The following is a 57,671-nucleotide window of genomic DNA, read 5'->3' as shown; positions in this document are numbered from 1 at the left end:
TTGATTTCCTCCTTGTATCCAGGTAAAATTGATATTTTGTGATAAGCACATTGTACTTATCAAAAGAAAAAATATTTTTTTCATAGTTTAAAGTGTTTTTTTTTATTTTCAATTATAAAATAATTTTCATCATATTTTTCACAAATAAAAGATATTTGTTGTCCGGAATATTATTCTATTAATTTTCAGCGAATTTATACAAATTTCTATAAACAGCAAGCAGCTTAGTTTTTATTAAAACAAAACCCTGCAAGTTTTCTTGCAGGGCTAAATATATTATCCGGTTCCGAAATTACATCGTCTCCATTTTGAAGCTCATGCTTTCAATTACTTTTAAGATAGCTTCTACTGTATCCATTGAAGTTAAACAAGGAACACCGTTTTCCACACTCATTCTTCTGATCTGGAAACCGTCTCTTTCAGCCTGCTTTCCTTTCGTCATGGTATTTACTACATATTGTACTTTTCCTTTCTGGATCAGGTCGATAAGATTTACATCTTCCTCTCCTATTTTGTACCCGATTTTGCAAGGAATTCCTTTACCTTCAAAGTATTTGGCAGTTCCTTCAGTTGCCCAGACTCTGAATCCTACTTCGTGGAATCTTTGTGCAAGCGCTGCTGCCTCGTCTTTGTGCTTATCTGCTACTGTGAAAAGAATGGAACCGTGCATAGGAACTTTTCTTCCTGCTGCGATGAGTCCTTTGTAAAGGGCTTTTTCAAGTGTAGTGTCTTTCCCCATTACTTCTCCTGTAGACTTCATTTCCGGGCCTAAGGAAATATCTACTTTTGTCAGTTTTGAGAAAGAGAATACGGGAACTTTTACATAAACCCCTTCTTTGCTTGGAACCAGACCGTTTTGGTAGCCTAAATCTTTCAGTTTCTGTCCTAATATTGCTTTTGTAGCCAGATTAGCCATCGGAACTTCTGTAATTTTAGACAGGAAAGGAACAGTTCTTGAAGAACGTGGGTTTACCTCGATTACATATACATTCCCTTCGAAAAGAACGTACTGGATATTCATTAAACCGATCACATTTAATCCTTTAGCCAGTCTCTGTGTATAGTCTACCAATGTATCGATCTCTTTTTGGGAAACATTCTGTGTAGGATATACTGCTATAGAATCTCCCGAGTGAACCCCGGCTCTTTCAATATGTTCCATGATTCCCGGAATCACTACTGTTTCACCATCACAAATTGCGTCGATCTCAATTTCTTTTCCCACCATGTATTTATCAACCAAAACAGGGTGTTTAGGGCTTGCTTCTACTGCATTTTCCATATAGTAGGCAAGTTCTGCTTCACCATACACAATTTCCATTGCACGTCCTCCCAATACGTAGCTCGGACGTACCAGCACCGGATATCCGATTTCATTGGCAATTTTTATAGCTTCTTCTTTTGAAGTGGAAGTTTTTCCTAATGGCTGAGGAATTCCCATTTCCTGAAGTGCTTTTTCAAATTTATCCCTGTTTTCAGCTCTGTCAAGATCTTCCAGCGAAGTTCCAAGAATCTGCACCCCGTGTGCTGCAAGTTTATCTGCAAGGTTAATGGCTGTCTGTCCTCCAAACTGAACTACAACTCCTTTTGGCTTTTCAAGCTCAATAATGTTCATTACATCTTCTTCCGTCAATGGCTCGAAGTATAATTTATCTGAGATCGAGAAGTCTGTAGAAACCGTTTCAGGGTTATTGTTGATAATGATAGCTTCGTAACCCATTTCTTTGATTGCCCAAACCGAGTGAACCGTCGCGTAATCGAATTCTACTCCCTGTCCGATTCTGATAGGTCCTGAACCAAGAACAATGATCTTTTCTTTATTGGAAACAACACTTTCATTTTCTTCTTCATAAGTTCCGTAGAAATATGGTGTTTCGCTTTCAAACTCTGCTGCACAGGTATCTACCATTTTGTAAACAGGCATTACTCCGTTTTCTTTTCTGAAATCGAAAACTTCACGCTGCTTAACTTCCCAAAGGTGGGCGATATTCATATCTGCGAAGCCCAGTTTCTTAGCCTGGATTAAAGTTTCTTTATCAAATTTATTGGCAGCAATTATTTTTTCAAAATCAACCAGTTTTTTCAGTTTCCAGATAAAGAATTTATCAATTTTGCTCCATTCTACGATCTGTTCCCAGTCATATCCTCTTCTTAAAGCATCTCCAATGATGAACAGTCTTTCATCATCGCAAACTCTGATTCTTCTTTCGATTTCCTCAGCAGTTAATGCCTCTGCTTGTTTTGTTTTTAACCCCAAATGTCTGATTCCCGTTTCAAGAGAACGGATGGCTTTCTGTAAGGATTCTTCGAAATTTCTTCCGATAGCCATTACTTCTCCTGTTGCCTTCATCTGTGTAGATAACCTTCTATCAGCTGTTTCGAATTTATCGAACGGGAATCTTGGGAATTTTGTTACCACATAATCAAGGGCTGGTTCAAAACATGCATATGTTTTTCCTGTCACCGGATTCATGATCTCATCAAGAGTCAAGCCTACTGCAATTTTTGCTGCAATTTTTGCAATCGGATATCCTGTTGCTTTACTTGCCAGTGCTGATGAACGGGAAACTCTAGGATTCACTTCAATGATATAGTAATTGAAAGAATGTGGGTCTAATGCAAGCTGTACGTTACACCCTCCTTCAATTCCTAAGGCTCTGATGATTTTTAGTGAGGCATTTCTCAACAACTGATACTCTCGGTCAGAAAGTGTCTGAGAAGGTGCCACTACAATAGAATCACCTGTGTGAACTCCTACCGGATCTATATTTTCCATGTTACAAACCACAATCGCGTTGTCATTTGCATCACGCATTACTTCATATTCAATTTCTTTGAAACCTGCAATTGATTTTTCGATAAGACACTGTGTTACAGGACTATACTTTAACCCTAACTCAGCAATCTCTTTCAATTCAGCTTCTGTAGAGGCGATACCTCCGCCAGTTCCTCCCATTGTAAAGGCAGGACGGACAATTACAGGATATCCGATCTCGTCAGCAAAACGAAGAGCTCCTTCTACTGTATTCACGATATCTGATTCCGGAACAGGCTCATTCAATTCTCTCATCAGTTCACGGAAAAGATCTCTGTCTTCCGCTCTGTTGATCGCAGAAAGTGTAGTTCCCAAAACTTCCACTTTACATTCTTCAAGAATTCCTGATTTTTCAAGTTCTACAGCCATATTCAGACCTGTCTGTCCTCCAAGTGTCGGTAAAAGCGCATCCGGGCGTTCTTTCCTGATGATGTGGCTTACAAACTGAAGTGAAATCGGTTCAATATATACTTTATCCGCGATTTCTACATCCGTCATAATGGTCGCAGGGTTTGAATTAATCAAAATCACCTTGTAACCTTCTTCTCTCAAAGACAGGCAAGCCTGTGTTCCTGCATAATCAAATTCAGCTGCCTGACCGATGATGATGGGTCCTGAACCGATTACTAAAATTGTTTTTATATCTGTACGTTTTGCCATTTTTCTTTTTTTAGATACCAGATGCCAGATTTGAATATCAGACTTCCAGTGTTGTTTTTTACTTTTTTGAATTAGACTTGAATGTTATACTTACTTTTTGAAGTTTTCCATTAAATCAATGAATTCATCAAATAAATAGTTTGCATCTTCTGGGCCTGGGCTAGCTTCCGGGTGATACTGAACTGAGAAGCAAGGGTGAATTTTATGTTTCAAGCCTTCGTTTGTTCTGTCATTCAGTGCGATGTGGGTTTCAATTAAATCTGTTCCTTTCAAGCTTTCCTGATCTACTGCATAGCCATGGTTTTGGGAAGTGATAGCCACTTTGTTTTTCTCCAAATCCAGCACCGGGTGATTTCCTCCTCTGTGTCCGAATTTTAGTTTAAACGTTTTTGCTCCGCAAGCCAAACCAATCAGCTGATGACCTAAACAGATTCCGAAAATCGGAACTTTTCCTAAGATTCCACGGATCATTTCAAGAGCATGCTGATTGTCTTCAGGGTCACCGGGGCCGTTTGAAAGCATTACTCCATCAGGATCCATTAATAAAATTTCTTCTGCAGTTACATCCTGGGATACAACTGTAATATCGCAGTTTCTTTGAGACAGCTCTCTGATAATTCCTAATTTGGAACCGAAGTCTACGAGGACCACTTTAAATCCTCTTCCCGGATTCGCGTAAGGCGTTTTTGTGGAAACTGTTTCTACCTGGTTGGTAGGGAAATTTGTGGATTTTAATTCTGCTACGACTTCATTTTCATCTGCATCTGCATTTACAATCTTTCCTTTTACCACTCCGTAATTACGTAGAACTCTTGTCAGTCTTCTGGTATCAATTCCTGAAATTCCTGAAAGGTTTTTCTTTTTAAATAATTCATCTAAAGTCATCTGAGTACGGAAATTGGAAGGAAGATCGCAAAGCTCTTTTACAATAAGTCCCTTAATAGCCGGCTCAATACTTTCATAATCATCACGGTTAATACCATAATTTCCGATAAGCGGATAGGTCATGCAAACGATCTGACCGCAGTATGACGGATCGGAGATCAACTCCTGATACCCTGTCATTCCGGTATTGAAAACTACTTCTCCGGCAGTTTCCAATTCTGCTCCGAAACCTTCTCCATGAAACACTTCACCGGACTCCAGTATTAATTTTTTCTTCATTTTCTTTATTTAGATTTTCTTTTACTTTCTATTCTGTTTTTAACCACCCCGTCAAAAATTCTTTGAATTTTTGCCACCCCTCCAGAGGAGGGGAATTTTTTGTCTGTTCAAGATCCGGAACTCGAATCTTGAATCTTATTTTTCCCTTATTTAAAGGTGTATCCTCTTTTTTCCAGTGTTTCTTTCAGGATGGCCATTCTTGCAAAAACACCGTTCTGCATTTGTTTGAATACTCTTGAACGTTCACATTCCACCAAATCTGTATCAATTTCTACTCCTCTATTGATAGGTGCAGGATGCATGATGATGGCTTCTTTTTTCATTGCTTTTTCTCTTTCTTTTGTTAAACCATACTTTCTGTGGTATTCGGAAGCGGAGTAACTCATTTTTGCATCGTGTCTTTCGTGCTGGATTCTTAGCAGCATCAATACATCCACTTCGGATATTAACTGATCAACCGGTAAGTAAGTTCCGTTGATTAGAGCTCCTTCATCAAACCAGTCTTCGGGTCCTGAGAAATATACTTTAGCACCTAATCTTCTCAATGCTTCTGCATTTGAATTGGCTACGCGACTGTGCTTTACATCTCCTACAATTCCTATCTTTAAGCCTTCAAATTTTCCAAATTCCTGATAAATTGTCATCAGGTCCAGCATAGATTGGGAAGGGTGGTTTCCTGTTCCGTCTCCTCCGTTGATCACCGGAATCCTGATATTATTTAATTCTTCAAAGTATCTGTCCTTCTTATCTCTGATAACTACCAGATTCACTCCTACACTTTCAATAGTTTTTACTGTATCATAAAGACTTTCGCCTTTGTTTACAGAGCTGTGGGAAGCATCAAAAGGAACGACCTGCAGACCAAGCTTTCTTTCTGCGATATCAAAACTTGTCTTTGTTCTTGTACTGTCTTCAAAGAAAAGATTTGAGCAGAAAACTTCTCCTTCAATTTTTGCAGTTTTTCCGTTGGCAAAAGCCAGTGCTTCGGTCAGCATACTGTTGATTCTCTCGGTGCTTAGTTCTGTAATCGTAAACATAATTTCTTAATTTTTGAACATAAAAAAAGCGAAGACAACATCTTCGCTTAATAATAATAATAATAATAAATATCGTAAAGGGCGCTTTCGCCCGGTAAATCTAATGGTATAAATACTCTTTTATTCATTAGGTGCAAAGATACAGAAATTTTACGAATCTACAAAACCAAAGTTTCAAATAAATTAAAACCCGCTAATCCTTCCTTATTTTCATTTTTAATTGATATTTTTGTTAAAACTTAAACCTATTCTATGGATTTAAAGGACAAAATGATTCTCAGCATTATTCAGGAAGACTCTACTTTATCGGTGAAAGAAATTTCAGAAAAGATTGGTCTTACCTTTACTCCTACTTATGAACGTATCAAACAGCTGGAGAAGCATGGCATTATTGAGAAATATGTTGGTCTTTTAAACCGTGAAAAACTGGGTCTTAATATTGTGGTTTACTGTAATGTCCGTCTAAAGGAACAATCCCAGAAAGTACTGGAAACCTTTGAGAAAAACATTATGAAATATGATGAAGTACAGGAGATCATCAGTCTTTCAGGTGAATATGATTATATGCTGAAGATTATTGCCAAGGATATTAATTCTTATAATGACTTTGCAGTCAATGTGATCTCAAACATTCCTAATATCGGGCAGTACCACAGTTCAATCGTGCTTCATGAGGTGAAAAAATCTACCAAATTTAAGATTGATCTGGAGTAATTCTGTTTAAATCAAAATTCAGTCTTTAAAGATGCTTCGACTTCGCTCAGCATGACATTTCTAATACTCAACGTCATTTTGCAGCTGCCATACGGAGTGAAGCCGAAGCATCTGATAAAATTTTTAATCAATCCAGTGATTAAAAATTATCAACCCAATAGTTTGTTTTTCAGCTTATTAAACTGATATTCTATTTTATCGAGACAAAGATTCCCAATGCTTCCCTGATGGGTATGGTTTAAGTCCCCTATCTCAAATTCAAATTCATTGTTTTCAATTTCCTGCCCTACTTTTACGTAAGCATCACGGAATGAGCTTCCTTTTTTCACTTCTTCATTGATTTTTTCTACGCTGAACAGGTATTTATATTTTTCATCTTCCAGAATTCCGTCTTTTACCTGGATATTCGGAAGCGTATAATTTAAAATCTCCAGACATTCTTTCAATGAGTCAATCGCAGGAAAAAGGATTTCTTTTGTAAGCTGTACATCTCTGTGGTAGCCTGACGGAAGATTATTTATTAACAAAATCAATTCATTCGGCAAAGACTGGATTCTGTTGCATCGTGCACGAACCAGTTCAAAAATATCCGGATTCTTTTTGTGAGGCATAATGCTGCTTCCTGTGGTAAATTCCTTTGGAAAACTTATAAAATTGAAATTCTGACTTAAATATAAGCAAACATCATATGCAAATTTCCCTAATGTTCCTGCCAAAGTAGCCATAGCCATGGAGAGCATTTTTTCAGATTTTCCACGGGTCATCTGTGCATACACAGAATTGTAGTTCATCGACTGAAACCCTAGGTTGTAAGTTGTGCTTTCACGATCAATCGGGAAAGAAGAACCGTATCCTGCCGCAGATCCAAGCGGATTTTTATTGATAATATTCTTCACCGAAAACAGCATTTCAACATCATCCAACAATGCTTCGGCATAAGCTCCAAACCATAGTCCAAATGAAGACGGCATCGCAATCTGAAGATGAGTATAACCTGGAAGCAGGATATTTTTATGCTGATCGGCAAGTTTGATCAGGATCTGGAAAAATTCATCAGTCAAAGCTGTTATTTCACGGATTTCATCCAGCAGGTAGAGTTTGATATCTAATAAAACCTGGTCGTTACGGGATCTTGCCGTATGGATTTTCTTTCCTGTATCTCCCAGTTTTTCAATTAAAATAGCTTCAATCTGGGAATGAATATCTTCTGCTTCTTTATCAATCTCAAAGCTCCCGTTTTCGATATCATTTAAAATATCTGTCAAAACAGAAAGCATCTGTTTGGATTCTTCACCGGAGATAATTCCAGTTTCTGCCAACATCTGGCAATGTGCCATGGAGCCTTTAACATCGTATTTTGCTAAACGTTCATCAAAGTCAAGATCTTTCCCAACTGTAAATTTGTTGACTAATATATTGGTGGCAAGGTCATCCTTCTGCCATATTTTTTTCATAATGATTTTCTTTAAATATTGATTCGTTTCAACCTGCCCAGCAGAGCATCCTTATTATTAACTATAAAAAAACATCTCCACATTTAAAGTCTTTGTCTTTAATCTTCTTTTTTGCATAAATCTTTATTAAAAACTGAACTTTATTGCCCGCTGGGCTGGGTCAAAACATTTTTCGAGATAAGTCTGCAATGATCAAGCATCATAAACTTCTCTCATTCATTTTACTTTTTATAATACTTTTTCTAATATATTGATGTAGACCTCAATTCCCTCTTCTATTTCCTTTACATAGATATATTCATCTGCAGTGTGGGAGCGCCTGCTGTCACCGGGACCGATCTTTACTGATGTGCAGGGAATAATGGCCTGATCAGATGATGTTGGCGAACCGTAGGTTGTCCTTCCGATTTCTAAGCCTGCCTGTACAAAAGGATGATCCATTTCTATTTTCGAGGAATTCAATCTTAAAGACCTTGCTGTCAATGTAGACTTCATCAGTGACTGTATGATTTCAAATGCCTCTTTATTGGAATATTCATCCGTAACCCTTACATCCAAAGTGAAGGTACATGCTTCCGGAACTACATTATGCTGAACTCCGGCATGAATTCCTGACAGGGTTATTTTAACTTCACCCAAATAATCTGAAACTTTTGGAAATTTAAAAGCCAGAATATTGTGAAGGTCTTCCATACATTTTACAATGGAATTATCGTCATTCGGATGTGCAGCATGAGAAGGAGTCCCTTTCATTTCGCCATCTATCACCAGAAGTCCTTTTTCTGCGATTGCCAGATTCATCTGCGTGGGCTCACCTACAATGGCGAATTCTATATTCGGAAGCTGTGGAAATAAGGCTTCAATTCCGTCAAGTCCTGAGATCTCCTCTTCAGCGGTCAGGGCAATAATGAGATTATATTTTAGATCTTCTTTTTCATAAAAATGTAAAAAAACCTGAGCCATAGAGACCAAAGATGCTCCCGCATCATTACTTCCCAATCCATACAGTTTCCCATCCTGTTCAACCGGAAGAAAGGGATCAAGTGTATAAGCTTTATTGGGCTTTACCGTATCGTGATGTGTATTCAGCAAAATGGATGGCTTAAATACATCAAAATTTTTATTAACCGCCCAGATGTTATTTTTAAAACGTTTTGTAGGAATATGATGTTTTTTGAAAAAATTCTCAATTTCTACGGAAGTATTGTATTCATCTTTGCTGAATGAAGGAATTGCAATGAGCTTTTTAAGCAATTCAACTGCATGATTCAGCAGCTCTTCTTTACTATAAACAGATTTCAGTTCCTTCATGATGGTTTTCTATATGGTTTTTCAATTGGGTTTCTTTGATTAAGAATACCTTTTTTACATTATTCTTTACAGCTCCGATAGCGTTTTCAAGCTTGGGCAAAATTCCCTTATGCAGTTTTCCGGCTTCTTTCAGATTGGAAAATTCTTCTTCAGATACGCTTTTTATCACTGATCCCGCATCTTCTACATTTTCCAAAACTCCTTCCTTATCAAAACAAAACAGAAGTTCTACATCATAAATATCCGACAAAGACTGCGCAATTACAGAAGCAACAGTATCTGCGTTGGTATTTAAAAGATTTCCTTTTTTGTCGTGTGTAATGGCTGAAAAAACAGGAATCAGATCAAGATCTATCAGTTGTGAAAGCAATTTTTCGTTAATACTCTGCTTATCAATATCACCTACAAATCCAAAATCTATTTCAGGATGAATTCTTTTTTTAGCATGAATCATATTCCCGTCAGCACCGGAAAATCCGATAGCGTTGCAGTTTTTCGCCTGCAGTTTAGCTACTATATTTTTGTTGATACTTCCCGCATACACCATGGATACAATATCCAGAGTATCTTTATCAGTAATCCTTCTTCCGTTTACCAGCTTCTGCTCTATTCCCAGCTTATCTGCCAATGTCGTGGCCAGCTTTCCGCCTCCATGTACAAGGATCTTTTTTTCTTTGATTTCAGAAAACTGTTCCAGGAACTGATTCAATAATTCCTCATCATCAATTAAAGCCCCTCCTATTTTAACAACAAAAAGCTTTTCCATATTCCTTATTTTGAATTAATTCCGTCCAGAATTTCACTGAATACAGCCTGAGCAGAGAAAATACGGTTCTTTGCCTGCTGGTAAATAATCGAGTTTCCACCATCCATTACCTCATCACTCAATTCTACATTACGACGGACAGGAAGGCAATGCATTACTTTTGCAGCATTGGTATTTTCCAGTTTCTGGGCTGTCAGCATCCAGTTTTCTTTCACTTCGGGCATCGCCGTATAATCATCAAAGGAAGACCAGTTTTTTACATAAATAAAATCTGCATCTTTCAACGCCTCTTCCTGATCATGGATCACCTGAATATCTTTTGTGAATTTTTTATCCAGATTGTAACCTTCAGGGTTGGTGATCACAAAATCAACATCCATTTCCTGCATCCATTCTGCAAAGGAATTTCCGACAGCCTGGGCAATTGGTTTGATATGTGGTGCCCAAGTAAGAACCACTTTCGGTTTACGCTCTTCTTTCCAGTTTTCTGTAATGGTAATACAGTCTGCCAAACTTTGTAGCGGATGTCGTGTTGCTGATTCCAGAGATACTACCGGCACTTTAGCATGCTGCTCAAACTGACTCAGAATACTTTCGTTTACATCATCTTCTTTGGATTTCATGCCCGCAAAACAACGTACTGCAATGATGTCACAGTATTGGTTCAATACTTCAATGGCATCTTTAATGTGCTCAACGGTATCGCCATTCATTACTGCTCCGTCTGCAAATTCCAGATTCCAGGCTTCCTGAGCTGCATTTAATGTCAGAACATTCAATCCTAAATTCTGTGCTGCGATCTGGCTGCTTAAACGTGTTCTTAAACTTGAATTTAAAAATACCAGACCTATTGTTTTTCCCTTTCCCTTTTCTGTTTCGGAATGAGGGTTTTCTTTAATTTGTAAAGCTTTTTTTATGATTTCCTGTAAGTTTTCTACATCGCTTACAGAGGTGAATTTTTTCATTGTTAAATTTTTTAATGACCAATTAATTGTGGTTAATTCAAATTAAATATTTTCCAAAACCGACTTCAAAGCACTGATGAAAAGATCTGTTTCTTCTTTTCTGATGTTAAGAGCCGGAAGAATCCTTAAAACACTTTTATCATTGGAATTTCCTGTAAAAATTTGATGATTGTACAGCAAATTTTTCCTTGCTACCGAACAGTCCTGATCCAGTTCAATCCCGATCATCAATCCTTTCCTTCGGATGGATTTGATATGTGGAAAATCTTTAATTTCATTTTCAATATAATCGCCCATTTTCTGAGCATTGGCTGTAAGGTTTTCTTCTTTCATCACATCCAGAACAGCAATTGCCGCAGCACAGGCTAAGTGATTTCCACCGAAAGTAGTTCCCAGTAATCCATTGCTGGCCTCAAATTTTGGATGAATTAAAACACCGCCAATTGGAAATCCATTCCCCATCCCTTTCGCAGTTGTAATCATATCCGGTTCGATTCCGAATTCCTGATGGGCAAAGAAATGTCCGCTTCTTCCATAGCCTGACTGCACTTCATCCAGAATCAGAGCTGCATCATATTTTTCACACAGCTCTTTAATTTTAGATAGAAATTCTCCCGTAGGAATCATAATTCCACCTACCCCTTGGATTCCTTCTATGATAACGGATGAAATTTCATTCCCTTGCTTTTCAAAGATTTCTTCAAGTTTCTTGATGTCGTTCCATCCAGATTTAATAAATCTTTCAGAGAAATTTACAGGAGCAACAATTTTTGGATTGTCTGTTACAGAAACGGCTGCAGAAGTTCTCCCATGAAATGATCCCGAGAAATACAGCACTTTGCTTTTTCCGTTGTGGAAAGATGCCAGCTTCAATGCATTTTCATTCGCTTCAGCTCCTGAATTACACAGGAAAAGGTTATAATCTTCATAGCCTGAAATTTTTCCTAATTTTTCAGCAAGTTCAGTCTGCAATTCATTCTGTACAGAATTGGAATAGAAAGAAATTTTCTCTAATTGATCTTTTAATTTATTTTGATAATACGGATGATTATGTCCGATGGAAATCACTGCGTGACCGCCGTAGAAATCAAGATATTTTTCTCCTTTATCGTCCCAAAGGAAAGACCCCTGAGCTTTTACAGGATTTATATTGAATAATGGATATACGTTGAATAAATTCATTTTTTTGTTTTTTTATTTTTCTTTTGTCTTGAAACAAAAGTTTAAGAACTGGTTTCTGAGCTTAAAATTTGATTAATTGCCCATTCATTTTTAAAATGCCACCGGCTTTAAGTTCAGTCCCAGGTTTTCTTCCCAGCCCATCGCTATGTTCATATTCTGTACTGCCTGTCCGGAGGCGCCTTTCAACAAATTGTCAATCGCTGAGTGAATAACGGCTGCATTTCCACTCTTTTCTATATGAATCACACAGCGATTTGTGTTGACAACCTGTTTTAAATCAATTGCATTTTCGCTTACCTTTACAAAAGGCTCATTTTCATAAAAATCCTGATACAACTGACAGATATTTGAAAAAATTAAATCCGTTTTTATCGTTGAGCTTGTAAAAATCCCTCTTGCAAAACCTCCCCTCCATGGAACAAAATTCAGGCTGATATCGTGATGGTTTAATGAAACCAACTGTTGTAAAATTTCATCCACATGCTGATGGGTCAGCGTTTTATATGCCGAAATATTATCGTTCCTCCAGGTAAAATGGGTCGTTGCCTGTAAAGACTGTCCTGCCCCTGTTGAACCTGTAATTCCTGTTGTATAAACTTCGTTCAGCAATCCTTTTTCCGCCAATGGAAGCAGAGCCAGTTGAATAGCTGTTGCAAAACATCCGGGATTGGCAATGCTTTTTGCTCCTGCCAGATTTTTTTTATTGATTTCCGGAAGTCCGTAGATAAAATTTCTGTTTCCAAAACTTCCATCCAGACGGAAATCGTTTCCGAGATCAATCACTAAAGTGTCTTCTTTAACCGGGTTTTGAGTAAGCCAATTCTGACTTTCTTTATGAGGAAGGCACAGGAAAAGAACATCTACATCTTCAGTTTTATCTGTTAAAACCTGTTCGCAAACCGCCGTTAAATCCGGGTACAAATCTGAAATTTTTGTCCCCGAATTGGAACGGCTATATAAAAAACTCAATGTTACATTGGGATGAAAGGCCAGTACACGGACCAATTCACTTCCCGTGTAGCCGTTGGCGCCTACAATTCCTACTTTTTTCATTTTTAATTTTTTGACTGACAGAATCTCATTCCATCCTTGGTTAAATTGTTCCGTCGGAACTCTTTATTTTGAATTGATCTGGTGGTATATATTTAAAGAATTACTTACAATCTTTGTATATCCTTTCACATCTTCTCCTGTCCATGCCCTGTTTGCTTCACCGTAACTTCCGAATTTATCAGACATCAGATCGTGGCTGGATTCAATACCGTTTAAAACAAACCTGTAGGGATAAAGGGTCACAAATACTTTTCCACTGACTGTTTTCTGGGAATCCGTTAAAAAGGATTCTATGTTCCTCATCACCGGATCTAAGAAAAGTGCTTCGTGAAGCCAGTTTCCATACCAGTCGGACAGCTGGGATTTCATCATCTGCTGATATTTTGAAAGGGTATGCTTTTCCAATAAGTGGTGAGCTTTAATAATCACTGACGCTGCTGCCGCTTCAAAACCGACTCTTCCTTTAATTCCCACAATAGTATCTCCAACATGAATATCACGGCCGATTCCATAGGCAGAAGCCAGTTCTTCAATTTTTTGAATAGCATAAACCGAGTGTTCGAAATTTTCTCCGTTTACCGTCACAACTTCACCGTTTTTAAATTCAATTTCCAGTTCTGAAGGCTGAGTTTCTTTAATCTGTGACGGAAAAGCCTCTTCAGGAAGATAATTTCTTGAGGTCAGTGTTTCTTTTCCTCCTACAGAAGTTCCCCAAAGTCCTTTATTGACAGAATACTGGGCTTTCTGGAATTCCATTTCGTAACCATGACTTTTCAAGAACTCTATTTCTTCTTCACGGGACAGGCTCATATCGCGGATGGGTGTGATGATCTCCTTTTCAGGACACATTACCTGGAAAATCAAATCGAAACGCACCTGGTCATTACCTGCTCCTGTACTTCCGTGGGCAATAGCATCAGCACCGGTTTCAATGGCATATTTTGCAATTTCCTGTGCCTGTACTGTACGTTCGGCACTTACAGACAGTGGATATGTGTTATTTTTCAGCACATTTCCGAAGATCAAATACTTTACACAAGAATTATAATAATCTTCCTGAGCATCAACGCACCTGTATTCTTTCACTCCAAGATTGAAGGCTTTTTTCTCCAGTTCTTTTTCTTCTTCTTTAGAAAAACCTCCGGTATTTACAGTAACTGCATACACTTCATATCCAAGTGTTTCACTAAGATATTTGGCACAGTAAGAGGTATCCAAACCTCCGCTAAATGCTAAGACGACTTTCTTTTTCTCCATTATAATCAATTTCGGACTGCTGAATTTCAGTCCCGTTTACTTTATCATTATTTTCAGGAACGAAAAGCATAGCTGTACACAGACAGTTTTTACGTTCCTTTTTCATTAAAATTTCATAATTCACACAGTTCTTACAACCGTTCCAAAATTCCTCATCCTGAGTAAGTTCAGAGTAAATCACCGGCTTATATCCAAGATCACTGTTGATCTTCATTACGGCAAGTCCTGTCGTTAAACCAAACACTTTCGCATTCGGATATTTTTCCCTGGATAGCTGGAAAACTTTATTCTTGATCAGGGTAGCTACCCCTCTGTTCCTGTAATCCGGGGATACAATAAGTCCTGAATTGGCTACAAACTGACCATGCGACCAGGTCTCGATGTAGCAAAACCCAACCCAATCACCATTTTCAGTGGCAACCACAGCATTACCTTCTGAAATCTTTTTCGTTAAATATTCGATGGAACGTTTTGCGATTCCCGTTCCTCTACGCTGTGCAGAATCATACATTTCCTGCTGTATTTCACTCACATACATCAAATGTTTGTCTGAGGAAATTTCTATTTCCATTTATTTATCTGAATTTTTTGGCAAATTTAAAGCATAATAACTTTAAAAACCAAATTAAAAAGATATTTTTTTTGTTTAAAATAAATATACAGGTAATTTTATCTTTATTAAAAAATTTAATTTTGCTAAATTATTATATATTTGCTAAAAACATATAGCTATGGAAAATAAATGCCCTAAATGTAGCGGACATAAAATCGTAAAAAGCGGAATTATTAATGAGAAACAACGCTTTCTCTGCAAGGACTGCAATTATTATTTTACCGTCAAAAAAATAGGGAAACAGATCGATGACTACTATGTAACCAAAGCTTTGCAGCTCTATCTGGAAGGATTAAGCTTTCGCGAAATAGAGAGGATTATTGGGGTTTCGCATGTAACCATAAGCTCCTGGATTAAGAAATACAATATCACAAGACCTCCCCACTCTGAATTCCATCCTGTTTATAAAGTTGTAAAGCAGAATGAGCTGATTGAGTATATATCAAAAGAAGACAACATTAAAAATTCAGGGCTTATCATTACCCAGTTTGCAGATAAGTATATGCTGATTAAATGGGAGAGATTCAAGAAGTAATTGAGATACAAGAGTCAAGAATCAAAATATTAGACATTAGATTTCAGACATTAGTAGAGTGGCTTCGAGAGCCCCAACCACCAGATACTTACCCTTCGTTCGCCAAGATTCAACTAAAAATCTCTTTCAAACTCATTTACTCTCAAACACTCGGACTCTATAACTCTCAAACCCATCACCCCGAAACTCACAACTTCCAACCAGCAATTTATATTAAAACTATATACTTACCACTAATATATATTAAATTTTTGTAAATAAATTATTAATTACAATTTGGCTTTCACAAAAAACAACGCCAAAAATTGATAATTTATGAAGAAATTACTTTCATTTATTGGATTAGCCTTAATAAGCAGTTCTTTATATTCACAGGGATCTCCTGATTACGGAGGCGGATTGAAATTAAATCTGAATCCGGACGGGGATAAATTCATCAGATTTATTCTATGGGACCAGTTCTGGCTCAGAAACACCCAAATGAACCCGGGAAGTATGGTTGCCAACGAACCTACTGACAACTCCTGGAGCCTGGGTAACAGAAGGTTACGTGCTTTAGCATATGCCCAGATTTCCAAAAGATATATGATCCTGGTACACTTTGGTATCAATAACCAAACGTTCATTAATGGCGGAGCTACAGGAACCACAGGAACAGGAGGTTATGGAAATGGCAAGAAACCACAGCTGTTTTTTCATGATGCATGGAATGAATATGCAGTTATTTTACCTGGAGAAGCAGGAAAATTCAGTTTATCTTTAGGGGCAGGACTTCACTATTATATGGGACTTTCCCGTATGACAATGGCATCAACACTGAATTTCCTTACGGTAGACTCTCCTATTTTCACGTGGCCGTTAATTGACAACTCCGATCAGTTCGCAAGACAACTCGGAATGTTTGCTAAAGGAAAATATGGTAAACTGGAATACCGTTTCAGCTTAAATAAGCCTTTTGCAACAGATCTGGTTCCTGTTAACGTAACAGATCCTGCAAGAGCCGTTGCAGTAGATAATAATGGAAATCCGAGCTTTTCAAAAGCCGGATATGTGGAATACCAGTTTCTTGACGAGGAATCCAATACGCTTCCTTTCAAAGTGGGATCTTATCTGGGAACAAAGAAAGTTTTCAATGTAGGAGCAGGTTTTTATCATCAGGCAGACGGAACGAGAACTTCTGTGAATTCCAACATTGAAAAGCATGATATTACTCTTGTGGCAGTAGACGCTTTTGCAGATATTCCTTTGGGAAATGCAAAACATAAGATGGCTGTTTCTGCCTACGCAGGATATTATAACTACAATTTCGGCCCTAACTATGTAAGAAATCTGGGAACGATGAATATTGCAGCTTCTGATCCTAATTTCGCAGGAAATAAAGCAATTGCAGGCCCCGGAAATCTACAGCCGGTAATAGGAACAGGTAACATCGTTTACGCACAGGCAGGCTTCCTCCTTCCCAACGAGACAGAAAAACCAAAGATCAGGATACAGCCTTTTGCAGCGTATACATACAAAGACTTTGAAGCATTCGACAAATCTTCCTCACAGTTTGATGTGGGTGCCAACTGGTTCATAGACGGACATCATGCAAAGATTACTACACAATATTCTACAAGACCGGTTTATACCAGCCCTACAGAAAAACCTTCTTCAAAAGGGGAATTTATTGTACAGTTCCATATTTATCTTTAAAATCCGGATGAAATTAATATCTTAATTCTTTAACTTCAAAACCAATCAACATGAGCGAAAACCACCACGAAAACTACGAGAATATGACCGACCGGCAGAAGAACCGCACCATCTGGAGCGTGATCACAGCCTCATCACTCGGCACTCTGATAGAATGGTACGACTTTTATATTTTTGGAAGTCTGGCTATTGTTTTAGCTACAAAATTTTTCCCTGCAGATAATCCTACCGCAGCATTTTTGTCTACGCTCGCCACTTTTGCAGCTGGATTTGTGGTAAGACCTTTCGGAGCCTTATTCTTCGGGAGATTAGGCGATATTATCGGAAGAAAATATACATTCCTTGTCACACTGTTAATCATGGGATTTTCCACGTTCCTGATCGGATGCATTCCAAGTTATAAAACCATTGGCTTTTTAGCACCTGTTCTGGTTTTAATTTTAAGATTATTACAGGGATTAGCACTTGGAGGCGAATATGGAGGTGCAGCGACCTATGTTGCAGAATATGCACAGCCTCACAGAAGAGGATACTGGACGTCATGGATCCAAACGACTGCAACGGCAGGGCTTTTCATTTCACTGATTGTAATTCTGGTTACCAAATCTACTCTTTCGGCAGAAGAATTCGATAACTGGGGCTGGAGGGTTCCGTTCTGGATTTCAATCCTGATGGTGGGAGTTTCTTATATCATCAGAAAAAATATGAAAGAATCCCCGCTTTTCGCAAAGGCTAAAAGTGAGGGGAAAACCTCAAAAAACCCTTTAAAAGAGAGTTTCGGAAATAAATACAACTTCAAATTTGTTCTTCTGGCTTTATTCGGGGCCGCAATGGGACAAGGAGTGATCTGGTATACAGGACAATTCTACGCCATGAGTTTCTTGCAGAAGGTAATGAATGTAGAATCCGCACAGGTAGATTCATTAATGGCTACGGCCCTGTTCTTAGGAACACCTTTCTTTGTATTTTTCGGATGGCTTTCGGATAAAATCGGGCGAAAAGCAGTCATGATGACGGGAATGCTCGTTGCTATTTTAGCTTACAGGCCCATTTATGACAGCATGTTCAAAAGCATCAATCTTGAAAGTAAAACTGTTGCTGCTAACGGAATTACAGAAAAAAGAACAGCAAAGATCCATACTGATATTGCCACAGACAGTTTAGTGACCTTTCATAAAGAAACACTTTACACAGACGGAACTTTAATTAAAAAAGACAGCATTGTTCATTGGTCGCCAGCCGGACCTGTCATGAAAGATGGAAAAGCGGAAGAACCTAAAGTTTCACAAACTGTAAAACTAGCAGATAATACAAAATGGTATTTAATCTTCTTAGTATTCATCCAGGTGATCTTTGTAACTATGGTTTACGGACCTATCGCAGCTTTCTTAGTGGAAATGTTCCCTGTGAGAATACGTTACACCTCAATGTCATTGCCTTATCATATCGGAAACGGAGTATTTGGAGGACTTCTTCCGGCAGTTGCCACTTATCTGGTAACAACCGGGAAAGATGCAGGACACCCGACATGGTATCTGGAAGGGCTCTGGTACCCGATTGGCGTTGCTGCGGTCTGTCTGCTCATCGGATTGTTTTATCTTAAAAATAAGAACAATAATATTCACGATTAAAGCCTGAATCACTTAATTTTTTACTAATTTTAAAACTACTAAAATGAACGGACTAAAAAAAATATTAGGCATACTCTGGATTGCAGTTGCTCTGGTGGTGGGATATTTTGGAACTACGGTTTTAGGAATTCCAAAGATAACCTCCGGAAAGCAGGAAGATCTGGTATTCGGGATCATTATCTTATTTGTACTGATGCCGATTATCTCAGGCGGAATGGCCATTTTCGGATACTATTCGCTGACGGGAGAATATTCAGACGACAAAATTTAATTTATAAACGATTAATGATAATTGATGGGTGATAAGCTGCTCATCAATTATCTTTTATCAATTATCATTTATGAAGAAGAGACACGAACAAAAACTGGTTATCCTGAGCATCGGACTGATGATGGCTTTCAGCATTCCTATTTCACTGCTTTTCAACAGTGAGAAAGAGGTTTTCGGCTACCCGATGATCCTGATCTACCTGTTCGCAGTCTGGATGATCTCTATCATTATTTCTTTTGTAATTGTAAAAAGGTATGATGAGTAGTGTTGCATTATTTATTGTTGTTTTAATCTACCTGGCTCTTTTATTTCTGGTTGCGCATTTAGCAGAAAAGAGAAAAAGCAAAAGATGGATCAACAATCCTTACATTTACGCATTGTCTCTCGCTGTATACTGCACGGCATGGACGTATTACGGCAGCATTGGTGTTGCAGCTACAAGCGGATTGAATTATCTTCCGATCTACATTGGCCCTATCATCATCATTCCGGCGTGGATTTACATAAATACAAGAATTGTAAGAATTTCGAGGATTAATAAAATAAGCAGCCTTGCAGATTTTATTTCTTTACGATATGGTAACAGCAGAAGTTTCAGCGCGATTATCACCATTGTTTGCTTACTGGCCATAGTCCCTTATATCGGACTTCAGATCAAAGCGATTTCTGAAACCTTCCATTTAGTGACCGAAACGTCAATTTCAAATAATATACTGACAGACAATGCAACGTTTGTAGTAGTTTTAATTGCTTTATTCTCCTCTTATTACGGCACCAGATATGTGGATGCCTCAGAAAAGCGTTTAGGAATCATATCTGCAATTGCTTTGGAGAGTTTTTTAAAGCTTTTCTTCATTATTATTCTGGGCATATTTGTTATATACTTTGTATTTGATGGTTTCTCAGATATCTATGAAAAAGCAAGCAGGTTTGAAGATTTTAAAGAAAAAAATACGTTCAACGGTATTGAAGATGCTATGAACTGGATGGTCTTGTGCATGATCTCCGCCACGGCAATCTGTATTCTTCCCAGACAGTTTCACACAGCGATTATTGAGAACAGACAGGAAAAACACATCAAAACAGCCATATGGTTTTTTCCTCTTTATTTATTGATTTTCACTGTATTTATATTTCCCATTGCATGGGGAGGAAGGCTTATTTTTGAGGGCGAAAAAGTAAATCCTGAGTTCTACTCTATTCTGATCCCGCAGCACTTTGACAATACTTTAATTACGGTTTTTGTATTTCTTGGCGGATTAAGTTCATGTATTTCCATGATCATTATTTCAGCCATTACTCTATCTATCATGCTTTCCAACAACCTCATCATTCCTTATGGTTTACTGGGAAAATTCAAATCCGACAATGAGATTCAGAATACAAGAAACATTACAAATATTAGGAAATTCAGCATTTTTGCCTTAATTATCATGGCTTTTGTTTTCTATAAATATTTCATTCTGAAAACCTCACTGGATTCAGTTGGCCTCATTTCTTTTGTTGTGATCGCTCAGCTGGCTCCTTCTTTTTTCGGGGCAATATTTTGGAGAAGAGGAAGCTATAAAGGTGCTGTAGCAGGACTTCTTGCCGGACTTGCGATTTGCTATTTCGGTCTGATTATTCCGCAGTATTATTTTTCTTACAATCAGGAATTCAAAGGGGTAATTCGTGAAATATACGATGCTTTTTCTTTTTTCAGCATTCCTTTTTTAAGCAGGATTTCTCAGATATTCTTCTGGTCCATACTAGTCAATACTGCTATTTTTACTATCGTTTCCGTAAGCGTTAAAGGGAATTACAGGGAAAGAAATTTCGCAGAATTGTATGTAGACATAGACAAACATATCTTAAATCATGAAAATGCTTTTGTCTGGCGAGGAATTGCTTATGTTTCGGATATAAAGAACATTCTGGAAAGGTTTTTAGGCAAAAATAAAACAGAGCAGGCCCTGAGAATTTTCAATTTGAAATATAATATTGATTCCAAGACTGAAACAGCAGATTCAAGGTTTATCAAATTCTCAGAGAACCTTCTTGCAGGAAGAATCGGAACGGCATCAGCAAAAATTCTGATTGAAGGGGTAACGAAAGAAGATAAAATATCTCTAAAGGAGGTTTTAAATATTTTAGAAGAATCCAAAGAAAATATTACCCTTAATAAAAAACTGACAGAACAATCTGAAGAATTGCAAAAACTCTCTGATGACCTGAGAACAGCCAATCAGAATTTAATTGTTAAAGACCGCCAGAAAGATGATTTTCTGGATTCTGTTGCCCACGAATTAAGAACTCCAATCACTGCGATTCGTTCGGCAGGAGAAATTTTAGCAGATGACGACGACATTCCTTTTGAAATCAAACAGGAATTTTTAAACAATATCATCACAGAATCCGACAGGCTGAGCGAGATCATCAATGATATTCTTTACCTCGATAAACTGGAACATGGCGAAATTGCTCTACATATCCAAGAAAATAATATTCTTGAAACCTATAAAAAAGCTCTAAACCCAATCCTCCATCTGATACAGCAGAAAAATATTCACTTAAGTGAAGTCAATCTTCTGAACAAAACCGTATTGGAGCATGATGAGGCAAGAATGATTCAACTTTTTCAGAATATCCTCGGTAACGCACTAAAATTTACCGACGATCAGGGAACCATACAAACTAAGCTGTCAGAAAAAGGAGATTACCTGATCATTACAGTGTTCAACACAGGAAGACATATTCCTGAAGAAGATCTTGACATGATCTTTGATAAATTTTACCAGTCAAAAAACCAGAATATCATAAAACCTACAGGAAGCGGACTCGGATTGGCTATTTCAAAAAAAATCGTGCAGGCACACAGCGGAAGAATAAAGGCAGAAAACAGCGGCCTGGGCGTAACTTTTACAATAAGCATTCCTTATAACATAACAAAAGAGATCAGAAATGAAGTTGAACAAAACCAATAACCATCTATGAGAAAGATTATTATTGCCGATGACGAACACAAAATATTAATGTCGCTGGAATACAGCTTCAAGAAAAATGGCTATGACGTTTACATCGCAAGAGACGGAACGGAAGTCTTAGATTTTCTGAAAGATATGACACCCGACGTAATTCTGCTGGACATCATGATGCCAAATCTGGACGGGTACAGCACTCTGGAAGTTATCAAAAAGGATGACAGACTGAAAGATACAAAGGTTATATTCCTAAGTGCCAAAAACAACCCGAAAGACATTGAAAAAGGTCTGGAAATGGGAGCAGATGCCTATGTAACAAAACCTTATTCCATAAAAAAGCTGATTCAGCAGATTGAGGAAATGTTTGAGTAAAAGAATCAAGATGTAAGATTTCAGACATCAGACTGTAAATACTGAATATTAAATAAAAACCATACACCGCCATTGCGAGCGAAGCGAAGCAATCTCTTAATAATCTTAATTCCTAAATGAATCTTAATGTTTCAATTTAACCATGAAGTTTTATTAAGCTTTTAAGAAAATTAAGTTGAATGTTACTTTCAAGAGATTACTTCGACTGCAATGACAAAACATGAAACACAAAAATTAATATGAACACTGATATACTTTTTAACCAAAGCATAGAAAACAAAGAAAACTTCTGGAAGGAACAGGCCAAAGAAATTCAATGGTTTGAGTTTCCACAGCAGATTCTTTCTACAGATAAAAATGATTATCCGCAATGGTATTCTGACGGAAAACTCAATATGTGTTATTTATGTATTGACAAACATATTGAAGACGGTTTTGGCAATCAGACCGCCATTATTTATGACTCTCCTGTCACCGGTCAGAAGAAAACCTATACTTTTAATCAGGCAAAAGAAGAAATTTCAAAGTTTGCAGGAGGACTTGTTTCTCTGGGCCTAAAAAAAGGAGACACAGCTGTTATTTACATGCCGATGATTCCACAGACCCTCTTTGCGATGTTGGCCTGTGCAAGAATCGGGGTAATTCACAATGTTGTGTTCGGAGGTTTTGCCCCTCATGAATTGGTTGTGAGAATTGACGACTGCAAGCCCAAAGCCCTGATCACAGCTACAGCAGGTGTAGAAATAGCAAGAAGAATCCCTTATTTGCCATTGGTTGAAAAAGCCATTGAACTCGCACAGGATAAAGTAGATCATATTATTGTTTACAACAGAAAACTGATAGACAACAAGCACGAAATGTTCGATGGACTGATTGATTATGAAGAATTGGTTCAAAAATCCGAACCTATAGACTGTGTTTCCGTAGAATCTACCCATCCCCTATACCTTCTTTACACATCAGGAACTACTGGAAAGCCCAAAGGAATTGTACGGGATACCGGAGGTTATGCAACAGCACTGAAATTTTCCATGAAATTTATTTACGGTGTTGAACCCGGAGAAACCTATTGGGCTGCCTCTGATTTCGGCTGGGCGGTAGGTCACAGTTTCAGTGTTTACGGACCGCTTATCAACCGCAATACAACCATTATTTTTGAAGGAAAACCAATTATGACACCGGATGCAGGTACCTTCTGGAGAATTATTTCAGAATATAAAGTTTCCACGATGTTTACTGCTCCTACAGCCATTAGGGCCATCAAAAAAGAGGATCCAGACGGAGAACTGGTTAAAAAATACGATCTGTCCCATTTCAAAAAGCAATTTCTGGCCGGGGAAAGATGTGATGTGGCTACCTTAGACTGGTTTGCAGAACATATCGGAGTTCCTGCGATTGATCACTGGTGGCAGACAGAATCCGGATGGCCTATGCTGGGACTAATGACATCCGATGATCAATATCAAATCAAAAGGGCTTCCGCCGGAAAACCAATTCCAGGATATGACATTAAAATTTTTGATGAAAACGGATATGAGCTTAATGCCCATCAGGAAGGATATTTAATCATCAAACTTCCGTTGCCGCCAGGCGCTCTTTTAGGAATCTGGAACGACTACGAACGCTTTCAGAACAGTTATTTATCACAGTACAATGGTTACTATTTCTCAGGAGACGGTGCTATTCAAGATGAGGACGGCTATATTTTCATTACAGGAAGAGTGGATGATGTGATTAATGTAGCCGGACACAGACTTTCTACCTCAGAAATGGAGGAAATCGTTTCTTCCCATCCCGATGTTGCAGAATGTGCTGTTGTGGGAATAGATGACGAACTGAAAGGACAGATCCCTTTTGCCACGGTTGTTTTAAAGAATGGCTCAACAATTACTGAGGAGGAAATAGAAAAAGATATCATCAGAATGGTTCGCGAGAAGATTGGTGCTGTAGCTTTTTTAAAAAACGCTATGGTTGTCAAACGATTGCCAAAAACGCGTTCCGGAAAAACTTTGAGAAAGCTGATCAGAACACTGCTTGATGGAAAAGAATTTCAGGTTCCATCAACAATTGACGATGAAAAAATCATTGAAGAAATTCAGGAAAAAATCAATGATTATAGGGCTTAAGCCATAAATTAAACATATATTTAATATTAATAAAATTCAAATTTCAAAAAACGAAGGGATATGAGAAATTACTTAATTGAAGATCTGCCGCACTATTTTGAAGAGTACAAAAAGTCTATCAAAAATCCTAAAAAATTCTGGGATAAGATAGCTGACCAAAATTTTGTGTGGTACCAAAGGTGGAGCAAGGTCGTTAAGTATGATATGAATGAAGCCAAGATCACGTGGTTTAAGAATGCTAAATTAAATATCACCAAAAACTGTATCGACAGGCATCTTGCCGTAAGAGGCGATAAAACAGCCATTATATGGGAACCCAACGATCCAAAAGAAGAGGCACAGCACATCTCTTACTCTGATCTGTACACCCGCGTCAATAAAACAGCCAATGTTTTACGCGAAATGGGTATTGAAAAGGGTGACAGGGTCTGCATTTACCTTCCCATGATTCCTGAACTGGCAATTACAATGCTGGCCTGCGCCAAATTAGGAGCTGTACATTCTGTGATTTTTGCAGGATTTTCTGCTTCTGCCGTAGCTTCAAGGGTTAATGACTGTGGCGCTAAAATGGTGATCACATCAGACGGGAGTTATAGAGGGAACAAAGTTCTGGACCTGAAAAGTATCGTAGATGAGGCACTGGAAAAAACTCCAAGTGTAGAATCGGTTCTTGTTGTAAAAAGAACTCATAACGAGATTAAAATGAAAGCCGGCAGAGACCATCTGATGAGTGACCTGTATGAAAAAGCTTCTGCCGATTTTGTAACAGTAATCATGGATGCCGAAGATCCGCTTTTTATTCTGTATACTTCCGGTTCTACAGGAAAACCGAAAGGAATGCTTCATACTTCTGCAGGTTATATGGTATACACAGCTTATACCTTTAAAAATGTATTTAATTATAAAGAAAATGATATTTACTGGTGTACAGCAGATATCGGATGGATTACCGGACATTCCTATATTTTATACGGACCGCTGCTTAACGGAGCTACAACCGTCATTTTTGAAGGAGTTCCTACATATCCTGAGCCCGACCGCTTCTGGGAAGTTATTGAAAAACATAAAGTTACCCAGTTCTATACCGCTCCTACCGCCATCCGCTCACTTGCCAAAGAAAGCTCAGAATGGGTTGACAAGCATGATCTGAGTACGTTGAAAGTGATTGGTTCTGTGGGTGAACCTATCAATGAAGAAGCATGGCACTGGTTCAACGATCATGTCGGAAAGAAAAAATGTCCCGTTGTTGATACCTGGTGGCAGACAGAAACAGGAGGAATTATGATCTCTCCTCTCCCATTCGTTACTCCAACCAAGCCTACTTATGCCACTCTTCCTCTGCCGGGAATACAGCCCGTGCTAATGGATGATAAGCGTAATGAAATTACAGGAAATCAGGTGACGGGAAATCTCTGCATCCGTTTTCCATGGCCGGGAATTGCAAGGACGATCTGGGGCGATCATCAGCGATATAAGGAAACCTATTTCAGTGCCTTTCCCGGAAAATATTTCACCGGTGACGGTGCATTGAGAGACGAAGTCGGATACTACAGAATTACAGGCCGTGTGGATGATGTGATTATCGTTTCCGGACACAATTTAGGGACTGCCCCTATTGAGGACAGTATCAACGAGCATCCTGCCGTTGCGGAATCTGCCATTGTGGGGTACCCTCATGATATTAAAGGAAATGCTTTATACGGCTTTGTGATCTTAAAAGAAACCGGAGAAGGCCGTGACAAGGAAAATCTTAAGAAGGAGATCAATCAGCTTATTTCAGACCAGATAGGGCCAATTGCCAAGCTTGATAAGATACAGTTTGTTTCCGGTCTTCCGAAAACGCGTTCAGGGAAAATTATGCGTAGAATCCTGAGAAAAATTGCAGAAGGGGATTTCAGCAATTTCGGAGATATTTCTACTTTATTGAATCCTGAAATTGTAGAAGAGATTAAAAATGAAAGGATATAAATTAAAACTTATATAAGGAATTACAGAACGGGCTTTAGCCCGTTTTTTTTTTGTTTGGAAAGTCTTTCAACCATTAAGACCTTATTAAGGAAATAAGAATAACCAAGATAAATCTTTGATTTTTAAGCCGCTCCTTTTAAAGCCGAACCATTCTTAATAATCTTAAAAGCTTAAAAATCCTTAATGGTTTAAATATTTACTCTTTCATGTATTTCTAAAACCAAACACACGTTCAATAGATATTTTCAAACATTTTAACATTATATTATAGATAAATCATTAAAATATAAAATTTAATATATTTTCATTAACAATATTGAAAAATATTTATTACCTTTAAGTACAATTTAAAAACTATTGCTTATGTCAAATATATTAGCTGGATTATTTGCACATCACAGCGATTACAAAAAGCTTGAAGCCGATCTGGAAAATTCAGGATTTGAAAGTTCAGATTACATAGTATACCTTCATAACGGCTCTGACACCTCTCAGTACCTGGCGAGTGTTGCGGTAAAAGATAATAACCAAACTGATGGCGTCCGGAATATTTTCAGCCAAAATTCAGTACTGAAAACCTATTTATTGGAGAATATGGGTATTGGGGATGCAAATTATGATAATATCAAACGATTTATCGATGCCAGAAACAGAGCCGAAATTCATAACAGTCCCGATGTGAGAATAAAAGCATCAAGCACTGGCATGGATTCAGAAGTTAAATTCTGACAGGAAATACAAAATCTAATAACCGGGAATCCGCAGAGCGTTCTGCGGATTTTTTATGTTTGAAAAGTTTAAAAAATTTCGTATTTTCGTCTAATTATAGGCATTTACACAAATGAGTTACGATTTAGAACAGGAAAACAAAGAGATCCTTGCCCGGTATAAGGATCTGATTTCGAATACATACAGGACTCTGGATGAGGAAAATAACAAACTTATCCGGAAGGCATTTGATATTGCGTTGGATGCCCATAAAGACCAAAGGAGAAAATCCGGCGAGCCATACATCTATCACCCTATTGCTGTTGCTAAAATTGTGGCAACCGAGATCGGTTTGGGAGCAACTTCCATTGCCTGTGCCCTGCTGCATGATGTGATAGAGGATTCAGATTATACTTATGAAGATCTGAAAAAGATTTTTGGAGAAAAGATTGCCAATATTGTGAACGGGCTCACAAAGATCTCCATAATGAATCACCAGAATATTTCCGTACAGTCTGAAAACTACAGAAAACTGTTACTTACGCTGTCTGAGGATTTCAGGGTTATTCTGATCAAAATTGCCGACCGTCTTCATAATATGCGGACTTTGGAAAGCATGGCTCCGGACAAGCAGAAAAAAATTGCTTCGGAAACAGTGTATATCTATGCTCCTATGGCCCACCGTCTGGGATTGTATAATATCAAATCGGAGCTTGAAGATCTTTCATTAAAATACAACAATCCGGAAGTTTATACAGAGATCACGGAAAAATTGGAATCTGCCAAAGAAAACCGTGAAAGATATATTGAAGAATTTAAAACTGAAGTTTCGGAAAGATTAAAAGATGAAGGTTTAAATTTCAATATCAAAGGCCGTGCAAAAGCAATTTCTTCTATTTACAGAAAGATGCTTAAACAGGGCGTTTCTTTTGAGGAAGTCTTTGACAATTATGCCATCAGGATCATTTATAAATCGGATGCAAAAAATGAAAAGTTCCTGGCCTGGAAAATCTACTCTATTGTAACGGATGTTTACCACAGTAACCCTTCAAGAATGAGAGACTGGATCACACAGCCACGTTCTACGGGTTATGAAAGTCTCCATTTAACGGTTCTTGGACCGGACAGAAAGTGGATCGAAGTACAGATCCGTTCAGAAAGAATGAATGAAATTGCAGAAAAAGGAGTTGCTGCCCATTATAAATACAAAGAAGGCTATAAGCAAAGCTCTGATGACCGTAATTTTGAAAGATGGGTTACTGAAATCCGCGATATTCTTGAACAGCAGCAGAATCTTTCTACTTCCGAGCTTTTAGATAATATTAAGCTTAATTTATACTCCAAAGAAGTATTCGTATTTACTCCGAAAGGGGAAATCAAGATTCTTCCTACCAATGCTACGGCTTTGGATTTTGCTTTTTCCGTTCACTCAGACCTTGGGATGAAATGTCTTGGGGCAAAAATCAACGGAAAACTGGTTCCTATTTCTTATGTTCTTCAGAACGGTGACCAGATCGATATTTTATCTTCACAGAATCAGAAGCCTAAATCTGACTGGCTGGAATTTGTAGTAACCTCCAAAGCCAAGTCTAAAATCAAAAGTTATCTGAATTCCCAGAAAAACCAGCTGGTGGAAGATGGAAAAGAAATTCTTCAGAGAAAGCTGCGTCATGCGAAGATCAACTTTAATGATGAGGAAGTGAATAAACTTCAGAAGTTTTTCAATTTAAAATCGTCTCAGGAACTGTTTCTTAAATTCCAGAGCAATGAACTGGATGTAAGCAGTCTTAGAAAATATATCGAAAGTAAAAATGTATTTAATAATTTACTTTCAAGATTCAGAAAATCACCATCGAAAAACGTTCAGTTTGAGGAACCAAAAGAACAGAACCTTGATATGATCGTTTTCGGGAAAGATGAAGAAAAACTTAATTACAGCTATGCAAAATGCTGTACAGTAATTCCCGGCGATAAAATTTTCGGATTTATTACCATTTCTGACGGTATCAAAGTTCACAGCGATAACTGCCCGAATGCCATCAATCTGAGGGCGCAGTACGATTACCGTGTGATTCCGGCCAAATGGGTAAATGCGGAGAGCTTCAAGAACAGAGTTAAGATCGAAATTGAGGGTCTTGACAGAATGGGAATGATCAATGATATTACTACCGTGATCAGCGGAAGTATGGGAATGGATATGAAAAGTATGTCCATAGAATCCAATAATGGTGTTTTTATGGGTAACATCAATCTTGAGGTTAAAAATAAAGGCCAGCTGGAAGAAACATTTAAAAAACTTAAAGATATTGACGGAGTTTCAAGAGTGAGGCGGCTACAATCATAAACATGAATTTAACTCTATATTTTAAAAAATTTTTCAAAAGCAATCAGGCATCAGGAATTATCCTTATTTTTTGTGTGCTGGTTTCATTATTAATTGCCAATTCTTCTTTAGGTGAAGGTTTTCAGCGCCTTTTAGATCAGGAAATAGGGACTCATCTTTTTCATTTGACCTACCCGGTCAGCATCTGGATCAATGACGGCCTTATGGCTGTTTTCTTTCTGCTGGTCGGGCTTGAGATCAAAAGAGAAATGGTAGAAGGTGAACTTTCTTCTTTCAAAAATGCCTCGCTTCCTATATTTGCAGCTGTAGGCGGAATGCTGGTTCCGGCTGTGATCTACACCCTTTTCAATAGTGGAACAGAGTATGGTAATGGCTGGGGAATTCCTATGGCAACGGATATTGCTTTCTCGCTTGCTATCATCTCAATGTTAGGAAAAAAGATTCCGAATTCCATTAAAATATTTCTGGCTGCATTGGCCATTGTGGATGATCTGGGAGCCATTCTGGTGATCGCTGTCTTTTATACCGAACAAATTCACTGGACGTATCTGTTACTTTCATTCGGAACGGCTGCACTGCTCTTTCTTTTAAACTTTTTGAAAGTTACCCGTCTGGTTTTTTATATTATTCCAGGGTTATTTTTATGGTATTTCTTGCATCATTCCGGGATTCACGCAACAATAGCAGGAGTTCTTCTGGCTTTTTCTATTCCTACGAATGTATCTGATGTAGAAATTTCTCCCCTTAAAAAACTGGAGCACAAGCTTCATTTCCCGGTAAGCTTTCTGATCATGCCGATATTTGCCTTAACAAACACCAATATTGCCTTCACCAATGAAATGGCAGCGGGAGTAACAAGTACTTTAGGATTGGGAATTATCTGTGGCCTGGTCTTGGGAAAACTAATCGGGATCAATCTGTTTTCTTTTATTGCTATTAAATTAAAACTCAGCACTCTTCCTCAAAACAGTACATGGCTACAGATGGTTGGTGTTGGATTATTGGCAGGAATAGGCTTTACGATGTCAATTTTTATCGCGCTTCTTTCGTTTAAGGATGATATTCCTATTCAGGATGAAGCTAAATTTGCGATTCTGATCGCTTCTTTCTTAGCAGCAGTTTTAGGTTTTGTAATCTTGAGTATGAGCTCTAAAAAAGATATGAATGCTGTAGAAAATTAATTACTTTTTCTCTTCCAGCTTTATTTTGTGTTCTTCGTCACTTTCCAGATTAGGTTCTGTAATCTCTGCATGGTAATGAACTGCTTCTTTCTTGATTTCATCAGACAATAGTTTTTCTATTCTGAGTTTTCTGAGGGCCATATTCAGCTCATTTCCGAACAGCAGAAGATACACGTTGACATTCACCCAAACCATCAGCAGGATCATACTTCCGATAGATCCGTAAAGAACGTTATATCTTGCAATATCTTTCACATAGAATGCAAAGAAAAATGTAGTGATAACAAATAAAACCGTTGTTAAAATAGCTCCGGGAATAGCCTGTCTGAATCTGGCAATCTTAACTGTCCCCAGCCAGTAAAAAAGTGTAAGAAGAATAAAATAGAACAGTGGAAAGGATACGAATCCAATAATCTTGGAAAGGTTTTTCACGAGCCAGGAAATATCATATGAGGGCGTAAATAGCTTCATTACAACTTCCACATAATATACCCCGAAAAGAGCCAGAAAAACAATGGTTATAAAACCTATGGTTATAAAAAAGGAAAGAATAAACTCTTTAACATCTGTCAGCTTCTCATCTGAATTTTCATTGAATCCATTGATCAGTGAAAAGGTTCCGTTGGTGGCAAAGACCAGTGCCAGGACGATGGTCAGATTACTGATCCCTTTCATGTTCGGGATGATATTGGTTTCAATATATCCTCTTACATCTCCTTCCATATTAGAAGGAAAAACGTTGTGCATCAGGACTTCAAAAATATAGAACTGCAGCTTATCATAATGCGGCATATAAGGCAAAACGGAAAGAAGGAAGAGAATAAAAGGAAACAGACTGATGGTAAAGCTCCAGGAAATAGCAGCTGCTTTTCGTCCTATTTTTCCTTTAAAAATCCCGGAAATATAGATCTGAAACATCTGCCAGAGCGATATTCCCAAAACAGGAATATGTATACCGTCAAAAAACTCTTGAATTTTCAAGATAAATCTGGGAACTTTTATACTCATCTATTTGGTGCATTTTACTTATAAAACAATCTGACTTATCTCTTTAAATGGAGAAATTACAACTGTTTCTTAATAAGCTTTATACAAATATAAACATTTTCCTTTTCCTTAGTCTACTACTGCCGGAACGAATAAATAGCAACTGTTTAACACTTCAACAGTTCTGTTTCCATTGACAAACTGAAAAGATATGAAATAAAAGAATTTAGAAACTAAATCATTAAAGTATTAAAAATGTCCCAAATAAAAGGTTTTTCCCATTTTAATGTTTTCAGCAGGATTCATCGGTCTCATTTATTTTCCGGCATAAAATGGTATCTTTGTCTCAGAAATCCTCTATACATGCGAATCGGCTTACTTTGTATCGGCAAAACTGATGATAAGGAGATTACCTCTCTGATCAATTACTACCTTACCCGTCTTCCCAAGCACTGGAATTTTGAAATCACTGAAATTCCCGATGTAAAAAATGCAAAAAATCTGTCTCCAGAACTTTTGAAGAAGGAAGAAGCCAAGCTGTTTTTCAATCATATCGACAAAAATGACATGGTTGTACTCCTTGATGAAAAAGGTAAACAGTTTACCAGCCGTGAATTTGCCCAGAAAATTGACAACTGGATGAATTCTTCAGTAAAGAAGGTTCACATTCTTATCGGAGGGGCTTACGGTTTTTCTGAAGAAGTTTACAGCCGTGCCAATGAAAAAATGTCACTGTCGAAAATGACATTTACCCATCAGATGATCCGTCTGTTTATTGTGGAGCAGCTTTACCGTGCAGATCAGATCTTGCAGGGAAAACCATATCATAATGATTAAAAAGGTTTGCTCTAGTCTGCTTTTAAACCAATCTGTCTTTTTGCTTCACCTACCACAAAGGCTACGGAGTTCGCTATATTAAAACTGCGGATTAATTTTGACATTGGAATGGTCAGGTGATTTTCAAACTGATCCAGAACTTCTTTACTCAAACCAACACTTTCCTTACCGAAAACCAGCCAGTCACCATCCTGAAAATCATTTTCCAGATATGATTTTTCAGCATGTGAACTCATTAAGAAAACGCGGGAAGGATCCGGAATATTTTTCATCCATTCTTCCACATTGGCATATTCAGTAACGTCAAGATGTACCCAGTAATCCAAACCGGATCTTTTAAGGTTTTTATCATTGATTACAAACCCAAACGGATGAACCAGATGTAATTTACTTTCAGTACCTACACATAACCGTCCGATATTGCCTGTATTATTGGGTATTTCGGGTTCTATAAGAACAATATTCAGCATCTTTCTTTGTTGATTTAAAAAAGTTAGAATCAATAGAGACTTCTATGAGAATAACTTATTTCGTATGATAAAAATTAATTTCGGGCTCGGCATTTCATGCCGAGCCCGAAATCCTATATTATAAAAGGTTTATTTTTTTGCACATTTAGCGTAATAATCTGCCAGAATAGCTTTTTCATAGCCTAAACTTACCGCTTTATCCAAATTCTCACAGCCTTCTTTAGGCTTTGCCGTATCAAACAAAACCAGTGCTTTGGTCACATAGGAATTAGAAAATTTCGGATCTATGGAAATCGCTTTATTGGCATCTGTAAGGGCTTCTTTATGCTTTTTCATTTTAAGATAAACATCTGCCCTTCCATTATATAAAAGAGATTCAGGCTTTTCAGAGATAAGCTGGTTGTAATCTTTTAAGGCACCATCCAGATCACCGTTATTTTTCTTCAGATTGGCCAGTCCTGTTTTTGCATAAATGTTGTCTGGGGCAAAAGTCAGAATCTGTTTAAGATCACTCAATGCAAGGTCTTTTTTCCCCTGACTGTCATAAATCTTGGAACGGGTAAGGTAAAATTCCGGGTTTTCAGCATCGATTTTAAGGCCTGTGGCAATATATTCCAACGCTTTGGTCTTATTTCCTTTCTGACTGCTCAGTGAAGCAAGATTGACATATACAGGAGCTGATAAAGGATTTGCCTTCATTGCAGATTCATATGATTTCAAAGCTAATGCCGTTTTTCCCAGCCTTCTTTGAGCTGTTCCAAGGCTATTGTAGTATTCAGACTGATATTTCTGGATCTGTTCTTTTTCTGCCAGTTTGGTGTATTGTTCTTCAGCACATTTATAGTCAGCCTTTTTAAAGCATTCTTCTGCTTTAATCTTGTCCTGTGCGTAAAGAGTGAATGAGGAGCAGACTAATGCTGTAAGTAGTAAAGATTTTTTCATGAAGTTATATTTTGCTTGTTGATGACTTTTTTGGCGAGTACTCCAAATATTACCCCCAATAAAGATCCAACAAACGCCCCCACCAAAATATCTATCGGGAAATGCACTCCTAAATATATCCGGCTGTAAGAAACTACCACAGCCCATACAAATATAGCATATGGAAACCACTTGAGCTTCTTTTTCAATAAAATACTTAAATAAGCTGCCAAAAAGAAAGTGTTGGAAGCGTGGGCAGAATAAAACCCATATTGGCCTCCGCACTTCACAATCCTCATATAATGCTCTATACTTGGATCATGACAAGGCCTCAACCTGGCAACTCCGTATTTGAAAACACTTGCCAGCTGATCTGAAACCGTAGCCCCAAGTGCAATGAAAATAAGAATGAAAACTAAAGATTTTAGTTTATAGTTTTTGTATAAAAAGTAAAGGAATATAATATAAAGCGGTACCCAGATCCATGTACTTGAAATCAGCATCCAAAACTGGTCGAAGGGAGTATCGCCCAAATTATTAAGGTATAGAAAAACCTTTTTGTCTTCCTGAATGATCTCCTCCATGAATTATCTGCTTACAGGCCCTTCGTAGGTTTCGTCATCGGCAGGCTTGATTTTTGGAGGTTCATTAGTTGTTGAAGGTTCCGTTAAGATATCTTTTTCAATATTCTTCATGGGATTGAAGTCTTTTGCTGCATCTTTTACCTTCTCAATTTCGCGCTTGATCTCGGAAACGGGATTATCTGTTTCCTTCATGATCTCAGTTTTGATGTCTTCCACTGCTCCACGCATTTTTCTAACGCCTGCCCCTAAGTCACGCGCTATCTGAGGAAGTTTATCCGGACCGAATAATACAACAATCGCCACCGCGATCAATGCCATTTCTCCAATGCTTAATTCCATGCGGTAAAATTACGAAAGTTTATACATTTATTTACGGTAAACTAAAATTTTAAACAAATTTTAAGATTTGGATAGTTTTATAGTCGGGATTATTGAGTTTGAGGGTTTTAGTGTTTTAGAGTAGTGAGTTTTCTAATTTGTTACTAATTATTTGGTTAGTATTTGTTCATTATTCATATAATAATTTAGTATCGCACTTAATTTCTTTAAAATTCATCATTTATCTGAGAGATAAAAATTTATTATTGATACTCATAATTTATTTTAAGTTTTTATTATTTACCAAATTATTAAATTTCACACAACTTTCAATTAATAAATAATTAATTCAAATAACAGAGATTTATAATTAATTTCACTACATTTATTACACACAAAATCATTAAATATTTATTATGAAAAAACTTGTAACCACTTTTAAGCTGTTTGCCGTCATATCGGTATTAACACTTATTGCCTGTCAGGATGAAAACCTTGAAACAATGCAGGAAACTCCAATAACTAAAGTATCAGTTTCCGATCTGAAAAAGGAAATTATCCCAGGACTAAAGACCATTCCGGAAAATGTTCAGACACAGATTAATGATTCTAAGAAAAATCTTGAACAGTATTTGAAAAATGACCTTCAGATCACAGGTATTACTGTTTTAGGAAAGCTTTCAACGCAGAGAGGAATTGAAATCTCTCAGGAACTAATTTCTGACAGGGAACAGTTTACTGCAACAGGAAATATTCTTGAACCAGAAACCGTGAAAGTAGGAAAGATTGGAACACTATTTTCAGGAGATCAACTATCTGAAGCTCAAAAAGGACTTCAAGAAACCGCTTCCGGGCAGATCAAAGCCGGCACTGAGATTCTTGAAGTTTCCTGGAATTACAAAGGTGAAAAGTTCACATCTCTATGCTTTTACAATGAATCCGGAATTATCTGGGACAACGTATTTGCCGGACTTGTCATGATGGATACCAGAGGTAATTATGAGGTCTCTCCTACCGATGCTCAGGCTAAAGTGGCTTCTAAATGGTACAAACAGTGGTGGACAGCCAACTGGCTTTGGGGTTCTAAAAGAGGAGAAATCGGATACCAAATCACTATTTACTATTCCGGATCAACTGTTTCTAATGTAGATGTAAGCGATTGGGGAAATATCAGCCTGGGTAAAGCGAAAAGTGAAAGTAAAGTTATAAAAAGAACAGGGGCTTACGGACAATGCAGATATGCGCTTGGACTATGCACTCCTGTAGGTTCTTTAAGCTTTAATTCGAGTAATTTTTCTGTATCATTTTCCGGATTGGGAAGCAATGTGGTAAGCAACGGGACAAAATCGCTTTATCCGTAAAATTTTAAACATTCATTATATTTTTCAATAGAAGATGGGGAAGCTTTAAGGGCTTCCCTGTTTTTTTATATTCTTAGATATTCACTTCATCTAAGGACTCGACTCCTGGTTGATCCGTTAAATTATTTCTTCTGTTATAAATCCATCCATCCATTGATAATTTCCCAGCTCCTTCAAACAGTAAAGCCAAAGCAATTCCTATAACCAGAATATCAAACTGGCAGCCCTCTCCTTTCTGGGTTCCGAACCAGTTCATGAAAAAACCGTTCTCAATATGAGTAGTCAGCATAATTCCTGTCAGCAATCCGATAAACGATAAAGCCCAAAATCTCGTGCCCAATCCCAAAAGAAGCAGAAATGATCCAAAAAACTCGACCATTATTACGGCAAAAGCAACTACAGAAGGCAGATGAAGGTCATGGGTAAAAACTTCCATTGTTTTGTTAAACCCCATTCCGTCAAAGAGCCCGAATGTTTTCTGAAGTCCGTGTGGGATAAAAACAATGCTTAAAGTTAGCCTGAGGAAAGTTCCGGTCCATGTTTCATTCGTTTTAAAAAATAAATTTTTCATAATAAAGAATTAAATGATTGTACAAATAGAATGATACTTTGTATTTTTAGTTAAATAATCTGACAGCTGCAAATACACCATAATTCTGTTTACTTTCTTTAAATGGTCCATAGCTGTCAAAGTTGGCTCCCACACCAAAAGTGATGAACTTATAGCTCATTCCAAGTCTCAGCATGAGATAACTGCGGGCATGCTCTCCGTTTTTTATCGTTTCGGAATACAGTCCCTGAATTCTTGAATAGCCTTTCCAATTCTCACTGATCTCAGGTTTATATTCCATCATAATAAAACCTTCCGCAATACTGCTTTTGGAAAATCCGATAAATCTTGGATTAACAACCAATAAGAAATCATTAAAACTTTTAGAATACATAAACCCCGCAGTAGGCCGGAGACCAGTATTGGGAGTATAATGAGAACCTCCGACAAGACGTAGATTTTTAACAACCTCAAAAGTAATATTGGCCTGAATCATGGCATCTTTGGAATTGTCTTCCGACCACTTCGAGGAGATATTGGCCACACTGAAGAAACCAATTTTTTTACTTCCTTCAAAATTTTTATTGATTGTCATTTGGGAAGCAAAACCTTTATTTCCTGCCAAAGCTTCAAATATAACAGGCGGATTTGAGATCTGGGTATTATTCTGAGAATATAACAGCAAAGGAACTAAACCGACTGTCAGAAATAGTATTTTTTTCATGTTTTAACCGTCATCAATTATATCCACAAAATTCCGGAATACAAAAGAATAGGGTTAGAACAGATAAATCTATTATTAGGACAAATCAATCCCTTTTCTGTAATCTGAAGGACTCATACCGCTGTGCTTTTTGAAAAAGCGGGAGAAATAGGAAACATCATCCACACCCAACGCAAAGGCAATCTCCGATACGGAAAGGTGAGATAGTGAAAGAAGGGCTTTAGCTTCCATCAGTAAGGATTCATTAATAATTTCCGAAGCTGTTTTACCTGTAACACTTTTTACAGATTTGTTCAGGTGATTGGGTGAAACATTAAGCAGGTCAGCAAATTCCTTCACTGAATGCAGATTTTGGATCTGGCTGGTAATCAGTTTCCGAAAACGGAATACTAGTGTTTCATTTACAGAAAGGTTCGGTCGCGGAAGTTTCTCTATAAAATGTCGGATCTCTCCCAATAACGTAAAAAGATAAAGCCGGATAAGATCCAAGCTCTGATTTTCATGATAAAGAGTCTCCATCTGCTGAAGGATAAGGAAAATCCTGTCACGGTGTTCATCATCAAGAATAAGGGTCGGATTGTAAATAATATCAGCATGGTTCAGGATATCCTGCAAATATTTCAGACCGGGACCTTCCGCAATGAAATCATTGGAAAAATGGCAGTAAAACCCTTCCACATCAGGGGTATAATGAATAAAGGTCCGGATCTTATGCGGAGGCAGCAGCATAATCATCCCCTCTTCCACGCCATACAGACTGGAGCAGACCATTTTTTCTAAACTCCCTTTCCTGATGAATACAAAGTCATTGACTGTTTTCCGGTGTGGCTGGGAAGGGGTTTTGGCATCCTTGAGTACCTGAAGCGGTTCTATAAAAAAATCGTTCAGCTCTTTTTTGATTGTACTTTTTCCAGCCCAGTCTATATCAAGGATCGGATTAAAATCATCTGGCTTATATTGAGGAATACGGCTCATAAGATTTATTCAAAATTAATTCATCTTTAAACATTCCCAATTTAACATCAGTTTAGTCCAGCTTTTTATTCTTTTTCTGAAAAGCATAATAAGTCATTACCACACTTAAGGCCATTAAAATAAATGCCAGGAAGAACGGTGCCCCTGAAAATTCAAATGGTGCTTCATCATGGGTAAAGAAATAAAACAGATTGGTCATCAATGGTGGTCCTATGATGGAAGTGGCACTCATTAAACTTGTCAACGCTCCCTGAAGTTCTCCCTGCTCATTGGAAGGAACACTTTTGGTAATCACGGACTGCAGTGCAGGGCCACAAATACCTCCCAAACAGTAAGGAACCAAAAATGCAAACATCATCCAGCCTTTCGTAGCAAAAGCGAATAAAAGCATCCCAATTGCATATAAAGCCAATCCATAGTAAATACTTTTCTGCTCGCCCAATCTTGGAGTTGTCCATCGTATGAGGCCTCCCTGAACCAAACCCACCAGAGCTCCTACGACTCCCAATGAAATTCCAACCATCTTTTCTGTCCAGTTAAATTTATACATGGTAAAAAAGCTCCAGTTACTCTGTACGGCATGTCCCGCAATATAGATTAAAATAAGGGCAAAGATCAATCCTGAAATTTCAGGGTGTTTACCTAAAAATTTAAATGATCCAATAGGATTTGCACGTTTCCAGTCGAATTCTCTTCTTTTATCCTTATCTAAACTTTCAGGAAGAACAAAATAGCCGTAAAGGAAGTTTAAAAGACATAATCCGGCTGCCGCATAAAAAGGCACTCTCGCTCCATACTGTCCTAAAACTCCTCCCAATACAGGCCCAATGATAAATCCCAGACCGAATGCCGCCCCAATAAGCCCAAAGTTTTTAGCCCTGTCTTCATCCGTAGAAATGTCGGCAATATAGGCACTGGCCGTTGTTACGCTGGCTCCGGTAAGTCCGGCAATAATTCTTCCGAGAAACAGCCACCAGATAGTTGGTGCAAGGGCAAGGAAAATATAATCTACAGCAAATCCGAAGAGAGAGATGAGGATAATTGGTCTTCTTCCGTATTTGTCACTTAAATTTCCAACTACTGGAGAAAAAATGAACTGGGTAAATGCATATGCAAAACCAAGCCAGCCACCATATTTTGCAGCTTCACTGATATCAGCATGAATAAGCTCCTCAATTAATTTGGGAACTACAGGGATGATGATTCCCCATCCCGTAATATCAATCAGTAAGGTAATAAATATGAAGCCGATGGCTGCTTTTTTCTTTGAGTTTTCCATAATGGTGCAAAATTAATCAAATCCGAAATATAATGGTTCTAAATTGTTGCTTTTGGAGAAAGGAGTCAAGGGTCAAGAACCAAGATACCAGACATCAGATTTCAGATATTAGACTCGCAAATATAAATTTAAACCCTGAATTTTAAATATTAAATTTTTAAACCCGGACTCCAAAACTTTTTATCCCAAACCCGAACCCCATAATTTAAAGCTCTTACCCTCTAATACTCTCAAATCCCGAAACTCATTCCCGGTACAAAAAAAGACCGCTTCTTTCGAAACGGTCTTTACTTATTTATTGTAGTTTATATTACTTTGAAGCAAGTACTTCTTTGCTGGTCGTTGTTTTACCATGCACTCCCTCTTCTTTTCCTTTCTTAAGGAAATCGTAAGCGATGGCCGATGCAATAAAGATTGATGAATAAGTACCGAATCCGATACCAATCAACATGGCAAACATAAATCCTCTAAGGTTATCTCCACCAAAGATAAAGATCGCCAAAATTACAAGGATCGTTGTAAATGAAGTGTTGAAAGTTCTACCCAATGTACTGGAAATAGAGTCATCAAATAATCCCGCCAGTGTTAAAGCTTTCTTCTCTCTTAAATACTCTCTAATTCTGTCGAAGATAATAACGGTATCATTGATTGAATATCCTAATACAGTAAGGATTGCCGCAACGAAATCCTGATTGATCTCCATGTTGAACGGCATGAATTTATGAAGCAATGAATAAGCTCCTAAGATAATAACCGCATCATGGAATAGAGCTACAACAGCACCTAAAGAGAACTGCCATTTTCTAAATCTTAACAAGATATAGATAAAGATACCTGCCAAAGCAGCTACCACAGCAAGAATACCGTGAGTTTTAATATCATCTGCTACCGTAGGTCCTACTTTTTCGGAAGAAATAATTCCTGCATGTTCTTTGTCTGCAGATTTGAAATCATGCAATGTTGTGTTAGCAGGCAAGCTTGTTTTTAATCCTTCGTATAATTTTTGTTCTACAGTCTGGTCAGCTTTTAAAGATTCATCTTCAATAAGATAATCTGTAGAGATTTTCAATTGTCTGTCGTTTCCAAACGTCTTAGCTTCAACGGAAGAATTCTTACCGTCTTCAGTTTTGAATACTTTTACTAAGTTCTGTTCAATATCTTCAGCGTTAACAGCTTTATCAAATCTTACCACGTAATTTCTACCTCCTGTAAAGTCAATTCCGTATTTGAATCCGTGGATAGCAATAGATGCAATACAAACCAATGTTAAAACACCAGAAATGATATATGCGTACTTTCTCTTTCCGATAAAATCGATCCATGTATTTCTGAACAGGTTCTTCGTTGGAGCCGTCCAAACAGAAAGATGTTTTCCTTTGTTCAGTCTTGAGAAGATCATCACTCTTGAAAGCAATACAGAAGTAAAGAATGTCATTAAGATACCAATTCCCAACGTCAGAGCAAATCCTTTAATAGGTCCTGTTCCGAACAAGAAAAGTACACCAGCTGTCAACAATGTCGTTAAGTGACCGTCAACGATCGCACTTAAGGCATGTTTGAAACCGTCTTTATAGGCTTCCATAATACTCTTGCCGGCAAACAATTCTTCTTTGGTTCTTTCGTAGATAATTACGTTCGTATCTACTGCCATTGCCATCGTAAGAACGATACCTGCGATACCAGGAAGTGTCAGAGTAAAGTCTCCGGAATCCATAATTCCGAAAATATAGAATAAGTTAATAATCATTGCAATTACAGCGTACACACCTGCACCACCGTAATAGAAAATGATATAAACAATAATAATCAGGAATGCGATAGCAAATGAAATAACACCGGCATTAATAGATTCCTGTCCTAATGAAGGTCCTACAACTGTAGCCTGAACTACTTTTGCTCCTGCAGGTAATTTACCTGCACCTAAAACGTCTACCAGCTCTTTAGCTTCCTCCTGAGAGAAGTTACCGGAGATCTGCGTTCTACCGTTAGGAATAGCACCTACAACGTTTGGTGCCGTGTAAACTCTGCCATCCAATGTTACAGCAACCGGTTTACCTACGTTTTTCTCAGTTAATGTTTTCCATTCTTTAGCCCCTTTGGAATCCATCTGCATGTCTACCACTATTCTGCTCAGCTCATCATAGCCAATACTAGCAGTTTCAACAGCACCGTCTACCGGAGCTTTCTGGTTGATGTTACCTCTGATTGCATACAATACTAAACTTTCAGCATCTGTAGCTTCAGGCTTGTAACCCCACATAAACTGAGTATATTTAATGTTTGCAGGACGTAATGACTGACCTACTTTGCTGTTTAAAATCTTGTTTACAGCAGCAGTATCTGAAAGTTTAACGCTTGCAACACCATTTGATCTTAATTTGTCAAGGTTTAAAAGATTCATGAAGTTGATATTCTTCGCAACTCCCATCGAATCACCTTTTATTGCCACCATTGTAGTCAATGTCTGGAAATATGGAGCCATTTCAGGAACCTGCTGAACTTCCCAGAACTGAAGTTTTGCAGAAGTCTGAAGCATTTTCTTCACCTTGTCGATATCTTTCATACCGGGCATTTCAACAGAAATTCTTGCTGTACCAGGTACTCTCTGAACGTTTGGCTGCACAGCACCCATTTTATCGATTCTGGTTCTGATTACTTCGAAAGCTGTACCTACAGAAAGATCAATTCTTCTTTTTATGATACTTTTTACCTGCTCATCAGAAGTATTGTATTTGATTTCTGATAAATTGGTATTCCCGAAAAGTTCAGGATCTGCAAGCTTAAAGTTAGTCCCTTTTGCCTTGTTGATCGCTTCAAACTGGTCGAAGAAATTATCAATATAAGATTTTGTAGAATTCTTCTGAACTTCATCAGTCTTGTTTAAAGCCTCAATAAGAACAGGATTGGTAGAATAATTGGTTAAATCATTCACCAAGTCTCTTTGGTTGATCTCCAAAAGAACGTTGATCCCTCCTTTAAGGTCAAGACCAAGTTTCATTTCCTTGTCTTTGGCTTTAGTGTAATAAAGTTTTGTGAATCCCAGATTCAAAGTATCCTTGGAAAGTCTTGCGATTTCTTTCTGATACTTTTCCGGATTGTCTCCTGCAACAGCAGTCGCCTGCCTTTCAATTTTGCTTGCATACCAGGTTGGTAATAGCTCATTTAAGCAAATTAACCCCAGTACAATTGCAACAATTGTAATAAGTCCTTTTCCTTGCATTTTGTTATAACTACGTTAAATTAAGTCGGCAAATATAATGATTTTATTATTATTTTATGAATTTTTTAACAGCAGAAATGGTTTATTTTCAGATATATCCGAGTTTTAATTTCTATTTAAGATTTAATAATTTTTCCTCCTTATCGTAATGAATTTTTCAAATTCTGATTGGTATAAAATTTTCATTCATTTATCAATACACTAAATATCAAAATATTATGAAAAAACTATTTTTTACCCTAAGCGTTTTTTCTTCTTTAATTGTTAATTCTCAAAGCATTAATTTAGTAGAATTCGCGTCCGGGCTCACCAGCCCGGTTGAAATTACGAATGCCAATGACACCCGTCTTTTCGTTGTACAGCAGAACGGGATCATCAAGATCATTCAGCCCAATGGAACCATCAACGGCGCTGACTTTTTAAACATCAGCACCAAAGTTCTTTATGGCGGAGAAAGAGGTCTTCTTGGGCTTGCATTCCACCCTCAATATACCACGAACGGATATTTCTTCGTGTATTACAACAATGCAGCGAATGGAAATATTACAGTCGCAAGGTATTCTGTAAACACCACCAATCCGGATATTGCAGATCCTGCTTCTGAAAAGATCCTGCTGAGTATCCCAAAACCTTTTGACAATCACAACGGCGGAAGCATTCATTTTGCTCCGGACGGAAATCTCTGGATTGTTACAGGAGACGGCGGAAGCGGCGGGGATCCTAATAACAACGCCCAGAATATAAATTCACTTCTGGGAAAGATGTTAAGAATAGATGTGAACTCTACGGGACCTTATAATATTCCCCCCGGAAACCCTTTTGCAGGAAATTTAGTAACCGGAGCCGATGAAATCTGGGCATATGGCCTCAGAAATGCATGGAAATTCTCATTTGATACCACTACAGGAAATGCCATGATCGCAGATGTAGGCCAAGGAGCTATTGAGGAAATCAACAGAATACCGGCAACACAGGCAGGAGTAAATTACGGTTGGCGATGTTATGAAGGAAATAATGCATACAACACAGCCGGATGCGGAAGTATGGCTTCCATGACATTTCCGGTAGCGGTTTATAACCATTCGGGAGGCAGATGCTCCATTACCGGCGGCTATGTTTACAGGGGAAGTCAATATCCTGCCCTTCAGGGGAAATATTTCTTTGCAGATTACTGTTCCGAACAGATCGGGTATATGAATCCTGATAACTCTATTGTGTGGAACCCGGCAAGTTCAGGGAATAATTTCTCAACTTTTGGAGAAAATTCGCAGAAAGAATTGTTTGTAGCTGCTGTGAACAGTGGAAAAATATTTAAAATCACAACAGGAGCACTGGCTACAGACGAAATTTCCAGCTTAAATCCTATAGGTATTCATCCCAACCCCGCTTCTGAGAAAGTTTTCGTTGAAGGACTTTCAGACATGAACAATACAGTCGATCTCATTAGTACAGAAGGAAAAATAGTTCTGGAAAAAGCAAAAATTGAATACGACGGCAGCGTTGATATTACAGGAATTCCACCGGGAGCTTATTACATTATTATCAAATCAGGAGATGTGAAATCTTACAGTGAAAAACTTATTATTAAATAGCATGACATATTTTGATTCTTTTTAACACATTTAAATAAAAAAAGCGGCTCAGGATCTGAACCGCTTTTGTTTTATATCGTCATAGAGAAAATTCTTGTTTCCGGCTTATTCCTCATCATTCTGAGATCAAAAACCATGGCAACGTTTCTCGTAAATGCTCTTCCTTTTTCGGTAATTTTGATTTGATTGTCATAAATCTCCACCAATTCATCTTTCTCCATCTCTTCCAGCATTTCAAATGCATTCTCTAGTTCAGGAAAAGAGTTTTTATCTGTAAATGTGGTTTCAAGCTGACACATCAGATTCAGGATATGTCTTCTAACGGTAAGATCTTCTTTATCAAGTATGTGTCCTTTCACAACCGGAATTTTGCCTTCTTCCACCATTTTCTGATATTCTTCCACCGTTTTTACATTCTGGGCGAAAGCATACCACGAATCTGAAATGGCTGACATTCCAAGGCCTACCATCAATTGGGTTTTACTTGAAGTATAGCCCATAAAATTCCTGTGAAGCTTTTTATGAATCAGAGATTGGTAAAGGTCATCATGTTCCAGAGAAAAATGGTCCATTCCCACCTCAATATATCCTAAATCCTGAAGTAATTTTTTCCCATCTTCATATAAACGGCGTTTTTCTTCACCGCTCGGCAGATCATTTTCATCGAAACCTCTTTGCCCTACACCTTTTACCCACGGAACGTGTGCATAAGAATAGAAGGCAAGTCTATCCGGTTTCAGTTCCATTGTTTTCCTGATCGTATATTCCATCGCCTCCCAGGTCTGGTGCGGAAGCCCGAAAACCAGATCATGACTGATTCCTCTGTATCCAATCTCTCTGGCCCATTCCGTAACCGCTTTTACATTTTCAAACGGCTGGATTCTGTTAATCGCTTTCTGAACTTTAGGATCGTAATCCTGAACACCAAAACTTACTCTTCTGAAGCCCAGATCATACAAAGTCTGGAGATGATCTCTTGTTGTATTGTTAGGATGCCCCTCAAAAGAGAATTCAGGATCCTCTGCTATTTCTACCGTTTCAAAAATCCCTGTCAGTAATGTTTTTAAATTCTGGGGAGAAAAAAAGGTAGGTGTACCACCTCCAAGGTGAAGCTCTTTCAGCTTCGGTTTCTCTTCAAAAAGTTCAAGATAAAGTTTCCATTCCTTTAAAACGCTTTCCAGATAAGGAATTTCAACGCTGTGTTGTTTTGTGATACGCTTGTGGCATGCACAGAACGTACACAATGCCTCGCAGAAAGGCAGGTGGATATAAATAGAAATTCCCTCCTCTGCATTACTTTCATGAAAAGACCTGATGACAGTCTCTTTCCACTTTTCAGGTGAAAAGGTGCTTTCATCCCAATACGGAACGGTAGGATAAGACGTGTAACGCGGTCCGGGAATGTTATACTTATCTATTAAAGAATTCATTTCAAAATTTAAAATATTATCGGATCATGAAATTTAAACTTAACATAAATTTCATTCTGCAAAATTAACCATTACGAATGGATTTTAAACCATGAAATATATTAGGCTGTATTTTATAATGAATCTAAATACGATGGCTACACGAATTTTTCAAATACTGATAAATTCTATACCTGAAATTTAAAATTTTAATTTCATCACAGAAATTTTGCCGTTTCCTGCAAAAACCACCGTATTCCCATCTACCCAGCTGCAAACGAAAAATCCTTTCTCATCGGAAATTTTCTTCCATGTTTTCCCAAAATCTGAGGAATAGCTGATGTGTTTATCTCCTACCGCAATGATTTCTTTCCCTTTTGACCCGGGTTTAATCTTCACACAGGTTGTATAGCCTGCATTATTTCCCGAAGCCTGAATCTGCCAGCTTTCGCCACCGTTATTTGTTGTTGCAATATTATTGATATTTGCGTCCTGTTTTGTGTAATCACCCCCTACGGCAACCCCGAATTTATCATCATAAAAGTCTATTGAATACATACCCTGGGAAGATTCTCCCTGGATAAAAGGAGTGTTGAATACATCAATTTTTTCACTTTTAAGATCCATTCTTAAAATTCTTGATGCTTTTCCACCTGTAGCAATCCATAAGAACTTTTTGGACGATGCAATATTGGTATTACTGGCAGCAAAAGCAGCTTCACCGCTGTTCAGTTTTACATTATTTTTGAACATCCCCCATTTCCCATTACGGTAAACAGCCAGTTTCAGCAGATTATCCTTGTCTGCATCGCTGAAAGTGAAAGCCAGCTTATCATTCACAAAGTGAAGGGCGTCATAAAAAGCTGTTTTCGCAGTATCCGTAAAAACAATTTCCGATTTCAGGTCTTTTTTATTGATTTTAAAAAAATTAGCGGGACTCTCAATATTAATGCCATAAAAAGCATTGTTATCCTGCGCCAGTGTTCTGAACTGTAATTTTTTATCAGAAAGAGGGGTCTGTTTCTGGCTTTCATGATTTTTAAGGTCCACAAAACCGAATTTTGAATCTGTTCCGCTGTACCAGACCTTGTTATCATATATTTCAATAGCTCTGATACTAATCTTATCATTCAAGATAGTGGTAAAGCTTTCTATCTGCTGGGAAAATACAAATATTCCCAGGCAGAAAAACATAATGGAAAAAGTTTTCTTCATAGTAACAAAAATAAAAAATCCACAGAATTCCGTGGATTTTAAGTTGATATTTTTTATTAATCTAAATCAGGTTTTTCTAAAGGCTCCTGTTCTGCTTTAAAAGTTTCCCCAAACTCTCCGTTCTGAAGTTTTGAGTGCTTTTTACTGTACAGGAAGTAAACAAAGAATCCGATGATCAGCCATGCAAAAGAATACATCTGTGCTTCTTTGCTTAGGTTAAAGATCAGATAAACGTTGATTGCAATACCCAAACAAGCGATTAAAGGAAGTGCAGGTACTTTAAAGTTTCTCTGCAAATTAGGCTCTTTTACTCTTAATACCCAAACTGCAACACAAACCATTGTAAATGCGAATAATGTTCCGAAACTGGTCATGTGTGCAAGATCATTGATCGGGGTAAGAGAGGCAATAACAGCAATAACTACTCCCAGAATAAGAAGGTTTTTGGTAGGTACTCCTGTCTCAGGGTTTACTTTTGAAAAAGTAGCAGGGATCAGACCATCTTTAGACATTCCTAAGAAGATTCTTGACTGTCCCATGATCATTACCATTAATACAGAGATCAATCCTACTGTAGCTGCAATGGTAATAATGTATCCGGCCCATGCATATCCTGCAATGTCAAATGCGTAGGCTACAGGAGCTTTGATCGCATCAGGGTATTTACCAAGCGGATTAAAGTCTGTATAATGCATCATTCCTGTTAACACTAAGGAAACAAGGATATATAAAAGTGTACAGATAATTAATGAAGCGATGATCGCAAACGGTACATCTTTTTTAGGGTTGATAGCTTCTCCCGCCTGTGTAGAAACAGCATCGAAACCTACATAGGCAAAGAAGATAGCCGATGCTCCGGCTACTACCCCGGCGATACCGTAAGCGGAGTGCGAGACTCCATTTTCCGTAATCGTTGTAGCTTCAGGAATAAAAGGAACCCAGTTTTTAAATGGATCAGCAGAACCGAAAATAATAAAAGCACCTGCAATAATTACGAAAATAATAGCAGAAACTTTAAGGATTACAATAAAGTTATTGGCTTTTGCAGCTCCTTTTGTTCCTCTGATAAGAATGGAAATTACAAAGAAAACAATTAAAAAAGCAGGTAAATTCATTGAAAAACCGGAGTTACCAGCAGCAAGATAAGTCTGCGGATCGGTGGTAAGATAAGCCGGAAGATGCAGCCCGAACATTTTGAGAAGTTTCCCGAAATATCCCGACCAGGACACGGCGACGGTCATAGATCCCATAGCGTATTCCAGTATCAGCCCCCATCCAATGATCCAGGCAAAAATTTCCCCTACCGTTCCATAAGCGTAAGCATATGCTGATCCTTCTACAGGAAGTATGGAAGCAAATTCTGCATAACAAAGTGCTGCAAATACACAGGCAATTCCTGCAATTACAAATGAAAGCGCCAGTGCAGGCCCTGCATTATAATAAGCACCCGTTCCTGTAAGTACAAAAATTCCTCCTCCAATGATTGCTCCGATTCCGATAGCAGTAAGGCTCCATTTTCCCAGAACGCGTTTCAGCTGACTTTTTTTGATATCAGCTTCATAGGCGCTCATTGGTTTCTTAACCCAAATTTTAGACATGTTTTATTATTTAATTAAAGATTTACGAAAATATAAAAATTTTACAAACCTTAACATTTATTGACAAACTTTCCTAATTTATTTTAAATAAAAATGTTTAAAAAATTGATTTACACATTATTTAATTTATTTTCAAAAGTGCTAATTTTTGCGTATTTTTGATCGCATGAATTTATATGATCTTTTCCTGAAACCGTATGAAAGCTACAGTACCATGCAAATTTTGCTGGAAGCTACCGGTGCATTTTTCGGAATTTTGAGCGTCTATTTTTCAATTAAAAAGAATATCTGGGTATACCCTACCGGCATCGTTTCTACCCTGATCTATGTTTATATCCTTTTTAATTTTGGCTTGCTCGGCGACTGTATGATTAATGTATATTATACAACCATGAGCATTTATGGATGGATCTTATGGTCAAAAAATTCTGAAGATCATATTCATGTAGATGTGAGCTGGGCCACAAACAGAGAAAGAATATTTGCAGGGGGTCTTTTTATCTTAAGCCTTGCACTCGTCACACTTATTTACTATCACAAACCTTATATTGACAATAAATTTTCCATGGAAGGTACCAGCTTAGGATTGTATCATCTGGATTGGGCCAATTGGCTTGATGTGATCACAACTTCTATATTTTTAGTAGGCATGTGGTTTATGGCCAAACAGCGCATTGAGAACTGGATTTTCTGGATCATCGGAGATTTTATTTGCATCCCTATGATGATTTTTAAGGAACTTGGAATCACTTCGGTTCAATATTTGGTATTTACCATAATGGCGATCTCAGGATACGTCAATTGGAAAAAAAGTTTAAAAGAAAAAAGTACAATAAAGTCATGAAAAATTTATTTAAAATAGCATTCAGTATAGTAGCTATTAGCAGTTTAACCTCATGTATGGCATATAGTGACGGATATGCTAATAACGGATATGGAAATAGTGGTTATGGTTACGGTTATGGAGATCCATATTATAACAACGGATATTATTATGCTCCTTCCGGATATTACGGAACCGGTGGTTATTATGGAAATGACGGCTATTATTACAGAAACGATGTTAATTATTATTATGATAATGGCGTTCCTTATTACTACTATAATTCTGGAAACAACAGGAGAAAAGTATATGTGGAAAGAAAAACTACGGTAACTTCTCAAAGATCTAACGGGTTCCAGAATACACGTAGCAATAACGGAAACAACAATAACGGGTTCAACAGCACAAGAAATAATAGTAACAACGGAGGATTCAGAAATTCGAATAACGGAAACTATAATAACGGCCAGAGACCACAGAGCAACCAGAACAATGGGGGCTTCAGAAATTCAGGAGGAAGTTATCAAAACAATCAGGGAAACCAGAATAATCAGAATAACGGAGGTTTCAGAAGTACTCAGCAGTACAACCAAAATCAGAACAGCACCAGAGTGGAATCCTCAGGCAGCGGGTTCAGAGGAAGCACAAGTACCCAGAGTAACACTCAGCAAAGCAGCGGTTCTACAAGACAGCGATCAAGCGGAGGTGGATTTAGATAAAACGATTATAAATAAGAAAACGGACAGCTAACACTGTTCGTTTTTCATTTTAAATATATTAATTTTGCTCGTTAATTTTAGACAAAGAATATGGAATTTTATAAATATCAGGGGACCGGAAATGATTTTGTAATGATAGACAACCGTGATCTGCAGTTCCCTAAAGAAAAAGATCTTATTGAAAAACTATGTGACAGACGTTTCGGAATTGGTGCAGATGGACTTATCCTTCTGGAAAATGATAATGGCTATGATTTCAAAATGGTATATTATAATTCCGACGGCGGTGAAAGTACCATGTGCGGAAACGGTGGAAGATGCCTGGTTGCCTTTGCTTTCTTTCTGGATATTTTTGAAGATAAATGTAAGTTTATTGCCATTGATGGTGAACATGAAGCAGAGATCCACAATGGTATCATTAAACTAAAGATGATTGATGTGGATACGATCTCCGGTGACGGAGAAGATACGGTGATGAATACCGGATCACCACATTATGTAAAATATGTGGAAGATTTGGTGAATTACAACGTTTTTGCAGAAGGACACGGTATCAGAAACTCAGAAAACTATAAAGAAAATGGCATCAATGTGAATTTTGTAGAAAAAATTACCGATGATGAAATTTTCGTAAGAACCTATGAACGAGGCGTTGAGGATGAAACTTTCAGCTGCGGAACAGGAGTTACAGCTTCTGCTTTAACTTTTCTGCAAAAAAACAATCTAATCTCTGTAAAAGTTAAAACTTTAGGAGGAAATCTTAAGGTTCATGCTGAAAAAAACGGAAATTCTTTTCAAAACATTTGGCTTGAAGGTCCGGCAAAGCAAGTTTTTAGAGGTAAAACAGATCTTATTTAAAAACTCAACTTTTAATCAACTTTTTAACAATGAAAAAAACTGTTCTCATTATCGCTCTCATTATTGTTGGGGCGGCAGGATTTTTTGGTTTCAGATTTTATAATAAATATTATGGAAACAATGTGGAGAAAGACGGCTATGTCCTGATTCCTCACAAAGCGGATTTCAAGCAGATTCTTGATTCTGTGGGCCCATATGTAAAAGATAAGGAAGCTTTTGAAGCAGTTGCCAGAGATAAAAACCTGGATAAGTTTTTTAAGCCTGGTCGATATCATTTTCAGGCAGGAGCAGGAAACACTAATCTTGTGAATATGATCAAAGCAGGAAACCAATCTGAAAACAGTTTCAGAATAGGAGATTTTGGAGATATGTATCAAATGATCGGAAAGGTATCCAAAAAAACAGAAGTGGATTCCTTACATTTTGTCAATGATCTGAACGCTGTGGCAGCTGAAAAAGGGTATAAAAATGCAGAGGATTTAAAGAAATATTTTTTCATCGACACCTATAATTTTTTCTGGACAGTAAGTCCAAGAGAGTTCTTCAAAAAATTCGATGAGCAGTACAATGAATTCTGGACAAGCGAAAGAAAAAACAAGGAACAGCAATCCGGACTGACCAGAGATCAGATTTATGCACTGGCATCCATTGTTTACAAAGAATCAGGAGGAAAAAAGGACGAGATGAAAACGATTGCAGGATTATATCTGAACCGCTACAGAAAAGGAATGAAGCTTCAGTCTGATCCTACAGTGATCTATGCAATCAATAAACAAACCAATTTTAAAGAACCAATCAAGAGAGTATTATATAAGCATTTGTCCACACCATCACCATATAATACGTATGCTAACGCCGGAATTCCTCCGGGACCTATCTGCGTAGTAGATAAAAGCTCTGTAGATGCAGTTTTGAATGCAGAAAGCAACAATTATATATTTATGTGTGCTGATCCTGCAAGATTTGGTTTTCACAAATTCACAGCAAGTGCCGAAGAGCATGCCATCAATGCAAAAGCTTATCAGGACTGGCTGAATTCAAAAAATATAAAATAAAAACCAAATTTAACTTTTATTTAACAATACAATAATTAACTTTTAACAATTATACACGACATATACAATTACAAATAAATACATAAATCGTAATATTTGACATCAAACCCAATTAATGATTTCACAATATTAAGACTTATATCTTACGATTTTACACAAAAAATACCTTATGAATCAGACGGAAATTGTCAACATTTTCACAAAAAAAACGCTAGCACTCACCTTTGTCCTTTCAGCAGCTGCAATGGCATTTGCCCAGGAAAAGGCAGGCGTTACGGGAATGATTGTCAACAAAAACAACCAACCGGTTCCCTATGCTTCTGTGACATTCAGCAATAAAACGAACAAGTCATTAAGTGATGCTGCATTGACCGATGAAAAAGGACAATACAAGCTGGAACTGGCACCGGGAAATTATGACATTACAGTAGAAGCAATCGACTACAAAAAAAGTATAGTCAATAAAAGCATTACGGGCCCGGGAAATATTGGTGCTTTATCAATACAGCCGGAAGCTACCACTACTCTAGACGGCAAAACCCAGGAAATACAGGGAGTGGTTATTACAGCAGCAGCCACTAAGCCTTATAAAGTGGAACTTGACAAAAGAACTTATGACCCTTCTCAGGATATTGTAAGTAAGGGAGGAAACCTCCAGGACGTTCTTTCTAACGTTCCTTCTGTTTCTGTAGATACCGATGGTACTGTTTCAATGAGAGGAAGCTCCAATGTGAAATTCCTGATCAACGGAAAACCTTCTGCCCTGCTTGGAATTGATGATGGCGCCAATGCCCTTCAAAGTATTCCTGCAGACCAGATCGACAGAATTGAGGTGATTACCAACCCTTCTTCTAAATTTGAAGCGAGCGGAACTGCCGGTATTTTAAATATTATTTTAAAGAAAAATAAGAAAACAGGTTTCAACGGAAGTGTTACAGGAACTTTAGGATATCTTCCGCAAACTGCACTAAATACCAACCTAAGCTGGAGAAAAGGAAAATTCACATGGTTTTTAAATGGTGGCGGAGGCTACAGAGAATCTAAAAACACTAGCAGGAATGATGCTTGGTTTAATAGCGGAGTAAATAAAGAAACTCATAATGAGTCTATCAGCAAAAGTAAGAATGATAATTACAATGCTTCTGCAGGATTAACATTTGATATTACTGATAAAACTTCATTAAATGCGTCAGGAACTGTAAGAACTTTTGACAGTGACAGTGAAGGAAATATTAATTATTTTGATTATCCTTTTGCGGGCGCAGATGTTTTCAGACAGAGATCAAGTATAGGAAACGGAAATAATCTTGCGTTTCAGGGAGATTTCGGATTAGATCACAAATTTGACGACAAAGGGCAGAATCTTTCCCTTTCCTTAAGTGTTCAGAGAAACCGTTCAAATAATGACAGTGATATCTATGATACGAAGGATGGTATTTTCCAACTGCAGGATTTTGTAAATCAGCACACAGTTAATAAATCCGTTATTGCCAAAGCTGACTACGAACTTCCAATCGGAGAAAACTCCAAGATAGAAGCTGGATACAGATTGGATGCCAATAATAACGACTATGATAATCAGGTAATGCAGAGTACAGCTGCAAACCCTGCTTTAGCTTATCTTGGTCAGTATACATACGGAGCCAACTATAAAGAAATGTTTAACGCATTCTATGTTCAGTTCAAAAGTAAAATTGGAAAATTAGGATATCAAATCGGGCTTAGAGATGAAATGTCTAAAGTAGATGTAGATTACCTGAACCGTGATGGAGATGCCGTAAATAAATCCAAGAACTACAACAATCTTTTCCCGAGTGTATTTTTAAGCTATGAAATTGCAAAAGACAATCAGTTTTTAGTTAATTATTCAAGAAGAATTGACCGTCCGCGTTCATTCTTCCTGATTCCAAATCCAAATTATAGTGACAATCAGAATCTTTTTGACGGAAACATTGATCTGAATCCTTCTTATGTAGATTCTTATGAAGTAGGATACAGCATTTCGAAAAAGAATTTTACGATTAATCCAACCCTTTACTACAGACACTCAACTGATGATGTTAAGATGCTGGTTTATGATGAGGATGTACCTTATACAGATGCAAATGGTGTTCAGCAGGTATTAACCAGTTTCCACACCAAACCGATCAATTTAGGTAATGATGACCGTTACGGATTGGATCTTAACTTTAACTGGGATGCAACAAAGTGGCTTAAGTTCTTAGGAAATGTAGACTTATTCGGATATAAAACTACAGGTGTATATTTTGATCCGACAATTATGGATAAGCCTACATCTTTTGAAGGAAAAGGATTCTCCACAAGAGCAAGACTTACCTCTACCTTTAAAATTGACAAAACTTTCAGCTTCCAGATACAAGGATTCTACAGAGGAGGACAAAAAACAGAAAGTATCGACAGAAAAGATATGTATGCTGTCAATTTCGGAGCATCTAAAACAATCTGGAAAGGTAACGGTACTCTAAGTTTCAATATCCAGGATATTTTTAATACAAGATCCATGCAGTCTACCGCATATGGTCCAAACTATACAAGGGACAGCTATATGCAATGGCAGCCTAGACAGTTTGCTTTATCACTTACTTACAGATTCAAGCAAGGTGAGAAAGTGGAACAGCCTAAGAAGAAGAAAGACATTAATGCCAACGAAAGTGGCGACGACCAGCAAGGTCCAATGTAATACACAAAAAAATCCCGAAAATATTTTTCGGGATTTTTTTTATTTTGCGGCTCCGGCTCGTTCTAATTTCTCTTTTTCAGCTTCATAGATTCTTTTTCTAAGATCGCTGGTAGAAAATCTGTGATCTCTTTTGTTGTAAAAGATCTCAATTCCTTTCTCTTCGCAATATTGCTTGCCTGTAAAATCTCTGTTCATATAATCATCTCCAATAATTCTTACATCAATCACAAAAGATTTCAAAATATCAAGAAGGTCTTCTTCTGTATAGTAAGGAATGATCTCATCAACAGCGTTTACGGCCTTTAGCTGAATATATCTCTCTACGATACTCTGACTGGGCTTGTTTTTATTCGGACGGTCGTGTGAAGGGTCAACCTGAAGCCCTACAATTAAATAATCGCATACTGTTTTAGCTTCTTCAAGCATTTTGATATGCCCTGCATGCAGCAGATCAAATGAGGAAAATGTAATACCTATTTTTTGTGTTTTCATACTTTGTTTAATTAAAATTTTGCTGCATCAGCTATTTTTAAAGCTGGTATTGCGGAAAAGATTTTATATTTTATTTTTAAAATTACTTTTTTAGTTCTTATTCTAAACCGTCTTAGAATCAAGATACTGCTGCCATTTCCAGACTGTTCTTAATGATTCTTCCAACGGAGTTTCAGACTTCCAGTTAAGTTCCTTTTCAGCTTTATCCGCATTAGCATAAGCAATGGTAATATCTCCTTCCCTTCTGGCGCAGATCTGGTAAGGAACATCCACATCATTAGCTGTTTCAAAAGCTTTTACAACTTCCAATACAGAGGAGCCTTTTCCTGTTCCCAGATTAAATATATCAATCACTGTTTCTTCACTGCTCTGTAAAAGTTTTTTAAGAGCATTCACGTGAGCTTTAGCCAAATCGACAACATAAATATAATCACGAACTGCTGTTCCGTCTTCGGTATCATAATCGTCACCCCATATATTCAGTTTCTCTCGAATTCCTACTGCTGTCTGTGTAACATAGGGAATCAAGTTATTAGGAACTCCTAATGGAAGTTCACCCAATATTCCTGAAGGATGGGCTCCGATCGGGTTGAAATATCTTAAAAGAGAAATTCGTCTGTTATAGGCTTTCGCAAAGTCAATCAGAATTTCTTCGCCCATTTGTTTTGTCTTACCATAAACACTTTCTGGCATCTTCAAAGGTGTATTTTCGTCAATCGGCATTTTTTCTGCCTGTCCGTACACTGTACAGGAAGAGCTGAAAATAAAATTAGAAATTTCTCTTTCTTTAAACTCCTGTAGAATATTGATCAGAGAAAACAAATTGTTTTCATAATAATCTACAGGCTTCACCTGACTTTCCCCAACCGCTTTGGAAGCTGCAAAATTAATGCATCCTTCAATCTGATGGGCCTCAAAAACCTGGGTAAGAAGCTCTCTTCTCTTTAAATCAAAAGGATAAAAAACGGGTTTCTTGCCTGTAATCTCTTCAATATTTTTTAAAATAAACCTTTCTGAATTGGATAAATCATCTACAATAACAACTTCAAAACCGTTATTGATAAGTTCTACTACTGTATGGGAACCAATATATCCAAGTCCTCCTGTAACAAGTATTGCCATTTTTTAGTGATATTTTTTTTAATCTGCGTGTTTTCCTATATTTATTTCAGGATATAATTTTACTGCTAAATTTACTTCATAAACTCCAGTACAGCATCCGTAATATACTTCAGCTGCTCTTCATCCAGTTCCGTATGCATCGGTAAAGAAATAACCTGATCCAAAAGCTTATCCGTATTCACAAAATCAGCATCATTACTTTCCTGATAATAGGCTTTCTGCTTTCTCAGTGCCACAGGATAATAAATCATTGCAGGAATTTCTTTTTCCGTAAGGAATTTCTGAAGTTCATTACGCTTTCCATTCAGAATTCTTAAAGTATACTGATGGAACACATGAGTGGAACTTCCCGATCTTTCCGGAGTAAGGATATCTGCATGTCCAGCAAATGCCTCATCATAATAATCGGCTGCTTTTCTTCTTGCTTCATTGTAAGAATCCAGATGAGGAAGTTTTTTTCTTAAAACTGCAGCCTGAATGCTATCTAATCTGGAGTTCACTCCTACCTCATCATGATAATATCTCTCATACATTCCATGGTTCACAATTCCTCTTAAACGGTGTGCCAATTCATCATTATTGGTAAAAATAGCACCTCCGTCACCATAACAGCCTAAATTTTTAGACGGGAAAAATGAAGTTGTTCCAACAGTTGCCATTGTTCCGGCATATTTTTCTGTTCCGTCAGAGAATGTATATTGTGCTCCTATCGCCTGTGCATTATCTTCAATTACATACAGGTTATGTTCTTCTGCAATTTTTAAAATCTCTTCCATATTGGCACACTGTCCGAAGATATGTACCGGAATAATTGCCTTCGTTTTTGGAGTGATTGCTTTTTTAATTTCTTCCGTAGAAATTGTGAATGTATCGTAATCTACATCTACCAGCACTGATTTCAGTTTAAGCAGATGAATAACTTCTACTGTAGCGGCAAAAGTAAAATCGGCGGTGATTACTTCGTCTCCTTCTTTCAGATCCAAAGCCATCAGCGCAATCTGCAAAGCATCAGTTCCGTTCGCACACGGAATCACATGCTTTACATCTAAATAAGACTCCAATTCATTCTGGAAAGACTT

General features: G+C 37.6%; 48 protein-coding genes and 1 pseudogene (2 of these 49 cut by a window edge). 21 read left to right on the top strand and 28 right to left on the bottom strand.

Annotation, left to right across the window (positions count from 1 at the left end; all coding sequences use genetic code 11):
• From ACQWU4_RS16750 to ACQWU4_RS16735, 4 genes are all read right to left on the bottom strand, one after another.
• On the bottom strand, window positions 1-84 hold the beginning of the coding sequence (locus ACQWU4_RS16750; protein ID WP_429936901.1) for a kelch repeat-containing protein. 2,772 nt of this gene lie to the left of the window's left edge; the window shows 84 of its 2,856 coding nt (coding positions 1-84); the start codon lies at window positions 82-84; its stop codon lies off the left edge, out of view.
• 208 nt (window positions 85-292) lie between these two features.
• Window positions 293-3,475, bottom strand: a complete 3,183-nt coding sequence (gene carB / locus ACQWU4_RS16745; protein ID WP_429936900.1) for a carbamoyl-phosphate synthase large subunit — start codon at window positions 3,473-3,475, stop codon at window positions 293-295.
• Between the two features lie 90 nt (window positions 3,476-3,565).
• A complete protein-coding gene (locus tag ACQWU4_RS16740; protein ID WP_429936899.1) occupies window positions 3,566-4,639 on the bottom strand; it encodes a carbamoyl phosphate synthase small subunit in 1,074 nt (357 codons plus the stop codon).
• A 146-nt stretch (window positions 4,640-4,785) separates the two neighbouring features.
• Entirely contained in the window at window positions 4,786-5,676 is an 891-nt protein-coding gene (locus tag ACQWU4_RS16735) for an aspartate carbamoyltransferase catalytic subunit (protein ID WP_429936898.1), read from the bottom strand.
• 252 nt (window positions 5,677-5,928) lie between these two features.
• On the opposite strand from ACQWU4_RS16735, the gene ACQWU4_RS16730 reads away from it, so the two are divergent.
• A complete protein-coding gene (locus tag ACQWU4_RS16730; RefSeq protein ID WP_429936897.1) occupies window positions 5,929-6,390 on the top strand; it encodes an Lrp/AsnC family transcriptional regulator in 462 nt (153 codons plus the stop codon).
• A 149-nt stretch (window positions 6,391-6,539) separates the two neighbouring features.
• Here ACQWU4_RS16730 and argH read toward each other — a convergent pair whose 3' ends face one another.
• The 8 genes from argH to ACQWU4_RS16690 form a co-directional block, all read right to left on the bottom strand.
• Entirely contained in the window at window positions 6,540-7,844 is a 1,305-nt protein-coding gene (gene argH, locus ACQWU4_RS16725; RefSeq protein WP_429936896.1) for an argininosuccinate lyase, read from the bottom strand.
• Between the two features lie 228 nt (window positions 7,845-8,072).
• A complete protein-coding gene (locus tag ACQWU4_RS16720) occupies window positions 8,073-9,155 on the bottom strand; it encodes a M20 family metallo-hydrolase (protein WP_429936895.1) in 1,083 nt (360 codons plus the stop codon).
• Window positions 9,130-9,921 carry an acetylglutamate kinase gene (gene argB / locus ACQWU4_RS16715; protein WP_429936894.1) on the bottom strand — a complete coding sequence of 264 codons (792 nt, stop codon included), beginning with the start codon at window positions 9,919-9,921 and terminating at the stop codon, window positions 9,130-9,132. The genes ACQWU4_RS16720 and argB overlap by 26 nt, the downstream gene beginning before the upstream one ends.
• Window positions 9,922-9,926: 5 nt before the next feature.
• Window positions 9,927-10,886, bottom strand: coding sequence for an acetylornithine carbamoyltransferase (locus ACQWU4_RS16710; protein ID WP_429936893.1), 960 nt, complete (start codon window positions 10,884-10,886; stop codon window positions 9,927-9,929).
• Window positions 10,887-10,928: 42 nt separating this feature from the next.
• Window positions 10,929-12,068, bottom strand: coding sequence for an aspartate aminotransferase family protein (locus ACQWU4_RS16705; RefSeq protein WP_429936892.1), 1,140 nt, complete (start codon window positions 12,066-12,068; stop codon window positions 10,929-10,931).
• A gap of 90 nt (window positions 12,069-12,158) precedes the next feature.
• The gene (gene argC, locus ACQWU4_RS16700) at window positions 12,159-13,121 is read right to left on the bottom strand and encodes an N-acetyl-gamma-glutamyl-phosphate reductase (RefSeq protein ID WP_429936891.1); all 963 of its coding nucleotides are present in this window, start codon (window positions 13,119-13,121) and stop codon (window positions 12,159-12,161) included.
• A 63-nt stretch (window positions 13,122-13,184) separates the two neighbouring features.
• Window positions 13,185-14,378 (bottom strand): argininosuccinate synthase, encoded by a 1,194-nt coding sequence (gene argG / locus ACQWU4_RS16695; RefSeq protein ID WP_429936890.1) that lies wholly within the window; start codon window positions 14,376-14,378, stop codon window positions 13,185-13,187.
• Window positions 14,347-14,949, bottom strand: coding sequence for a GNAT family N-acetyltransferase (locus ACQWU4_RS16690; protein WP_429936889.1), 603 nt, complete (start codon window positions 14,947-14,949; stop codon window positions 14,347-14,349). The genes argG and ACQWU4_RS16690 overlap by 32 nt, the downstream gene beginning before the upstream one ends.
• A 160-nt stretch (window positions 14,950-15,109) precedes the next feature.
• Between ACQWU4_RS16690 and ACQWU4_RS16685 the strand changes: the two genes are divergently transcribed.
• The 12 genes and pseudogenes from ACQWU4_RS16685 (at window position 15,110) to nhaA (ending at window position 30,782) form a co-directional block, all read left to right on the top strand.
• Complete coding sequence (locus ACQWU4_RS16685) at window positions 15,110-15,526, top strand: transposase (RefSeq protein ID WP_429936888.1); 417 nt, start codon at window positions 15,110-15,112, stop codon at window positions 15,524-15,526.
• A 315-nt stretch (window positions 15,527-15,841) separates the two neighbouring features.
• Entirely contained in the window at window positions 15,842-17,221 is a 1,380-nt protein-coding gene (locus ACQWU4_RS16680; RefSeq protein ID WP_429936887.1) for a porin, read from the top strand.
• Between the two features lie 50 nt (window positions 17,222-17,271).
• Window positions 17,272-18,852 carry an MFS transporter gene (locus ACQWU4_RS16675; RefSeq protein ID WP_429936886.1) on the top strand — a complete coding sequence of 527 codons (1,581 nt, stop codon included), beginning with the start codon at window positions 17,272-17,274 and terminating at the stop codon, window positions 18,850-18,852.
• A 43-nt stretch (window positions 18,853-18,895) separates the two neighbouring features.
• On the top strand, window positions 18,896-19,123 hold the full coding sequence (locus ACQWU4_RS16670; protein ID WP_034706377.1) for a DUF6814 family protein: 228 nt from the start codon (window positions 18,896-18,898) through the stop codon (window positions 19,121-19,123).
• A 70-nt stretch (window positions 19,124-19,193) separates the two neighbouring features.
• Complete coding sequence (locus tag ACQWU4_RS16665) at window positions 19,194-19,388, top strand: hypothetical protein (RefSeq protein ID WP_429936885.1); 195 nt, start codon at window positions 19,194-19,196, stop codon at window positions 19,386-19,388.
• Window positions 19,381-22,086: an ATP-binding protein gene (locus tag ACQWU4_RS16660; protein ID WP_429936957.1), complete on the top strand. Its 2,706-nt coding sequence runs from the start codon at window positions 19,381-19,383 to the stop codon at window positions 22,084-22,086. The genes ACQWU4_RS16665 and ACQWU4_RS16660 overlap by 8 nt, the downstream gene beginning before the upstream one ends.
• Window positions 22,087-22,092: 6 nt before the next feature.
• Window positions 22,093-22,455 (top strand): response regulator transcription factor, encoded by a 363-nt coding sequence (locus tag ACQWU4_RS16655; RefSeq protein ID WP_429936884.1) that lies wholly within the window; start codon window positions 22,093-22,095, stop codon window positions 22,453-22,455.
• Window positions 22,456-22,694: 239 nt separating this feature from the next.
• Window positions 22,695-24,581: an AMP-binding protein gene (locus ACQWU4_RS16650; protein ID WP_429936883.1), complete on the top strand. Its 1,887-nt coding sequence runs from the start codon at window positions 22,695-22,697 to the stop codon at window positions 24,579-24,581.
• Window positions 24,582-24,638: 57 nt separating this feature from the next.
• A pseudogene (gene acs / locus ACQWU4_RS16645) lies at window positions 24,639-26,549 on the top strand (acetate--CoA ligase); the annotation flags it as partial.
• A gap of 363 nt (window positions 26,550-26,912) precedes the next feature.
• Window positions 26,913-27,278 carry a hypothetical protein gene (locus ACQWU4_RS16640; protein ID WP_429936882.1) on the top strand — a complete coding sequence of 122 codons (366 nt, stop codon included), beginning with the start codon at window positions 26,913-26,915 and terminating at the stop codon, window positions 27,276-27,278.
• Window positions 27,279-27,390: 112 nt separating this feature from the next.
• A complete protein-coding gene (locus tag ACQWU4_RS16635; protein ID WP_429936881.1) occupies window positions 27,391-29,601 on the top strand; it encodes a RelA/SpoT family protein in 2,211 nt (736 codons plus the stop codon).
• A 2-nt stretch (window positions 29,602-29,603) separates the two neighbouring features.
• Entirely contained in the window at window positions 29,604-30,782 is a 1,179-nt protein-coding gene (gene nhaA / locus ACQWU4_RS16630) for a Na+/H+ antiporter NhaA (protein ID WP_429936880.1), read from the top strand.
• Here the strand turns inward: nhaA and ACQWU4_RS16625 are convergent, their stop codons facing one another.
• Window positions 30,783-31,790 carry a YihY/virulence factor BrkB family protein gene (locus ACQWU4_RS16625; RefSeq protein ID WP_429936879.1) on the bottom strand — a complete coding sequence of 336 codons (1,008 nt, stop codon included), beginning with the start codon at window positions 31,788-31,790 and terminating at the stop codon, window positions 30,783-30,785.
• A 342-nt stretch (window positions 31,791-32,132) separates the two neighbouring features.
• Here ACQWU4_RS16625 and rlmH point away from each other — a divergent pair, with 342 nt between their 5' ends.
• Window positions 32,133-32,606 carry a 23S rRNA (pseudouridine(1915)-N(3))-methyltransferase RlmH gene (gene rlmH / locus ACQWU4_RS16620; RefSeq protein WP_429936878.1) on the top strand — a complete coding sequence of 158 codons (474 nt, stop codon included), beginning with the start codon at window positions 32,133-32,135 and terminating at the stop codon, window positions 32,604-32,606.
• An 11-nt stretch (window positions 32,607-32,617) separates the two neighbouring features.
• On the opposite strand, the gene ACQWU4_RS16615 is transcribed toward rlmH, so the two are convergent.
• The 4 genes from ACQWU4_RS16615 to ACQWU4_RS16600 all read right to left on the bottom strand — a co-directional run bounded on the left by ACQWU4_RS16615 (window position 32,618) and on the right by ACQWU4_RS16600 (window position 34,920).
• On the bottom strand, window positions 32,618-33,076 hold the full coding sequence (locus ACQWU4_RS16615; protein WP_429936877.1) for a tRNA (cytidine(34)-2'-O)-methyltransferase: 459 nt from the start codon (window positions 33,074-33,076) through the stop codon (window positions 32,618-32,620).
• 129 nt (window positions 33,077-33,205) lie between these two features.
• Window positions 33,206-34,018, bottom strand: coding sequence for a tetratricopeptide repeat protein (locus ACQWU4_RS16610; protein ID WP_429936876.1), 813 nt, complete (start codon window positions 34,016-34,018; stop codon window positions 33,206-33,208).
• Window positions 34,015-34,581 carry a phosphatase PAP2 family protein gene (locus ACQWU4_RS16605; RefSeq protein WP_429936875.1) on the bottom strand — a complete coding sequence of 189 codons (567 nt, stop codon included), beginning with the start codon at window positions 34,579-34,581 and terminating at the stop codon, window positions 34,015-34,017. Before ACQWU4_RS16605 ends, ACQWU4_RS16610 begins: the two co-directional genes overlap by 4 nt.
• Window positions 34,582-34,584: 3 nt before the next feature.
• Window positions 34,585-34,920: a Sec-independent protein translocase subunit TatA/TatB gene (locus tag ACQWU4_RS16600; RefSeq protein ID WP_429936874.1), complete on the bottom strand. Its 336-nt coding sequence runs from the start codon at window positions 34,918-34,920 to the stop codon at window positions 34,585-34,587.
• A 395-nt stretch (window positions 34,921-35,315) separates the two neighbouring features.
• Here ACQWU4_RS16600 and ACQWU4_RS16595 point away from each other — a divergent pair, with 395 nt between their 5' ends.
• Window positions 35,316-36,260 (top strand): hypothetical protein, encoded by a 945-nt coding sequence (locus tag ACQWU4_RS16595; RefSeq protein WP_429936873.1) that lies wholly within the window; start codon window positions 35,316-35,318, stop codon window positions 36,258-36,260.
• Between the two features lie 73 nt (window positions 36,261-36,333).
• On the opposite strand, the gene ACQWU4_RS16590 is transcribed toward ACQWU4_RS16595, so the two are convergent.
• From ACQWU4_RS16590 to secD, 5 genes are all read right to left on the bottom strand, one after another.
• The gene (locus ACQWU4_RS16590; RefSeq protein ID WP_429936872.1) at window positions 36,334-36,831 is read right to left on the bottom strand and encodes a DoxX family protein; all 498 of its coding nucleotides are present in this window, start codon (window positions 36,829-36,831) and stop codon (window positions 36,334-36,336) included.
• A 46-nt stretch (window positions 36,832-36,877) separates the two neighbouring features.
• Window positions 36,878-37,534 carry a hypothetical protein gene (locus ACQWU4_RS16585; protein WP_429936871.1) on the bottom strand — a complete coding sequence of 219 codons (657 nt, stop codon included), beginning with the start codon at window positions 37,532-37,534 and terminating at the stop codon, window positions 36,878-36,880.
• 75 nt (window positions 37,535-37,609) lie between these two features.
• Window positions 37,610-38,509 carry a helix-turn-helix domain-containing protein gene (locus ACQWU4_RS16580; RefSeq protein ID WP_429936870.1) on the bottom strand — a complete coding sequence of 300 codons (900 nt, stop codon included), beginning with the start codon at window positions 38,507-38,509 and terminating at the stop codon, window positions 37,610-37,612.
• A gap of 52 nt (window positions 38,510-38,561) precedes the next feature.
• The gene (locus ACQWU4_RS16575) at window positions 38,562-39,788 is read right to left on the bottom strand and encodes a TCR/Tet family MFS transporter (RefSeq protein ID WP_429936869.1); all 1,227 of its coding nucleotides are present in this window, start codon (window positions 39,786-39,788) and stop codon (window positions 38,562-38,564) included.
• Window positions 39,789-40,098: 310 nt separating this feature from the next.
• On the bottom strand, window positions 40,099-43,008 hold the full coding sequence (gene secD, locus ACQWU4_RS16570) for a protein translocase subunit SecD (protein ID WP_429936868.1): 2,910 nt from the start codon (window positions 43,006-43,008) through the stop codon (window positions 40,099-40,101).
• A 218-nt stretch (window positions 43,009-43,226) separates the two neighbouring features.
• Here secD and ACQWU4_RS16565 point away from each other — a divergent pair, with 218 nt between their 5' ends.
• On the top strand, window positions 43,227-44,600 hold the full coding sequence (locus tag ACQWU4_RS16565) for a PQQ-dependent sugar dehydrogenase (protein WP_429936867.1): 1,374 nt from the start codon (window positions 43,227-43,229) through the stop codon (window positions 44,598-44,600).
• Between the two features lie 71 nt (window positions 44,601-44,671).
• On the opposite strand, the gene hemN is transcribed toward ACQWU4_RS16565, so the two are convergent.
• The 3 genes from hemN to ACQWU4_RS16550 all read right to left on the bottom strand — a co-directional run bounded on the left by hemN (window position 44,672) and on the right by ACQWU4_RS16550 (window position 48,822).
• Complete coding sequence (hemN, locus tag ACQWU4_RS16560) at window positions 44,672-46,030, bottom strand: oxygen-independent coproporphyrinogen III oxidase (RefSeq protein ID WP_429936866.1); 1,359 nt, start codon at window positions 46,028-46,030, stop codon at window positions 44,672-44,674.
• A gap of 180 nt (window positions 46,031-46,210) precedes the next feature.
• Window positions 46,211-47,224 carry a glycosyl hydrolase gene (locus ACQWU4_RS16555; protein WP_429936865.1) on the bottom strand — a complete coding sequence of 338 codons (1,014 nt, stop codon included), beginning with the start codon at window positions 47,222-47,224 and terminating at the stop codon, window positions 46,211-46,213.
• Between the two features lie 56 nt (window positions 47,225-47,280).
• Complete coding sequence (locus tag ACQWU4_RS16550) at window positions 47,281-48,822, bottom strand: APC family permease (protein ID WP_429936864.1); 1,542 nt, start codon at window positions 48,820-48,822, stop codon at window positions 47,281-47,283.
• A 166-nt stretch (window positions 48,823-48,988) separates the two neighbouring features.
• Between ACQWU4_RS16550 and pnuC the strand changes: the two genes are divergently transcribed.
• The 5 genes from pnuC to ACQWU4_RS16525 all read left to right on the top strand — a co-directional run bounded on the left by pnuC (window position 48,989) and on the right by ACQWU4_RS16525 (window position 54,978).
• Entirely contained in the window at window positions 48,989-49,666 is a 678-nt protein-coding gene (gene pnuC, locus ACQWU4_RS16545; RefSeq protein WP_429936863.1) for a nicotinamide riboside transporter PnuC, read from the top strand.
• Window positions 49,663-50,364, top strand: coding sequence for a hypothetical protein (locus ACQWU4_RS16540; protein WP_429936862.1), 702 nt, complete (start codon window positions 49,663-49,665; stop codon window positions 50,362-50,364). The genes pnuC and ACQWU4_RS16540 overlap by 4 nt, the downstream gene beginning before the upstream one ends.
• Before the next feature lie 90 nt (window positions 50,365-50,454).
• Window positions 50,455-51,222, top strand: coding sequence for a diaminopimelate epimerase (gene dapF / locus ACQWU4_RS16535; RefSeq protein ID WP_429936861.1), 768 nt, complete (start codon window positions 50,455-50,457; stop codon window positions 51,220-51,222).
• A 29-nt stretch (window positions 51,223-51,251) separates the two neighbouring features.
• A complete protein-coding gene (gene mltG / locus ACQWU4_RS16530; protein ID WP_429936860.1) occupies window positions 51,252-52,277 on the top strand; it encodes an endolytic transglycosylase MltG in 1,026 nt (341 codons plus the stop codon).
• A gap of 169 nt (window positions 52,278-52,446) precedes the next feature.
• Window positions 52,447-54,978 carry a TonB-dependent receptor domain-containing protein gene (locus tag ACQWU4_RS16525; RefSeq protein ID WP_429936859.1) on the top strand — a complete coding sequence of 844 codons (2,532 nt, stop codon included), beginning with the start codon at window positions 52,447-52,449 and terminating at the stop codon, window positions 54,976-54,978.
• A gap of 39 nt (window positions 54,979-55,017) precedes the next feature.
• Here the strand turns inward: ACQWU4_RS16525 and ACQWU4_RS16520 are convergent, their stop codons facing one another.
• From ACQWU4_RS16520 to ACQWU4_RS16510, 3 genes are all read right to left on the bottom strand, one after another.
• Window positions 55,018-55,470, bottom strand: coding sequence for an adenylyltransferase/cytidyltransferase family protein (locus tag ACQWU4_RS16520; RefSeq protein WP_429936858.1), 453 nt, complete (start codon window positions 55,468-55,470; stop codon window positions 55,018-55,020).
• A 102-nt stretch (window positions 55,471-55,572) separates the two neighbouring features.
• Entirely contained in the window at window positions 55,573-56,592 is a 1,020-nt protein-coding gene (gene galE, locus ACQWU4_RS16515; RefSeq protein WP_429936857.1) for a UDP-glucose 4-epimerase GalE, read from the bottom strand.
• Between the two features lie 71 nt (window positions 56,593-56,663).
• Window positions 56,664-57,671: the 3' portion of a DegT/DnrJ/EryC1/StrS family aminotransferase gene (locus ACQWU4_RS16510; protein ID WP_429936856.1), read on the bottom strand. 117 nt of this gene lie beyond the right edge of the window; 1,008 of the gene's 1,125 nt are visible here — the last part of the coding sequence; its start codon lies beyond the right edge, outside the window; its stop codon occupies window positions 56,664-56,666.

It is taken from the genome of Chryseobacterium sp. MIQD13, assembly GCF_050496705.1.
In the GTDB taxonomy this organism is placed as follows: domain Bacteria; phylum Bacteroidota; class Bacteroidia; order Flavobacteriales; family Weeksellaceae; genus Chryseobacterium.
Note: the sequence above shows the minus strand (reverse complement) of the source record. Positions and strands in the feature narration are given on the sequence as shown.

Bases quoted from the DNA above. Each gene is read 5' to 3' on its own strand.
- ACQWU4_RS16550 (WP_429936864.1), bottom strand. From the start codon at position 48,822: ATGTCTAAAATTTGGGTTAAGAAACCAATGAGCGCCTATGAAGCTGAT.
- ACQWU4_RS16720 (WP_429936895.1), bottom strand. From the start codon at position 9,155: ATGAAGGAACTGAAATCTGTTTATAGTAAAGAAGAGCTGCTGAATCAT.
- dapF (WP_429936861.1), top strand. From the start codon at position 50,455: ATGGAATTTTATAAATATCAGGGGACCGGAAATGATTTTGTAATGATA.
- ACQWU4_RS16580 (WP_429936870.1), bottom strand. From the start codon at position 38,509: ATGAGCCGTATTCCTCAATATAAGCCAGATGATTTTAATCCGATCCTT.
- nhaA (WP_429936880.1), top strand. From the start codon at position 29,604: ATGAATTTAACTCTATATTTTAAAAAATTTTTCAAAAGCAATCAGGCA.
- ACQWU4_RS16595 (WP_429936873.1), top strand. From the start codon at position 35,316: ATGAAAAAACTTGTAACCACTTTTAAGCTGTTTGCCGTCATATCGGTA.
- ACQWU4_RS16600 (WP_429936874.1), bottom strand. From the start codon at position 34,920: ATGGAATTAAGCATTGGAGAAATGGCATTGATCGCGGTGGCGATTGTT.
- ACQWU4_RS16525 (WP_429936859.1), top strand. From the start codon at position 52,447: ATGAATCAGACGGAAATTGTCAACATTTTCACAAAAAAAACGCTAGCA.
- ACQWU4_RS16640 (WP_429936882.1), top strand. From the start codon at position 26,913: ATGTCAAATATATTAGCTGGATTATTTGCACATCACAGCGATTACAAA.
- ACQWU4_RS16710 (WP_429936893.1), bottom strand. From the start codon at position 10,886: ATGAAAAAATTCACCTCTGTAAGCGATGTAGAAAACTTACAGGAAATC.
- ACQWU4_RS16735 (WP_429936898.1), bottom strand. From the start codon at position 5,676: ATGTTTACGATTACAGAACTAAGCACCGAGAGAATCAACAGTATGCTG.
- ACQWU4_RS16605 (WP_429936875.1), bottom strand. From the start codon at position 34,581: ATGGAGGAGATCATTCAGGAAGACAAAAAGGTTTTTCTATACCTTAAT.
- ACQWU4_RS16590 (WP_429936872.1), bottom strand. From the start codon at position 36,831: ATGAAAAATTTATTTTTTAAAACGAATGAAACATGGACCGGAACTTTC.
- ACQWU4_RS16625 (WP_429936879.1), bottom strand. From the start codon at position 31,790: ATGAGTATAAAAGTTCCCAGATTTATCTTGAAAATTCAAGAGTTTTTT.
- ACQWU4_RS16655 (WP_429936884.1), top strand. From the start codon at position 22,093: ATGAGAAAGATTATTATTGCCGATGACGAACACAAAATATTAATGTCG.
- ACQWU4_RS16610 (WP_429936876.1), bottom strand. From the start codon at position 34,018: ATGAAAAAATCTTTACTACTTACAGCATTAGTCTGCTCCTCATTCACT.
- ACQWU4_RS16635 (WP_429936881.1), top strand. From the start codon at position 27,391: ATGAGTTACGATTTAGAACAGGAAAACAAAGAGATCCTTGCCCGGTAT.
- argC (WP_429936891.1), bottom strand. From the start codon at position 13,121: ATGAAAAAAGTAGGAATTGTAGGCGCCAACGGCTACACGGGAAGTGAA.
- carB (WP_429936900.1), bottom strand. From the start codon at position 3,475: ATGGCAAAACGTACAGATATAAAAACAATTTTAGTAATCGGTTCAGGA.
- ACQWU4_RS16665 (WP_429936885.1), top strand. From the start codon at position 19,194: ATGAAGAAGAGACACGAACAAAAACTGGTTATCCTGAGCATCGGACTG.
- ACQWU4_RS16670 (WP_034706377.1), top strand. From the start codon at position 18,896: ATGAACGGACTAAAAAAAATATTAGGCATACTCTGGATTGCAGTTGCT.
- ACQWU4_RS16675 (WP_429936886.1), top strand. From the start codon at position 17,272: ATGAGCGAAAACCACCACGAAAACTACGAGAATATGACCGACCGGCAG.
- argB (WP_429936894.1), bottom strand. From the start codon at position 9,921: ATGGAAAAGCTTTTTGTTGTTAAAATAGGAGGGGCTTTAATTGATGAT.
- ACQWU4_RS16705 (WP_429936892.1), bottom strand. From the start codon at position 12,068: ATGAATTTATTCAACGTATATCCATTATTCAATATAAATCCTGTAAAA.
- ACQWU4_RS16650 (WP_429936883.1), top strand. From the start codon at position 22,695: ATGAACACTGATATACTTTTTAACCAAAGCATAGAAAACAAAGAAAAC.
- ACQWU4_RS16520 (WP_429936858.1), bottom strand. From the start codon at position 55,470: ATGAAAACACAAAAAATAGGTATTACATTTTCCTCATTTGATCTGCTG.
- ACQWU4_RS16730 (WP_429936897.1), top strand. From the start codon at position 5,929: ATGGATTTAAAGGACAAAATGATTCTCAGCATTATTCAGGAAGACTCT.
- argG (WP_429936890.1), bottom strand. From the start codon at position 14,378: ATGGAGAAAAAGAAAGTCGTCTTAGCATTTAGCGGAGGTTTGGATACC.
- ACQWU4_RS16565 (WP_429936867.1), top strand. From the start codon at position 43,227: ATGAAAAAACTATTTTTTACCCTAAGCGTTTTTTCTTCTTTAATTGTT.
- ACQWU4_RS16555 (WP_429936865.1), bottom strand. From the start codon at position 47,224: ATGAAGAAAACTTTTTCCATTATGTTTTTCTGCCTGGGAATATTTGTA.
- secD (WP_429936868.1), bottom strand. From the start codon at position 43,008: ATGCAAGGAAAAGGACTTATTACAATTGTTGCAATTGTACTGGGGTTA.
- ACQWU4_RS16680 (WP_429936887.1), top strand. From the start codon at position 15,842: ATGAAGAAATTACTTTCATTTATTGGATTAGCCTTAATAAGCAGTTCT.
- ACQWU4_RS16615 (WP_429936877.1), bottom strand. From the start codon at position 33,076: ATGCTGAATATTGTTCTTATAGAACCCGAAATACCCAATAATACAGGC.
- ACQWU4_RS16685 (WP_429936888.1), top strand. From the start codon at position 15,110: ATGGAAAATAAATGCCCTAAATGTAGCGGACATAAAATCGTAAAAAGC.
- ACQWU4_RS16690 (WP_429936889.1), bottom strand. From the start codon at position 14,949: ATGGAAATAGAAATTTCCTCAGACAAACATTTGATGTATGTGAGTGAA.
- ACQWU4_RS16660 (WP_429936957.1), top strand. From the start codon at position 19,381: ATGAGTAGTGTTGCATTATTTATTGTTGTTTTAATCTACCTGGCTCTT.
- rlmH (WP_429936878.1), top strand. From the start codon at position 32,133: ATGCGAATCGGCTTACTTTGTATCGGCAAAACTGATGATAAGGAGATT.
- ACQWU4_RS16740 (WP_429936899.1), bottom strand. From the start codon at position 4,639: ATGAAGAAAAAATTAATACTGGAGTCCGGTGAAGTGTTTCATGGAGAA.
- galE (WP_429936857.1), bottom strand. From the start codon at position 56,592: ATGGCAATACTTGTTACAGGAGGACTTGGATATATTGGTTCCCATACA.
- mltG (WP_429936860.1), top strand. From the start codon at position 51,252: ATGAAAAAAACTGTTCTCATTATCGCTCTCATTATTGTTGGGGCGGCA.
- ACQWU4_RS16540 (WP_429936862.1), top strand. From the start codon at position 49,663: ATGAAAAATTTATTTAAAATAGCATTCAGTATAGTAGCTATTAGCAGT.
- hemN (WP_429936866.1), bottom strand. From the start codon at position 46,030: ATGAATTCTTTAATAGATAAGTATAACATTCCCGGACCGCGTTACACG.
- argH (WP_429936896.1), bottom strand. From the start codon at position 7,844: ATGAAAAAAATATGGCAGAAGGATGACCTTGCCACCAATATATTAGTC.
- ACQWU4_RS16585 (WP_429936871.1), bottom strand. From the start codon at position 37,534: ATGAAAAAAATACTATTTCTGACAGTCGGTTTAGTTCCTTTGCTGTTA.
- ACQWU4_RS16575 (WP_429936869.1), bottom strand. From the start codon at position 39,788: ATGGAAAACTCAAAGAAAAAAGCAGCCATCGGCTTCATATTTATTACC.
- pnuC (WP_429936863.1), top strand. From the start codon at position 48,989: ATGAATTTATATGATCTTTTCCTGAAACCGTATGAAAGCTACAGTACC.